Here is a 57,292-nt window from a genome sequence, read left to right as displayed (position 1 = left end):
TTCTCGGCTTCCAGACCAGTCGGCGGTCGTCATGCCGTCCGTCGGTCCGACGTCCACCGTCGCGAGCCGGGTTGTCACCAACTGTGGGTCCAGCGCCACCGCGGCGGCCAACGGGTCATGCATATATGCCATGTATCCGTGCCCGCGGTACTCGTGCGACTCGAAGTAAAACCGCATCGCGTCCTCGACCACCCGAAGCAACGGAGACGGAGACGGACAGCCCGACGCGAGCTTGCCCAGGATCTCCGGTGTCATCGCGACGCGCCGAGTGAGGTCCAGCCCGCACACGATCGGAAGTTGTTGCTGTCCCGTCCAGGCCGCGAACACCTCGGCCGCCGCCTCGGGATCCACCCTGATGTTCCATTCGGCCACCGAACTGACCTGGCTGTCGAACACGCCGCCCATGATCACCAACCGACCCAACAGCGTCGGTAGGGCGGGTTCCGCACGCAGCGCCAGTGCCAGGTTGGTCAGCGGCCCGGTGACCAGGCCGATCAGCTCGCCGGCATGGGCGTGCGCCGCATGCAGCCAGGCCGTGGCGGCGTCGTAGCGGGTCAGTTGCCGCCGGGTAGCCGGCAACTTGGCATACCCTAAACCGTTGGGCCCGTGATATTTTGCGTGGTTATGCCACCGGCCGCTCAGCGGTTCGTCAGCACCTTTGGCTACGGGTATGTCTGCGGCTCGGCACAATTCGAGCAAGCCGAGATTGTTCGCGCAGACCTGCTCCACCGCGATGTTTCCGCCGGTCGAAGCGATGCCCACCACCTGTGCGTCGGCGCTGGCCAGCAGATATATCAACGCCATGGCATCGTCGATACCGGTGTCGACGTCGACGAACACGGCGCTCACCGTGGTAACGATATACCGGGAAGCTGTCCGAATTTCGCGAGACAGACTCATCGATGCGGGAAGACGGCTTCAATTTGGAGACGCGTCTGTCCGCCTTCCGGCCGTGGGAGGCCCACAGGCAAAGAATGGCTACCAGTGCACGCCTGGAATGCGGCGCACCAACCGCTTGACCGGCCTGGGGACACCCATCCGGGTAACGGCGCGGGCGGGGCGGTTGGGCCTGCGGGGTGCCGCCGCATCTTGCACATCGGACGAAACCCCGCGCGCCGCAGGCGAATCGGGGTAGCCGAGATAGAGCTGGTGCAGAAGTCGTCGCGATATCCTCGGCGCGAAATAGTTTCCGGCCTCGGCCAGGGTGCCCAGGGGGGTGTCGATGCGCGCCGGTTTTTCGATCAGGCCGCGCACGACCATCGCCGCCGCGCGTTCCGGGCTGATCGCCGGCACCGGGTTGAGCCGTCTGGACGGCACGATCATCGGCGTGGCCACCAGTGGCATGTGGATGTTGGTGAAGGTGATGTGGTCGGACAGCGTCTCGGTGGCGACCACGTCGGCGAACGCGTCCAGCGCTGCCTTGGTCGGCAGGTACGAGCTGTACTTGGGATTGCGGGCTTGCACCCCGGCACTGGACACGTTGACGACGTGACCGAATCGGCGTTCACGCCAGTGCGGCAACAGCGCTAAAACCATCCGCACCGAGCCGAAGTAGTTGACCGCCATCACCCGTTCGTAGTCGTGCGTTCGGTCAGTAGCGTTGACAACCGACCGGCGAATCGAACGGCCGGCGTTGTTCACCAGGTAGTCGACGTGATCGAACCGACCCAGGATGTCCTTGACGGTGTGCTCTACCGACACCGAATCGGTGACATCGCAGGTAAAGGCGTGGGCTTGTCCGCCATTGGTGCGGATCTCGGCGACCAGCGTGTCCAGCGCTTCAGCGTTGCGGGCCAACGCGAACACCGTCGCGCCGCGTTCCGCGACGGCGATCGCCGAAGCGCGTCCGATGCCACTGGACGCGCCGGTGATGATGACGTGGCGGCCGACCAGCGGCCCGTTGGGATCGTCGCGCCGGGCACGGTTGGGATCGAGATGCTCTGCCCAGTACCGCCACAGCTTGGGTGCATAGCTCTTGAACTCGGGACAGTCGATACCGGTGCCGTGCAACGCCTTTCGGGTCGCATCGGACGCGAAGGTGGGGGCCAGGTCGACGACGTCGAAGACCTCGGCGGGGATCCCCAGCTGGGTGGCCGCCATGTTGCGCAGCACCTTGGCGCGACCGCGGACCTTCAGCACCGGCGTCGCCACCGAGCGTGGCAACGCCCCACGCACCGGCGGCAGTCCGGCCGCGCGGGCGATCCCGCGGTAGATGCCGCGCAGCCCGATGGTCTTCGGCGCGGTCAGATGAAACGCCCGCCCGTCCAGGCCGTCGGCGTGCATCAGCGCGACCAGCGCGTTGGCCACGTAGTCGACGGGGACGATGTTGGTGCGCCCGGTGTCAGGCAGCAGCATCGGGGTCAACGATGGCAACGCGGCGAGCTTCGCCAGTGCGCCGAAGAAGTAGTACGGCCCGTCGATCTTGTCCATCTCGCCGGTGCGTGAATCGCCGACCACGACCGCCGGCCGATAGATCCGGTAGCGCAGTCCGGGTGTGCGGCGCACCAGCGACTCGGCCTCGAACTTGGTCTGGTGATAAGGGGTCGGCAGTTGCTGGCCGACGTCGAAGTCGTCCTCCGTGTACTCCCCGCGGAAATCGCCGGCAACCGCGATCGACGACACGTGGTGAAACGTGGCGCCCAGTCGGCGCGCCAGGTCGATGGCGGCGCGGGTGCCCTCCACGTTGGCCGCCCGCTGCTCGGGCTCGCCGGCGGTGATGTCGTAGATCGCCGCACAGTGCACCAGATGGTCGACGTCACCGAGCTCCGCGAGGGCCGCGTCGGCCAGTTCGAGCTCTGTCAGATCACCGACCAGCGGTTTGACCTGTTCGTTCCACGCGGTCGTCAGGCGTTCGAAACGGCCGAGCGACTCGCGGCGGACCAATACCCAGACCTCGGCGTCGGGTCGGGTGTCGAGCAGACGGGAGATAATTCGACGCCCAATAAACCCGGTACCGCCGGTAACGACATACCGCATGCAGCCCATCGTGGTGGCTGGCGCCGCAAGCGTCAACTGTGCCGCGCCCGGCTGCGCCGCGCTCGCGACCGCCGCGGTTTGGATGGCGACGGCCCGCCGCGCCCGGCTGCGCCGCGCTCGCGACCGCCGCGGTTGGAAGTCGACGGCCCGCCGCGCCCGGCTGCGCCGCGCTCGCGACCGCCGCGGTTGGAAGTCAGCTGAAGTTGCGGATGCCGTCCCACTCCACCAGCGACCAACCGGTCGACGGGTTGCCGGTGATCACGACGCGGCCGATATTCGGCAGGGGATGGCTGGTCAGCAGGTTGGACCTGGCATTCTTTGCGTTCAGCAGCGTCCAGATCATGATCGCCTCGCCCTGGGAGAACACGACCGCCTTGCTGTGACCGCTGTTGTAAATCTTGTTGACCGCGCCGGTGAACTGGTCGTTGAACGCGTTGCCGCTGATGGACCCCGGGATGCTGTCGGTGACATCGCCGTTCGTCCAGTTTGTCGGCGCCATCAAATATGTCGAGCTGGCCATCGACTGTGATTTGCCGTTGTACCAGCCGGCGTTGATGGACTGCAGGCCGGTAACAATTTCGGTTCGCTTACCGAGTTCGCTGGCCAGCGGCGCCGCGGTCTGCTGGGCTGCTGCGGCATCGGAGGAGTAGATGCTGTCGATGTCGATGTGGGGAAGTTGATGCACCAACTGTTGGGCCTGCCCTTTGCCGTCGGTGCTGAGGTCGGGTCCGGGCACGTCGGTGTTGATGACCCCGTCGGCGTCGGCCTGCGACTGCGCGTTGCGAACGAAGGTCAGGGTGATACTGCGCGCTTGCGGGGATCCGCCGCAGGCACCGACGATTACCGTCACGGCGAGCACAGCCGCCGCCTTCCAGAGCATCGCGCGCGTGGGCATGGCCGTGAACATCGCCCTAGCCTGCCCTGCCGAAGGTGCCGGTGTGAAGGGTTTGCGATGGTTGGTTGCGCAAAAGGCCAGAATTTCAATCGAAGGAGATCCCCATGGCCATTGATCCGAATGCCGTCGGCGCGGCGACCGACCCCATCCTGTTCGAATGGACGGATCGGGACACGCTGCTCTACGCGCTGGGCGTCGGCGCGGGGACCGAGGATCTGGCCTTCACCACCGAGAACAGCCACGGCATCGAGCAGCAGGTGCTCCCGACCTACGCCGTGATTTGCTGCCCGGCGTTCGGCGCGGCCGGGAAGGTGGGCAGCTTCAACTGGGCCATGCTCCTGCATGGATCGCAGGGTGTTCGGCTGCATGCGCCGCTGCCTGCGGCGGGCAAGTTGTCGGTGGTCACCGAGGTCACCGACATCCAGGACAAAGGTGAGGGCAAGAACGCGATCCTCGTGTTGCGCGGCCGTGGCACCGATCCAGACACGGGTTCGCTGCTCGCCGAGACCACGACGACCCTGGTCATCCGCGGTGAAGGCGGCTTCGGCGGCGTGCCGGGAGAGCGGCCGGTGGCGCCGGAAATCCCGGACCGCGAACCGGACGCCCGCGTCGACCTGTCCACCCGCGAGGACCAGGCGTTGATCTACCGGCTCTCCGGTGACCGCAACCCGCTGCACAGCGACCCGTGGTTCGCCAAGGAGCTGGCCGGGTTTCCCAAGCCGATCCTGCACGGGCTGTGCAGCTATGGCGTGACGGGTCGCGCGCTGGTTGCCGAGCTGGGCAACGGCGTGGCCGGCAACGTCACCTCGATCGCGGCGCGATTCACCTCGCCGGTATTCCCGGGGGAGACGCTGTCCACGGTGATCTGGCGTACCGAACCGGGCAAGGCGGTGTTCCGCACCTTGGTCTACGGATCCGACGGTTCGGACGCCCGGGTGGTAATGGACGACGGCACGGTGGAGTACGAGGGGTAGTTCGACCGGCGCCAGCGTTACGCCACTGCGAAAAATGTGCCGGATCTTCGCAGTGGCGTCACGCTGGCGCGCTGGCGTAACGCTGGCGCGTTACGCGGCCGCGAGCGTCGCGGCAATCTACTTCACGCGGGCCTCAGTTAACTGACGCGCCAGCCTTTCGGTGAACTCACCGACCGCCGTCGGACTGTCGAGGGCAAACAGCGCGGCGGTGGCGCGGTCGCCGTCGTCGTTGTGCCGCACCACGATTGGAAGACCATCGTGGCGCACCGCGTCGAACGCGTCCTCGTCGGTGATGTCGTCACCCAGATAGATCGGCGTCAAGAGGCCAGAGCCCGCGTGCTGCAGGTGATCGAGAACCCAGCGAAGTGTCTTCCCCTTGTCCCAGTCCAGATCCGGGCGCAGTTCGATGACTTCCCGGCCAGTGGTTACCCGCAGCGCATCGCGCTGGCCCGCGGTCCGCACCGCAGCGAGCACCGCACCGACCCGGTCACGGGCGGCATTGCGGTAGTGCACCGCGACACCAAATCGCTTGTGCTCCACAACAACACCGGGAATATGGCCGAGCTGGCCGCGAAGCTGCGCGGCCGCCTGTTCCAGCACCGGTATGCTCGCCGCCGCCGCGTCGTTCTGGTGATGGGTGCCGTCGGGGGCGGTCAGCTCGAAACCATGGCTGCCCGCATACCAGATACCGGACAGGCCAACGCGATTGGTCACATCGCCTAAGTCGCGCCCGGACAGCACCGCAACCGGACAGTGCGCGGCCAGGTCCGCTACCGCCTCGGCCGCGCCCGCGGCCGGCCTGGCCGAGTCGGGGTCGTCGACGATCTCCGACAGCGTGCCGTCGAAGTCAAAGAACACCGCCGGATGCCGGGCCGTGAGGCCGTCGACCAGGCCGAGGGCCTGCAACGCGTCGGGAAGCTGCGACATCCGTTGGTCCCCGGCTCGCACGATGACCTCACGCAGGTCGGTGACCACGACGTCGGCGCCCCGGTTACGCAGCGCATCCCGATTCCCGCTCGGGTCGACCCCGACAATCAGCGCGAAGCCTCCGTCGCGGCCGGCCGTGACGCCCGCTTCGTCGGCTGCGACCACGGCGCACCGGCCGGCCCGCACCGCCAGTCTGTCGGCGGCTTCGATCACATCCCCGAAGACGCCGGTGCCGACACCCACTTCCTGCAGTTGCCGGATCAGCGAATGCGTCACGTCCAGCGCGGAATCGAACAACACCGCGTCATGGCGGCGTGGGTCGATAGTGACCGGCATTGACCCACCTTCTCACGGGGTCAATCGCGCGCGGTGTCCGGCTCAGCGGCGCGTCCGTGCGGCCGGTGCGGACGGTCGCCATCGGTGTGCGCCGCTGGTTGACGCGCGCGAGGGGCGCTTGCGGCGGTCCTTAGTGAACAGCAGGACGGAGTCCTGGCTCAGTGCGACCAGCCGCGCCATCCCGAGCTCGATTCCGGCGGCAAGCCGCTCCATCTCGGGGCCGGCGTTGTAGTCGGCGGTGATGCCGAATACCAGCTCGTCGCCGTAGCTGAGCACCGCGACCCCGGTACTGGGCTGCCGCGGGCCGTGGGGGAGCGGCAGCAAGCGCTTGATCGGCTGGTCCATCAGCCGCAGCAGGTGCCGGGGCCCGGGCGTGCTGGTCGCCAGCGTCACAATCCCGCGCTGCGGGATACGAGTCAGCAGTTGAATCACCCTGGCGCCCAACATGAACGGTAGGAGGTCTGAGATACGACCGGACTGGTGCGGGCCCGGCCTGGCATGGCGCAACTGGTACACCGCGCGCAGTCGTTGCACCGGGTCGTCGTGCTCGACCGGCAACTTTTCGAGCGCTCCGGTCGTGAGGAACGAGTCCGCTCGCGGTTGCTGGCCCCGATGGAGCAGCTGCGTCCGGAACCCCTCTGTGAGGGCCGCCATCGCAACATCGTTGGTGGCCACGCCGAATTTGCGGCAGACGCTGTCGACAGCGGTGATCGGAATCCGCACCGTGCTGTACCGCCGCATAGCGGTGGGCCCGGTCGGTGTAGTCCCGATCACGCTCGCGGCGCTTTCGGCAGCGCTCACGACGGCCCGTGTCAGGATCCCGACTGCCGCCGCGGGGACCTGCCACAGGGCGTCGGTCCAAACGTGCGTGTGGATGTCTGACGACGAAACCGGCTTGGCGGCAACGGGTTCAGTGAAAGCATTACTTCCGGCATCATCGCAGATCCTGGCGAGCAGGTGGGCCGCCGAAATGGCGTCCGCCATCCGCGGGTGGACCTTCATCAGTATCGCCCACTGATTGTCCTTGAGCCCCTCGATAATCCAGCACTCCCACAGCGGACGATCCAGGGCGATGGGACGCGCGAGGGCGTTGGCAATGGCTTCGAACAGCTTGGCTTCGTCGCCGGGCCGGGGCAACGCCACGTGTCGTACGTGCTGCGCGAGGTCGAAGTCGGGGTAGTCGGTCCACTGCGTCCCCCACACCTGTGTGCAGCAGTGAATTGTCTGAATACGTTCCGCGAGAACGGTTTTGACCAGTCCGTAATTGGGAGTCGTACCGTTGACGATGGCCACTGCGCCAATCGCCGTGCCCGCGTGCTGATCCGGAGCTGAAACGTCGCGCGAACACGCATCCAGAGACGTCCGTTGTGCCATGACAAGTCCCCACCCGTCGTTTCTCAATGTGTACCAGTATCCGTCGGGCGCGTGCGCCGCGATAGGGCGGCCAGGTTAAGAACGTGTTGTCAAGTTAAAGATGTCTTTAACTGCGCCTATAGGTTTCTTTCCGTGTGGTCCGCGAATTGTGTTCAAGTGGCTTTTTAGTAGGCTCCGCCGGGGCGATTCGGTCGGACATTTTCAATCGAACAAAGTTTCGATACTCTGATCGAGTGGGATGGCACAACGGGCCGCCGAGCTGGGCGGAAATGGAGCGGGTGCTCGACAGCAAGCCGCGCCACGCCGGCGTCCCGGTGGCAGCAGGTCCCGCGGAAGATGGTCCCCTGTCCCGCAAACGCGGGACCTACCGGCCACGAGATGACGGCCGGATGGCCCGCTCGGCCGTCCCGTATGCCGAGCTGCATGCCCATTCGGCATACAGCTTCCTCGACGGGGCCAGCACTCCGGAGGAACTGGTCGAAGAGGCCGCCCGGCTGGACCTGCGCGCGCTGGCACTGACCGACCACGACGGCCTCTACGGGGCGGTGCGATTCGCCGAGGCCGCCACAGAACTCGGCGTGCAGACCGTTTTCGGCGCCGAGTTGTCGCTGGGATCGGTTGCCCGCACCGAGGATCCGGATCCGCCAGGCCCGCACCTGCTGGTGCTGGCCCGCGGATCAGAGGGCTACCGGCGACTGTCGCGGCAACTGGCCGCAGCGCATCTGGCCGGCGGCGAGAAGGGCAAGCCGCGTTACGATTTCGACGCGCTGACCGAGGCGGCCGGCGGCCACTGGCATATCCTGACCGGCTGTCGGAAAGGCGCTGTGCGCCAGGCGCTTTCCGAGGGGGGTGTGGGGGCGGCGGAGCGAGCGCTGGCCAATCTGGTGGACCGGTTCACGGCCGAGCGGGTCAGCATCGAACTGACCCACCATGGCCAGCCGCTCGACGACGAACGCAACGCGGCGCTGGCCGCCCTCGCACCGCGCTTCGGTGTCGGCGTCGTCGCCACCACGGGGGCGCATTTCGCCCACCCCGCACGCAGCCGGCTGGCCATGGCAATGGGGGCGATCCGGGCCCGGCAGTCCCTGGACGCCGCCGCCGGGTGGCTGGCCCCGCTGGGCGGCTCACACCTGCGGTCCGGTGCGGAGATGGCCCGGCTGTTCGCGCAGTGCCCCGAGGTGCTGGCCGCCGCGGTGGAACTCGGCGAGCAGTGTGCGTTCGGACTGGCGCTGATCGCGCCGCAGCTGCCCCCGTTCGACGTGCCCGACGGGCACACCGAGGACAGCTGGCTGCGGTCCTTGGTGATGGTGGGCGCGCTTGACCGCTACGGGCCGGCCGAGCAGGCGCGGAGAGCATACGCCCAGATCGAACACGAGCTGAAAGTCATTGCGCAACTGAAGTTTCCCGGCTACTTCCTGGTGGTGCACGACATCACCAGGTTCTGTCGGGAGAACAATATCCTGTGCCAGGGCAGAGGATCGGCGGCCAACTCCGCGGTCTGCTACGCCCTGGGTGTCACCGCCGTCGACCCGATCGCCAACGAGCTGTTGTTCGAGCGCTTCTTGTCACCGGCCCGCGACGGCCCGCCCGACATCGACATCGACATCGAGTCGGACCAACGCGAGAAGGTCATCCAGTACGTCTATGACAAATACGGCCGCGACTATGCCGCCCAGGTCGCCAACGTCATCACCTACCGGGGGCGAATCGCGGTGCGCGACATGGCCCGCGCCCTCGGCTTTTCGCAGGGGCAGCAGGACGCGTGGAGCAAGCAGATCAGCCACTGGAACGGGCTTGCGGATTCGGCCGATGTCGAGGACATCCCCGGACAGGTGGTCGACCTGGCGAACCAGATCCGGAATCTGCCGCGACATATGGGCATCCACTCCGGTGGCATGGTGATCTGCGATCGCCCGATCGCCGACGTGTGCCCGGTGGAGTGGGCGCGTATGGAGAACCGCAGCGTCCTACAGTGGGACAAAGACGACTGTGCGGCAATAGGTTTGGTGAAGTTCGACCTGCTCGGGCTGGGTATGCTCTCGGCGTTGCACTACGCGCAAGACCTGGTGGCCGAGCACAAGGGCATCGACGTGGATCTGGCCAAACTCGACCTCTCCGAGGCTGCGGTGTACGAGATGCTGCAGCGCGCCGATTCCGTCGGTGTGTTCCAGGTGGAGTCACGCGCGCAGATGGCCACCTTGCCCAGGCTCAAGCCGCGGGAGTTCTACGACCTAGTGGTCGAGGTGGCGCTGATCCGTCCCGGGCCCATCCAGGGCGGGTCGGTGCATCCCTACATCCGGCGGCGCAACGGCATCGACAAGGTCGTCTACGATCACCCGTCCATGGCGTCGGCGCTGCGAAAGACGCTGGGAGTTCCGCTCTTTCAGGAGCAGCTCATGCAGCTCGCGGTCGACTGTGCGGGCTTTTCGGCCGCCGAGGCCGACCAGTTGCGGCGCGCCATGGGGTCCAAGCGTTCGACCGAGCGGATGCGACGGCTGCGCGGCCGGTTCTACGACGGCATGCGCGCGCTGCATGGCGCCCCCGACGAGGTGATCGACCGGACCTACGAAAAGCTGGAAGCCTTCGCCAATTTCGGCTTCCCGGAAAGCCATGCGCTGTCCTTCGCGTCGCTGGTGTTCTACTCGTCGTGGTTCAAGCTGCACCACCCCGCGGCGTTCTGCGCCGCGCTGCTGCGCGCCCAGCCGATGGGCTTCTATTCCCCACAGTCGCTGGTGGCCGACGCGCGCAGGCATGGCGTAACCGTGCACGGGCCGTGCGTCAACGCCAGCCTGGCGCACGCCACTCTGGAAAACGGCGGAACCGAGGTGCGCCTCGGCCTGGGTGCGGTTCGTCATATCGGTGACGACCTCGCCGAGCGGTTAGCCGAAGACCGAAAAGCCAACGGCGCGTTCACCTCTCTGCTCGATCTGACATCCCGGCTGCAGCTTTCCGTGCCGCAGACCGAAGCGCTGGCGACGGCCGGGGCGCTGGGCTGCTTCGGGATGTCGCGGCGGGAGGCGTTGTGGGCGGCCGGGGCCGCGGCCACGCAACGGCCGGGCCGGCTGCCCGGGGTCGGCTCATCGTCACACATCCCCGCGCTGCCGGGGATGAGCGAGCTGGAGCTGGCCGCCGCCGACGTGTGGGCCACCGGCATCTCCCCGGACAGTTATCCGACCCAGTTCCTGCGGGCCGACCTGGACGCGATGGGGGTGCTGCCCGCCGCCACGCTGGGGTCGGTGCCTGACGGCGACCGCGTGCTGATAGCCGGTGCGGTGACCCACCGGCAGCGGCCCGCGACGGCCCAGGGCGTGACGTTCATCAACCTCGAGGACGAGACCGGTATGGTCAACGTGCTCTGCACGCCGGGGGTGTGGGGACGGCACCGCAAACTGGCGAACACGGCGCCGGCGCTGCTGATCCGCGGCCAGGTCCAAAACGCTAGCGGCGCAATCACTGTCGTCGCGGAGCGGTTGGGCCGCATCTCCTTGGCGGTCGGCTCGCGCTCGCGCGACTTCCGCTGAGTCCCCGCGCCCACTGTGAAACACACGACGCGACACGCCGCAAATGCGTCGTGGACTTCACTTTCCCGGCGAGGTCAGTTCGACGCTTACGGCGCAACGGTAGCCTCGCCTCATGACCCTGAACTTGTCCGTCGATGAAGTCCTCAGCACCACCCGCTCGGTCCGCAAACGACTCGACTTCGACAAGCCGGTGCCTCGCGACGTGCTGACGGAATGCCTCGAACTGGCGCTGCAGGCGCCCACCGGTTCGAACTCGCAGGGCTGGCAGTGGGTGTTCGTCGAGGACGCGGAAAAGAAAAAGGCGATCGGCGACATCTATCTGTCCAATGCCCGCGGCTACCTCAGCTCGCCCGCGCCCGAGTACACCGAGGGCGACACCCGCGGCGAGCGGATGGGGCTGGTCCGCGATTCGGCGACCTACCTGGCCGAGCACATGCACGAGGCGCCGGTGCTGTTGATCCCCTGCATCGCAGGGCGCGAAGACAAGCAACCGCTGGGCGGGGTGTCGTTCTGGGCCTCCCTTTTCCCGGCGGTCTGGAGTTTCTGCCTGGCGCTGCGCTCCCGGGGCCTGGGTTCCTGCTGGACGACGCTGCACCTGCTCGGCGACGGTGAGCGCAAGGCCGCCGAAGTGCTCGGCATCCCCTACGACGAATACAGCCAGGGCGGGCTGTTTCCGATCGCCTACACCAAGGGCACCGACTTCCGCCCGGCCAAGCGCCTGCCCGCCGAGAGGCTGACGCACTGGAACAGCTGGTAGCCCCGCATCTGCGCGAAGGTGCGCAGAATGCCGGCAACACCCGGCGTGTCGTGTGCAAACACGCACGCTCGCCGGGCCGGGCCGGGCCGGGGGCTAGACGCTCCCCGCGAAACCGTGCTGGCGCCACGCCTCGTAGACGGCGACGGCCGCGGCGTTGGACAGGTTCAGCGAGCGCCGGCCCGCCAGCATCGGGATGCGCACCCGGTGGGTGATATGCGGGTCGGCCAGGATCACCGGGTCCAGTCCGGTCGGTTCGGGCCCGAACATCAACACGTCGCCGGCCCGGTAGGCGACGTCGGCGAAGGACGCGGTCGCCTGCGCACTGAACGCGATTACCCGGGCCGGCGCCAGCGAATCCCACGCGGCGGGCAGCGACGGGTGCACGGTCACCGACGCGAGATCGTGATAGTCCAGTCCGGCCCGTCGCAGCTTGGGCTCGGATAGGTCGAACCCCAGCGGCTCGACCAGATGCAGCTCGCAGCCGGTGGCGGCCGCGGTCCGGATGGCGTTGCCGGTGTTGGGGGCGATCCGCGGGCAAAAGAACAGCAGCCTGAACACAACACGACATCCTCTCGCACGGCGACGGCTCGGCTACCGGCCTGTTCTGGTCGATAAACTCGGGTGACCGTAGCTGTTATGGGGAGCGCGTGACGGAGCAGCGGCAAAACGCCAGGAAGACATTCGCGCTCAAGCGCGGCGAGATACGCAATCTGGGGCCGATCGCCGGGACTGGTTCGGGCACCGGGCGGATCGGCATTGGCGCGGTCGACCTGGGGGAGATGGTCGTGCTCGCCGACGGCATGGCCGTTGCCATCGGTGGCGACGGGTGGACGGGCGACTGGCTCGGGCCCTTGGACCATCCGAGCCACTATCCCTCGGTGGGCATGATCGCCAGTCCGGAATCGCTGGGCGCGTGGGGGCCGGTCCGGGTCGCCGGGCTGTTCGGCGCGGGTGACGGCAGCCGCAACGAGTTATTCGCCCAGCCTTCCCCGTCGCGGGGCAACACATTGCCGGCGGGCACCGTCCAGCTCGACGGCACGACGTATGTGATGGTCGCCGGGACGACGGCCCTGAAGCCGACTGGTGGCACCTGGCTGGTGGAAGCCAAATCGGGACAGCCGGGTTGGACCGAGGTTCCAGGTTCGCTTAGGCCCGGCGATTACGCTGACGGCGGGCAGTCGCAGATCAGCGGCTACCAAGGCAAAGACGGCAACGTCTACGTCGCGGCCGACGCGTTCGACCGAACGCACGGAATCACCCTCTACAGGGCCGAACCCGGCACGTTTCCGGACCGTTCGACGTGGCAACCGTACGGACGTAGATCCGATGGCACGTTGGGCTGGGGCGCCGCGAAAGTCACGCCGATCACCGGCCGTGACGTCAAATTCGGTGAAATCAGCATGCGGGAAATCGGCGGCAAGACCGTCTTGTCGGGATTTAACGTCAATAGCGGCAGCGTCGAAGTCCGAGTTGCCGACAACCCCACAAAGCTATTCACCCAGGGCCATTTGACGACAATCGCGACCCAGCAGGATGTGCCGCAAAATTACGGCGGCTATATCGTCCCGGGTTCCACGCTCGACCATATGCGCATCCTGGTCAGCCAATGGCACGTGCCGACCGATCGCCGCGGTCGCCCCAAGGGGCCGGGCACGTACAACGTGCAGGAGTTGGCGGCCAACGTCAACCGGTGATGAACTGCGATATCGCGACGACGATCGTGACACGCCCGTGCTGTTGTTCGCCCAACCGGTTTGCCAGGCTTACTCATCGGTGTCGGGACGCGCCGCCGCAGGCTCCGATCTGCTCAAGTCTGCTCAGATAGGACTCAGTAGGAATGTGGAGACCTCGGCTGTGGGCTGTCATACTCGACAAATTGCCAGGCGTTTATGTTCGCGCCCTGCTGCCTGGGTAGGGCGGAACAAACCAGGAAGTTTCATGAGTCTTGTGTATCTCCCGATGCTGACCACCAGCGGAACACCCAAGTGATGATGTCCTCCCACCCGTCCCCCCCGGCGTTCACCCGCCCGGCCGCCGCCGGCATGCCGCAGTCCCCTTCCGTTGACACGCGGGCCCCAGCACCGACCAAGCGCCCGCGCAAGTGGTCAATGCGCAACTGGCCCGTTCGCTGGAAAGTCGTGGCGATTGTTTTGGTACCGCTTGTGCTGGCAACGGTTTTCGGCGGACTCCGGGTACGCGGCGAGCTGGCCAACTCCAACGGTCTGCGGCTCGCCGCCGCCCGCGCCGACGTCATACCCGCCATCACCAAATACATGTCGGCGATGGACGTCGCGCTGTTGGCGAGTTCCACCGAACGCGACGTCGAGGGGGCCAAGAAGAACTTCGCAGCGCGCAAGTACGAGCTGCAGGCCCGGCTGGGGAACACCGACGTGATCCCCGACGTCCGCTTGGCGGTGAGCACCCTGCTGAACGGCGGTCAGGCGCTACTGGACAAGGTGCTGGCCAACAACATCGGCGTGCGGGACAGGGTGACCACCTACGCCCCGCTGCTGTTGACCGCCGAGAACGCGATCAACGCATCGGTGCGCGTCGACAGCGAGCAGATTCGCACTCAGGTACAGGGCTTGAGCCGTGCGGTCGGGGCGCGCGGGCAGATGACGCTGCAGGAGATTTTGATCACCCGCGGCGCCGATCTTCCCGAGCCGCAGTTGCGCACCTCGATGATCACGCTGGCCGGCACCGAACCGTCGACGCTGTTCGGGCTGAGCGAGGTGCTCGGCGCCGGCTCGTCGGACGCCAAGACGCTGCAGCAGCAATTTGTTGCCCGCATGGCGATCATGTCCGATCCGTCCAGCACACTGGTCGACAACCCCGACCTGCTGAACTCCATCCGGATCACCGGCGGGATCGCCGGACAAGTGATCAAGGACGCCACCACGGCGGTGACCAAGTCGGTGCAGGCCGAGTCCACCGCCCGGCGTGACGCCGCGATCCGCGACATGGTGGTCGTGTTGGTTGCCATCGTGATCGCCCTGGCCCTCGTGCTGCTGGTGGCGCGGTCGCTGGTCCGGCCGCTGCGGGTGCTGCGCGACAGCGCGCTGAAGGTCGCCCACACCGACCTCGACGGCGAGATCGCCCGGGTCCGGGCCGGCGGCGAGCCGGCCCCTGAGCCGCTGGCCGTGTACACCACCGAGGAGATCGGCCAGGTCGCGCACGCCGTCGACGAGCTGCACACCCAGGCCCTGCTGCTCGCCGGCGAGGAGGCGCGGTTGCGGTTGCTGGTCAACGACATGTTCGAGACCATGTCGCGGCGCAACCGTTCGCTGGTCGACCAGCAGCTGTCGCTGATCGACGGGCTCGAGCGCGACGAGCAGGATCCCGAACGGCTCGAAAGCCTTTTCCGGTTGGATCACCTGGCCGCACGCCTGCGCCGCAACAGCGCCAACCTGTTGGTGCTGGCGGGCGCGCAGATCACCCGCGACCAGCGCGAGCCGGTGCCGCTGTCGACGGTGCTCAACGCCGCCGTGTCCGAGGTCGAGGACTATCGCCGGGTCGAAATTGCGGGACTTCCGGACTCCAGGGTCACCGGTGCGGCCGCCGGCGGCGTCATCCATCTGCTCGCCGAACTGATCGACAACGCGCTGCGTTATTCGCCGCCGACGACAACGGTTCGGGTTTCGGCGGTTCGCGCCAGCGACGGCGGCTTGCTGCTGCGCATCGCCGACTCCGGTCTGGGCATGAACGACGCCGATCGGCGGATGGCCAACATGCGGCTGCAGACCGGGGGCTCGCTCGCCGACGCCGTCACCCCCGATAATGCCCGTCACATGGGCTTTTTCGTGGTCAGCCGGTTGGCCGAGCGGCATGGCATCCGGGTCGGACTGCGCGGTCCGGCGTCCGCCGACGCCGGCTCGGGCACGACGGCCGAGGTCTACCTGCCGCTGGCGGTGCTCCAAGGGGAGCCGGCTGCCGTGGCCGCGCCCGTGGCTGGCCCCGCAAGGCTGGTAGGCCCTGACCCCGCCCCGGTCCCGACGCGCGCCCCGGCCCCGGTCCCGACGCCTGCCCCTGTCCCGACGCCCCTTGCCCCCGCCCCGGTCCCGGCGCCTGCCGTACCGGCGGCTCCCGCGCCGTCGTCAGCGCAGAACGGCTCCGGCGGGCCGCCGGTCACCCTGTTGCCGCGCCGCAACCCTGGTTCGAGCGGCATCACCGACGTGCCCGCACAGCCCGTCGAACCGCCCGAACCGCCGCGGCAAGCCAAACGTGAGCTGGCCACCCCCTGGTGGGAAAACGGGTTCCCGAAGGAACCCCAGCAGCAGCCGGCCAAAGAGCCGTCCCCGCCTCCGCAGCGGGCTCCGGCTCCGGAGCCGAAGAAAGCGTCAGACACCTCGGCGTTCTTTGCTCGACGACCAGCCCAGCCTGTCGAGCCCGGGCCGCCCCAACCCTCCAACACGGTCCCCCCAGCCGCCCCGGTCCCCCCGGTCCCCCCGGCCGGCCAGACCCAGGACGACGTGATCTACCAGCGCATGCTCTCGGAGATGCTGGGTGATCCCCATGAGCTGGGGCACAGTCCCGACCTGGACTGGCAGACGGTGTGGGACCGCGGTTGGTCGCTGGCCGCCGACGCCGAGAACAAACCCGTCGAAACCCGCACGGACCAGGGCCTTCCCGTGCGCACCCCCGGCGCCCGACTGGTGCCGGGAGCGGCGGAGTCCGACGACGACGATCATCACAACGGCGGGGCGCCCGCGGGCCGGCAGCCACAGCACGCGGCCGCCGGGCGCGACCCCGAAGCGGTCCGCGCCTCCATCGGCGGTCACTTCAGCGGCGTGCGGACCGGACGGTCGCACGCTCGCGACGCCGGTGAAGGGCCCGACCAGCAATGACTTCACCGGGCAACCCGCTGGACTGGCTGGTGTCGAAGTTCGCCCGCGAAGTCCCGGGCGTGGCCCACGCACTGCTGGTGTCCGTCGACGGGCTGCCCATCGCCGCCAGCGAACATCTCCCGCGCGAACGAGCCGACCAGCTGGCCGCGGTGGCCTCCGGGCTGGCCAGCCTCGCCACCGGTGCCGCGCAACTGTTCGAGGGCGGGCAGGTGCTGCAATCGGTGGTCGAGATGCAGAACGGCTACCTGCTGCTGATGCGCGTCGGGGACGGCTCCCATCTGGCGACGCTGGCCGTGACGTCGTGCGACATCGGCCAGATTGGCTACGAGATGGCCATTCTTGTCGAACGGGTGGGCGGCGTTGTGCAGTCCGCCCGCCGTTCGAGCGCATCACCCGCGTGAGCCCAGAGCGACGAGAGGCCAACCTAGTCCGCCCGTACACTTTGACGGCGGGACGCACCGACACCGCCGTCGACCTTCCGTTGGAAGCGCCGGTGCAGGCGCTGCAGGCCGGGCTCGATCACCGCTGGCCGGCCGGCGACGTGCGGGGCAGCATTGTTCGGCTCTGCGGCGAGCGCCCGTCGGTGGCCGAAATCGCGGCCCGTTTGGATTTACCGGTGGGTGTCGCGCGCGTCCTGGTCGGCGATCTGGTGACGTCCGGCTACCTTCGGGTGCATAGAACCTTGACCGAGCGTTCGACCCGCGATGAGCGCCACGAGCTCATAGGAAGGACCCTGCGTGGGCTTAAAGCACTCTGAGCCACAGTCCGAACAGCCGGCCACCGCCTCGACGAAGATCGTCATCGCGGGCGGGTTCGGCACCGGCAAGACGACGTTCGTCGGTGCCGTTTCGGAGATCATGCCGCTGCGCACCGAGGCGATGGTGACCGACGCGTCGGCCGGTGTGGACATGGTGGAGGCCACGCCGGACAAGCGGACCACCACCGTCGCGATGGACTTCGGCCGGATCACGTTGGACGAGGACCTGGTGCTCTACCTGTTCGGCACCCCGGGCCAGCGCCGCTTCTGGTTCATGTGGGACGACCTGGTGCGGGGTGCTATCGGCGCGATCGTCCTGGTCGACTGCCGGCGTCTCGAGGACAGCTTCGCCGCCGTCGACTTCTTCGAGCACCGCAACCTGCCGTTCCTGGTCGCCGTCAACGAGTTCGACGGCGCGCCAAAATATCCTGTTGCCGCGGTGCGCGAGGCCCTGACGCTGCCCGCGCACATCCCGGTGATCGCGATCGACGCGCGAAACCGGCGGTCGGCCACGGACGCGCTCATCGCGGTCAGCGAGTACGCGCTGGCCAGCCTGGCGAGTTGACCGAGTTCGTCGATCGCGAATTTGCCGGCCACGACTTTCGTGACGAGGATCTGAGCCGGCTGCACACCGAGCGCGTCGTGTTCGACGAGTGCGACTTCAGCGGCGCTAACCTGGCCGACTCGCGGCACCTGGGATCCGCGTTTCGGAACTGTCTTTTCCAGCGAACCACGCTGTGGCACAGCACATTTGCGCAATGCAGCATGCTGGGTTCGGTCTTCGTGCAATGCCGGCTGCGGCCGTTGGCATTGGACGAGGTGGATTTCACGCTCGCGGTACTCGGCGGCAACGACATGCGGGGCGTGGACTTCAGTGGCTGCCGGCTGCGGGAGACCAGCCTGGTGGAGACCGACCTGCGCAAGGCCGTGCTGCGCGGCGCCGACCTCAGCGGCGCGCGCACCACGGGCACAAAGCTGGACGACGCCGATCTCCGCGGCGCGACCGTCGACCCGTCGCTGTGGCGAACGGCGTCGCTGGTGGGCGCGCGCATCGACGTGCCGCAGGGATTGGCCTTCGCGGCCGCGCACGGACTGCGCTTGCAAGGCTGACGAGGTCTGTGTTCAGCGCTTCAGCCGGATGTGCCAGCGGATGAACGCGGCATAAGCGACCGACAGCAACGCGAGCATGGCCATATCGAACAGCAGGATGTGTTGCGAGTGCTGCCACACCGGGTCGTTGGTCGGGAGCTGCTTGACATGGATCAGCGCAGGGAAGTCGACTGACGATGCGGTGGCGGCGTAACCCCAGCGTGCCGGTGTCAGCCAGGCCAGCTGCTCCAGGCCGGGGCGCTGGTAGACCTGGATCATGCCGCCGGCGAGTACCAGCTGCGACATGATCGACACCACGAGCAGCGGCATGATCTGTTCGTTGGACTGCGCAACCGCGGAGAGCAGCAGACCGAAGATCGCTGACGCGACGCATGTGCCCGCCACAGTGACGAACAGCGAGAAGGTCGAATTGTCGAAGAACAGCGCGGGCTGGGTCGGCGCGCCCTTGCCGAGCCGCACAACGAACACCGCCACGGCCGCCTGCAGTGTCGCGAAGACGCAGAACACCGCGATCTTGGCCAGCAGGTATGCGGTGGTGGACAGGCCGACGGCCTGTTCCCGGCGGAAAATAGCGCGCTCGCCGATGAGGTCGCGGATGGTCAGCGCGGTACCCATGAAGATGGCGCCGAGATTCAAAAGCGTCAGGATGTACTGCGGTTGGGTGGGCGCGAAACCCAGCGGGTCGGCGGGCCCGAGTCCGGGCTTGGGACCCTTCACCGTCAGCGACAGCGCACCGATGAGGAACGGCAGTATCGCCAGGAAGATGGTGTAACCCCGGTCCGAGAGAACGAGCCGGACCTGGCGCCGCGCAATCGTCGAGAGCTGTCGGGACAGGTCGGTTGCCGGTGGCTCGCCCAGATCCGCAGGGCTTTCCGGCGCCGGTGGCCGCAAAGACTGCTGGTCGCGCTCCTTGAAGCGGCGGTTGGCCTCGTCGGGATCGGCGCCCACGTTGGCGAAGATGTCCGCCCAGTTGCGCGTGCCCATGGCGGCCTCGACCTGGTCGGGCGGCCCGTTGAATGCGGTCTTGCCGCCGGGCGCCATCAGCAGGATCTGGTCGCAGACGTCCAGGTAGGACACCGAGTGGGTGACCACCAGCACCACGCGGCCCGCGTCGGCGAGCTGGCGCAGCATCAACATCACCTGACGGTCCAGCGCCGGGTCCAGACCCGAGGTCGGCTCGTCGAGGAGCAGCAGTGACGGCTGGGTCAGCAGCTCCAGCGCGACCGAAGCGCGTTTGCGCTGGCCGCCCGACAACTTGTCGACCCGGGTGTTGGCGTGCTTGGTCATGTCGAGTTCTTCGAGCACCTGAGCGACGACTTGCTTGCGTTCGGCCCTACTGGTGTCGGGCGGCAGGCGCAGCTCGGCGGCGTACCCCAGAGCCTGGTTGACGGTCAGTTGGCGGTGCACGACGTCGTCCTGCGGGACCATGCCGATCCGGCTGCGCATCGAGGCGTACTCGGTGTGGATATCGTGGCCCTCGAAGGTCACCGACCCCGAGCTGGGGCTGGTGTATCCGGCGATCAATCGCGACAGCGTGGTCTTGCCGGCACCGGAGCCACCGATGATGGCGGTCAGCGTCCCGGGTCGGGCGGTCAGCGAGATGTGATCCAGCAGCTGCTTTCCATGGTCGACGGTGAAGCAGACCGAGTTGACCTCCAGGCCGCCGCTGCGGGTGGCCGCGGCCGTCCGCCGGATGAGGTTGCCGCGGAGGAACGCCAGGTCGACGTTGCCGATCGTGACGACGTCGCCCTCGTTGAGCACCGCCGAGCCGACCCGCACGCCGTTGACGAAGGTTCCGTTGACGCTGTGCGCGTCGCGGATTTCGGCGCCCAGCGGAGTCGTGATCAAAAACGCGTGGTGGCGCGACGCCAGCACGTCCTGGATGACGATGTCATTGTCGGTCGCGCGGCCGATCGTCAGGGCGCCGACCGGCTTCTGAATCGCCCCGGACCGCGACGACGGCATCATCGCCTGGAACATCTTGGTCGCCAGGTTCCCCACTTCGGGCGGCTTGGCGCCAGCACTGGCGCTGCTGGACATGTGTGTTGCCGGCGCGTGAGGCGGTGGCGCTGCCGCTGCCGGCATCTGGGCGGACGACGGGTACTTCGGTGGTGGCGCGCTGGTCGGGTATCCCGGTGGCCGTTGAGCCCGATCAGGCCCGGCGCCGGCCGGGTAGGCGGGCGGACCGGGCGGCGCGGCCGATGAAGGTCCGGCAGGATAGGGCCGAATCACCTGCGCCGGAGACCAGTTCGGCTGGCGTCCCGAAGGCGGCGCCGCCGGCTGACCCGATGGTTGGGCCGACGGCCAGGCCGCGCTCGACTGCCCCACCCGCATCGACTCGGTTTGCGGTGGGCGCCCGGCCAAGCCCTGGTGGCGTCCGACCTCAAACATCAGCAACGGCCCGTCGGGATTTCCGATGTTGATGCTCTGGCCGTCATGAATGTCGACCATGGGCACACGTCGGCCGTTGGCGTATGTCCCGTTCAGCGAACCGTTGTCGATCGCCAGCCACCGGCCCTGGTCGTAGCGCAACAGCAGATGGGCGCGCGAGATCAGCGGGTGCGTGATGCGCATGTCGGCGCGCAGGTCGCGCCCGATCACCACGTCATTTCCGGCTGCGAATGTGCGTTCCGACCCGTCGCACCTGACGGTCAGCGCCGGCGGGGCTGCTGCAGTCATCGGACCAACTGTAGCTTGGGGTACTAATGATCAGCTGTGTCCGGCGCGCCGGTCACCACACATCGGGTGCGGCTGTAAATGGTGGGCATGCACTGGTTGCAGTGCGTGCATGCCGACCGCACCTGATCGCCCTCGGCTTTGATGCGATTGATCAGGTCGGGCTCGGCCAGCAGCGCCCGGGCCATCGCGACGAACTGGAAGCCCTCCGCCATGGCAAGGTCCATCGTCTCGCGGTTGGTGATGCCGCCCAGCAGAATCAGCGGCATCTTGAGTTCGTCCCGGAACAGCTTGGCGTCGCGCAAGAGATAGGCCTCGCGGTAGGGGTATTCGCGGAGGAATTTCTTGCCCGTCATCCGCATGCCCCAGCGCAGTGGCGGTTTGAAGGCGCCGGCGAATTCCTTCAGCGGCGCATCCCCGCGGAACAGGTACATCGGGTTGACCAGCGAGCTGCCCGCGGTGAGTTCGATCGCGTCCAGGCCGCCGTCTTCTTCCAGCCATTTGGCCGTGATCAGCGACTCTTCGGTGCTGATTCCGCCGCGCACCCCGTCGGCCATGTTGAGCTTGGCGGTCACCGCGATCTGATTTTCGACGGCACCGCGAACGGCCACCACCATCCCGCGGGCCACCTTGGCCCGGTTCGCCAGCGCTCCGCCGAATTCGTCGTCGCGCCGGTTGATCAGCGGGCTCAGAAACGAGCTCGCCAGATAGTTGTGGCCCAAATGGATTTCGACGGCATCGAATCCGGCGTCGACGGCCAGCCGGGCCGCGTTGGCGTGGGCGGCGATCACGTCGTCGATGTCCGCGCGGGTCGCCTTCTTGGCGAACCGCATCCCGATCGGGTTGAAGAAGCGCACCGGGGCCAGCGCCTTGGCTTTGTTGGAGCGGGCATTGGCAACCGGCCCGGCGTGACCGATCTGCGCGCTGACGGCCGCCCCCTCGGCATGGATCGCGTCGGTTAGCCGGCGGAAGCCTGGCACGGCCTCTGGGCGCATCCAGATCCCGTTTCCCTCGGTGCGGCCGCCGGGGGAGACCGCGCAGTAGGCGACGGTGGTCATGCCGACCCCGCCGGCGGCGGGCAGCCGGTGGTACTCGATCAGGTCGTCGGTCACCAGCGCGTCCGGCGTGCGCGCCTCGAACGTCGCCGATTTGATGATGCGGTTGCGCAACGTGATCGGACCGAGCTTGGCGGGGCTGAAGACGTCGGGAGGGCTGGGGCTGGCCATACGAGGAGCGTAATGGCGATCGCAAGCGCGGCGGAGCCGGGCGCGGCGGGTCGCCATCATCAGGTCCGGTGGCGATCGCAAGCGCGGCGGCACCGGCTGCGGCGGAGCCGGGCGCGCGGGTCGCCATCATTGGGCCGGTGGCGATCGCAAGCGCGGCGGAGCCGGCTACCGCGCGGGCATGAAAGACTGTCAGCCGTGGGAGCAATCACGCTGGACGGCAAGGCCACCCGTGACGAGATCTTCGTCGACCTCAAGGAGCGCGTGGAGGTATTGACCGCATCGGGCCGCATCCCCGGACTGGGCACCATCCTGATTGGTGACGATCCCGGGTCGCAGGCCTACGTGCGTGGCAAGCACTCCGACTGCGCCAAGGTGGGAATCACGTCGGTGCGTCGCGACCTGCCCGCCGATACGACCACGGCCACCCTCAACGAGACCATCGACGAACTCAACGCCAACCCCGAGTGCACCGGCTACATCGTTCAGTTGCCGCTACCCAAACATCTTGACGAGAACGCCGCGCTACAGCGCGTCGATCCGGACAAGGACGCCGACGGACTGCATCCCACCAATCTGGGCCGGCTGGTGCTCAACGAGCCGGCTCCGTTGCCCTGCACGCCGCGAGGCATCGTCCACCTACTGCGCCGGTACGACGTCCAGATCGCCGGGGCCCATGTGGTGGTCATCGGCCGTGGTGTGACGGTGGGCCGGCCGCTGGGGCTGTTGCTCACCCGGCGCTCCGAGAACGCCACAGTCACGTTGTGCCACACCGCAACTCGCGACCTGGCCGGGATAACCCGGCAGGCCGACATCATCGTGGCCGCCGTCGGTGTGCCGCACCTGCTGACCGCTGACATGGTTCGCCCCGGCGCGGCTGTGGTCGACGTGGGGGTCAGCCGCACCGAGCAGGGGCTGGTGGGTGACGTGCATCCGGGCGTCTGGGAGATCGCTGGTCACGTGTCCCCGAACCCCGGCGGCGTCGGCCCGCTGACCCGGGCCTTCCTGCTGACCAACGTCGTCGAGCGGGCCGAGCGCCAATGAGTTCGCTGCGATCGCAGTGGCCGATCCTGCTGGTTGGTCTGATCTTCGTGACCGCATTTGTGTTGGCGGGGGCCAACTTCTGGCGCCGCGGTTCGCTGCTGATCGGCATCGGCGTCGGGATAGCCGCGGCGTTGCGGTTAGTGCTCCCCGATGACCGGGCCGGTCTGCTTGTCGTGCGCAGCAAGGGGGTCGACCTCATGACCACGGCGACGGTGGGCACGGCGATGGTCTATATCGCGTCGACGATCGACCCCCTGGGAACCGGCTAGCAGCGGCGAACCGGCCTAAATTCCCGGTATGCCCGGTATCGCCGGCAATCCCCCCAGGTTGCCCGAAGCCAGGTTGGCCATCATCGAAGGGCAGTACATCTGAATGGCGATGGTGGTGAACATCCGGGCCATCTCCGGCGACATGCCGTTGCCCTGCACCCGTTCGAAGGCCGCGGCGAGGTTGCCGCCCGGCCTTTCCAGCAGCGGGCAGATCGACTGCCCCATCGCCACCGCGTCACCGGCCGAGCCGTAGTTGACGCCGGCGTTGTTCAACGCGCCGATGAACGCATCGTCGATCGGGCTCGCCTGCGCGGGTGTCGCGAATGCGGCGGCCGCGGTGAGCAGGGCGCCCGTGGCTGTCAACAGGCGAATCGTCAGAGGCTGATGGCGAAACATCCAGATCAAACCATTAGCTTTGGCAAGTGTCTTCATGTCGGTTTCCCCATCTGTCTCGGAGTGCACTTAAGGCACTCAAACCACTCCTGGAACCTTGGTCTACAAATGTCACATTTGCAACACGGTGGGATAAAGGTTTACGCAATAAGTGTTTCGTAAGGGCGGCGCTCGCGGCCCGTCGGTTATTGGGCGCGTCGCTGGACGAATCCCGGGCGCGTCGAGCGGGCGGATCGAAGCCACTCTGTGACCCCGACACGGGTAGTGGGAGCCGATTTTCGGGCGCTGGATGATCCAGAATGCGGCCCATGACAACAAACCGACGCAGGTTTCTTCGCGGTGCTGTCGGGGCGTTGGCCGCCGGCACGGTGCTGCCGACCGTGCGTGCGGGCGCGGACCCAGCCGGCGGCTGGAGCGGTCTTGCCTCCTCGATCAGCGGCCATGTTCTGCTGCCCGCCAGCGGGCCCTCGTACAGCAGCGGCAAGCAGGTGTTCAACTCGCTCTACAGCGGCTCGAATCCGGCTGCGGTCGTTGCGGTTTCGTCGCAGGACGATGTGCGCAAGGCGGTCGCGTTCGCGGCGGCCAACAACCTGAAGATCGCCGTGCGCGGCGGCGGTCATTCCTACGTCGGCGCCTCGACGGCCACTGGAACCATGGTGCTCGACCTGCGCGGACTGCCGGGTGGCGTGAATCTCGACGGTGCGTCGGGCAACGTCACCGTTCCGGCGGCGACCGAGCTGTACGCGGTCCATCAGGCGCTGGCATCGGCGGGGCGGGGGGTCCCCACCGGCAGCTGCCCGACGGTGGGCACCGCGGGATTGACGCTCGGCGGCGGGATGGGGGCGGATTCCCGCCACGCCGGTTTGGCCTGCGACGCGCTCAAGTCGGCAACGGTGGTGTTGCCCACCGGCGACGTGGTCACGGCGTCGCCGGACGACCATTCCGACCTGTTCTGGGCGTTGCGCGGCGGGGGCGGCGGCAATTTCGGGGTGACGACGTCAATGACTTTCGCAACCTTCGCTACCGCCGACAGCGACGTCGTCCGAGTCAACTACCCCCCGTCGGCCGCGGCCCAGGTGCTCACCGGATGGCAGTCCTGGCTGAGCGCGGCCGATCACGACACCTGGGGCTTGGTCGATCTGTCCGTCGGCACGTCGCAGGCCGACTGTCACATCCTGGCGACGTGTCCCGCGGGTTCTGGCTCTGCTGTCGCGAACGCAATCAAGTCCGCAGTTGGCGCACAGCCCACCGGAATTGAGAACAAGACGCTCAGCCGCATGGACCTGGTGACGTATCTGGCCGGCGGTAGTTCGACCAGCTCGCCGCGGGCCTTCGTGGCCGGCTCTGACGTCATCGGCACGCTGAATTCCGCTGCGGCCCAAGCCATTGTCGCGGCAATCGGAAAGTGGCCGCCCGCCGCGGGTAAGGCGTCGGTGATTCTCGATACGCTCAGCGGCGCGGTCTCCGACGTCGATCCCAGCGCCTCGGCGTTTCCGTGGCGTCAGCATTTTGCCGTCGCGCAGTGGTACGTCGAGACCGGCAGCGCGTCGGTGTCCACTGCGGTCGACTGGGTGAGCGCGGCGCACCAAGCGGTGCAACAGTTTTCGGCGGGTGGCTATGTCAACTACCTGGAGACCAACACGTCGGCGTCGCGCTACTTCGGTTCCAACCTCTCGCAACTGTCGACGGTCCGGCAGAAGTACGACCCCAACCGGCTCATGTTCTCCGGGCTCAATTTCTAGGGTTCACAAGCCTTTAGGTGCATCACGAACCGCCTGGATCGCCGCGTCGTCGCCGTCGAATTCGACTCGGGCTTCTCGTCCGACGGCGAACAATAGCAGCTCTTCGGGCGCACCGGTCACCGTGACGGCGGGTCCGTGGCCAGCGGTCAACACGGTCTTGCCTTCCGGGGTGCGCAGTGCGACCCGCGCCGGGACTTTGGCCAGCGTCATTCGGGCCATCAGCGGCAGGCTGCCGCGCAGCCTGGCGGCCAGCGCCGGTTCCAGCGTGCGTGGCTCCCATCCCGGTAGCGCCCGGCGCACGTCCTCGTGGTGAATGAACATCTCGCCGACGTTGGCCACCGGGTCGAGCAGTTTCAGCGGCGAGTAGATCGGCGGCCCGGACGCGACCTTCTCGACCAGCTCTTCCCATTCGGTGTGCTCGGCCACCTCCCGCTGCACCTTTGCGGTGTGATCGGCCAAGAACGGGATGAGGATCCCGGGCGCGGCGTCAAGGCGGTACTCCCGGATCACCAGGTGCGCAGCGAGGTCGCGCGTCGTCCAACCCTCGCACAGCGTCGGGGCCTCCGGGCCGGCGCCGAGCATGGTTTCGACGAGCGCGGCGCGTTCGCGTTGTGCAATGGACATTTGATCTCCCTTGGTTATAAGAATTGATTCTGCACTCTGGGTGGAAACCTTCGAGAAACCACCACCCTCACCGCAGAGTCAACGCTCGCAGAGTCAACGCTGCCAGAACCCCATCACCCCAGGGTCGCGCGGATGCACACGGTGACATAGGGCAGCGCCAAACCCGTCGAATTCGCCAGCGCCGGATGCGTGGCCAGCAATTCGCGCACCTGGTCCAGGGTCCGCGTACGCACCTCCGTCGGCGAGGTGATGCAGTAGCTGCGCGAGGCCACCAAGTCGATCAACGCTTGCGGTGTAAGGTAATTCGTCCACTCGAGTTGATGACGCTCGAGCCCGCCGAACGGCGCGGGCAGCGCCACGTCGAAGCGGCCGCCGTCGCCGTCGCTGCCGATGATCCGGCCCAGCTCACGGACCCAGCCGAGTCGCTCATCGCGCGTGTTCCACACCAGACCCAGCCGGCCGCCGGGGCGCAGCACCCGCGCGATCTCGGGAATCGCACGTTCGGGATCGACCCAGTGCCACGCCTGCGCGACCAGTACCGCGTCAACGCTGTTGTCCTGCAACGGGATCTCCTCGGCGGTGCCGAGCAGCGCCCGAGTCTCCGGCAGGGAGGCACGCAACACTTCCAGCATGTCAGGAATCGGATCGACGGCCACCACGTCTAGGCCGCGTTCGACCAGCCGGGTGGTCAGCTTGCCCGTCCCCGCACCAAGGTCGAGCACCTTGCGCGCGCCGGTGGGCAACAGCCAGTCGATCGCCTCCGGGGGGTATGACGGACGGCCCCGCTCGTAGGCAGCCGCAGCCGAGCCGAACGACAGGGAGCGGTCATCCCGGGACCGGGTCACCACCGACACACGCCTTCGATATCAGCCAATTCCAGTGTCTTGCGGATCAATTCGCCGACGGCCGCGGTTTCCACCAGGAAGCCGTCGTGTCCGTAGACAGAGTCGACAATCCGCAACCCGGCGCAGCCCGGCAGCAACTCGGCCAGCTCCTCTTGCAGCCGCAGCGGGTAGAGACGATCCGATGTGATACCGCCGACCACTACCGGGACCGGGCACCCACGCAGCGCCTCCGGGACGCCACCGCGGCCGCGTCCGACGTCGTGGCTGTTGAGCGTTTCGGTAAGGGCCACATAGCTGCCCGCGTCGAAGCGGGCCAGCAGTTTGTCGCCCTGATGTTGCAGATAGCTCTGTACCGCGTAGCGACCGCCCGCCGTCGGATCCTCGTCGCCCTGCGCCTCGTTGCCGAACCGGGTGTCCAGCTCGACCTCGCCGCGGTAGGTCAGGTGCGCGACCCGCCGGGCGATCGACAGGCCGGCATCAGGCGTGCGGCCCGTCTCGTAATAGTCGCCGCTTTGCCAGTTCGGGTCGGCCTTGATCGCCGCGATTTGCGTGGTTTGGGTGCCGATCTGGTCGGCGGTGGCGCGGGCGCCGACCGCGAGCAGCAACCCGGCCCGCACCCGGTCCGGATGGCCGACGATCCATTCCAGCGCCCGCGCGCCGCCCATGGATCCGCCGACGACGGCGGCCACCTCGGTGATGCCCAGCGCTTCGAGCGCGACGATGTCCGCCTGCACCTGGTCGCGCACGGTGATCAACGGAAACCTTGAACCCCAAGGCTTTCCGTCCCGCGCCAAGGAGCTGGGGCCGGTCGAGCCGCGGCACCCGCCCAGCACGTTGGTGGCCACAGCGCACCAACGGTTGGTGTCGATCGGCGCGCCCGGACCGGCGATCCCGTCCCACCACCCGGGCGTGGGATGCCCCGGTCCAGCGGGACCGGTGATGTGCGAGTCGCCGGTGAGCGCGTGCAACACCACCACCACGTTGTCCCGCGTGGGCGACAACTCACCCCAGCGCTGCACCGCGATGGTGACATCGTCGATCACCGCGCCGTTCTCCAGCCGCACCGAGCCGATGTCGATCAGGCCGACCTCGCCTTCGGCGGGCAGCGTTTGGGTTGGCACGTCGGAGATCGTCACGTCACGAGGTCCTCACACTGCCGCCACGGTTTTCGACTCGCCGCTGAACTTGCGGGCGGCGGCGAAACCGAGTTCCAGGTCGGCCAGGATGTCGTCGATGCCCTCGATGCCGACCGCCAGGCGGACCAGCCCGGGGCTGACGCCGGTGGTCAGCTGCTCGGCTGCGCTCAGTTGGGCGTGCGTCGTCGACGCCGGGTGGATCACCAGGGAGCGCACATCGCCGATGTTGGCGACGTGGCTGTGCAGTTCGAGCGCGTTGACGAACGCCTTGCCCGCCTCGATGCCGCCGGCCAACTCGAACGCCAGGACAGCACCGGTTCCCTTGGGTGCCAACCGCTTTCCCCGCTCATGCCACGGCGAGCCGGGCAGCCCCGCGTAGTTGACGGACAGCACGCCGTCGTGGCCGGCCAGAAACTCCGCGACCCGCTGCGCGTTGGCGACGTGTCGCTCGATCCGCAGGCTCAGCGTTTCCAGGCCTTGCGCCACCAGGAACGCGTTGAAAGGCGAAGCCGCGGAACCGAAGTCGCGCAGCAGTTGCACACGCGCCTTGAGCGCGAACGCCGGCGGCCCCAGCTCGGCATACACCACGCCGTGGTAGCTGGGGTCCGGTGTGGTGAACCCGGGAAAGCGGCCCGACGTCCAGTCGAAAGTGCCGCCGTCGACGATCACCCCGGCGATCGCGGCGCCGTGCCCGCCCAGGTACTTGGTGGCCGAGTGCACGACGATGTCGGCGCCCTGGCTGATCGGTTGGATCAGGTAGGGCGTGGCGATGGTGTTGTCGACGATCAGCGGCACCCCGTTGCGATGGGCCACCTCGGCCACCGCGGGGGTGTCCAGCACATCGATCTGCGGGTTGGAGATGGTCTCGCCGAAGAACGCCTTCGTGTTCGGCCGCACCTGGGCCTGCCAGCTGTCCACGTCGTCGGGGTCGTCGACGAAGCTGACTTCGATGCCGAGCTTGGCCAGCGAATAGTGGAACAGGTTATAGGTGCCGCCATAGAGGCGCGGACTGGACACGATGTGATCGCCCGCGGCCGCCAGGTTCAGGATGGCGAAGGTCTCTGCGGCCTGCCCGGACGACAGGAACAGCCCGGCCACCCCGCCCTCAAGCGCGGCGATGCGCTGCTCGACGACGTCGGTGGTGGGGTTGCCGATCCGGGTGTAGATGTTGCCCGTGATCTCCAGGCCGAACAGGGCGGCGGCATGGGCGGTGTCGTCGAAGGTGTAGGACGTGGTCTGGTAGATCGGCAGGGCCCGGGCGTTGGTGGCGGGGTCGGGGGTTTGGCCGGCATGAATCTGCTTGGTCTCAAACGACCAATGCGCGGTCGGATCCGACTCGGTGCTGTCGGTGCTCATGAGAAGTCTTCCCCTGTCTGGCTCAGGGGCCCGTCATGGCGGACCCGCGCTTGCCGCGTAGCCGGTTCTGGCTACTCAACCTGGTCATCACCCGGGGCACCCCACCGCGGTTGGAGGGTTGCCGGCCAGCAAGCCGGGGCTTGACGCTGGCGCTCATGACCGACCTGCAGCGTATCGCATCGCACCGACTCGATGCCAACAAGCGCCGCTCAGGCGGGTGACGGCCCTTGTAGGCTGGCGTCACGAGCAACTGCTCCGCGAAGCTCACACGGCTGGAGGATTCGGACGAAGATGTCCAATGAACCCAAGATCAAAGTCAAAGGCCCGGTGGTCGAGCTCGACGGCGACGAGATGACCCGCGTCATCTGGAAGCTCATCAGGGATGAGTTGATTCTCCCCCATCTGGACATCCACCTGGACTATTACGACCTGGGCATCGAGCACCGGGACCGCACCAACGATCAGGTGACCATCGACGCCGCCTATGCCATCAAGAAGCACGGCGTGGGCGTCAAAGGCGCGACCATCACGCCCGACGAGGCCCGCGTCCAGGAATTCAACCTGAAGAAGATGTGGCTGTCACCCAACGGGACCATCCGAAACATTCTGGGCGGCACAATCTTCCGCGAGCCGATCGTGATATCCAATGTGCCGCGGCTGGTCCCGGGCTGGACCAAGCCAATCGTCATCGGCCGCCACGCCTTTGGTGACCAGTACCGGGCGACGAACTTCAAAGTCGACCAGCCGGGCACCGTGTCACTCACTTTCACTCCCTCGGACGGCAGCGAGCCGATCGTGCACGAGATGGTGTCCATACCCGAGGACGGCGGCGTCGTGATGGGGATGTACAACTTCAGAAAGTCCATCCAGGACTTCGCGCGTGCCTCGTTCGCCTATGGCTTGAATGCCAAGTGGCCGGTGTATCTGTCGACCAAGAACACCATCCTCAAGGCCTATGACGGCATGTTCAAAGACGAGTTCCAGCGCATCTACGACGACGAGTTCAAGGACAAGTTCGAAGCCGAGGGCCTGACCTACGAGCACCGGCTGATCGATGACATGGTCGCCGCCTGCCTCAAGTGGGAGGGCGGCTACGTGTGGGCCTGCAAGAACTACGACGGGGACGTCCAATCGGACACGGTCGCCCAGGGTTACGGCTCGCTGGGCCTGATGACGTCGGTGCTGATGACGGCCGACGGCCAGACCGTCGAGGCCGAAGCCGCCCACGGCACCGTCACCCGCCATTACCGCCAGTACCAGGCCGGCAAACCGACCTCGACCAACCCGATCGCCTCTATCTTCGCTTGGACGCGTGGGCTGCAGCACCGCGGCAAGCTGGACAAGACTCCGGAGGTGCGCGAGTTCGCGCAGACGCTCGAACGGGTCGTCATCGAAACCGTCGAGAGCGGCAAGATGACCAAGGACCTCGCCCTGCTCATCGGTCCCGAGCAGGACTGGCAGAACAGCGAGGAATTCCTGAACTCGATCTCCGACAACCTGCAAAAAGCGCTTGTCGACTAGCCGCCAGCCTCTCGCTTAACGCCGAGCGTGCGTGTCTGTACGGCGGCACGCCGCATAACGCGTACAACTGCGCACGCTCGCCGACCCGGACGGTTAACTTGCCGGCGGGTCGACGGCCCGCAGCGGCGGGCTGCATAGGTCGATGAACTCGGTGATCACCTCGGTGACCCGCCCCGGCGCCTCGAACATCGGCACGTGTCCCACGCCGTCGAGTCGGGTGATTTTGGTGTTGGCGGGCAGAAAGTCGGTGAAGTGCCGGCTGAACCGCCTCGGGGGGACGACCCGATCCTTCTCGCACAACACCAGATGGGCGGGCACGGCGGTCTGCGCCAGCTCCAGCAACCCGGGCAGCAGTAGCGCCTTGAGCAGCAGCTGGTAGTAGGCCGGGCAGTGCGCCGCGTCGTCGACGATGCCGGACAGCTGGCGCTCGCTGACCCCGTCCGGCGAGCCGCTCAGCGGCAGCGTGGCCAGCTTGCGGCTGAACGGAAGCTGCAGTGCCCGCTGGCCGAACAACCGCGCCAACGCCAGGAACGGCATGCCGGAGACGAATTTGCCGATCACCTCGAATTTGACCGGGCTCCAGCGGGTCCAGCCACCCGCCGGGGCGATACCGGTGACGCTGCGCGCCCGGCCGCGCCGTTCGAGTTCGAATGCGACCCAGCCGCCCAGGGAGTTGCCGACGATGTGCGCGGTGGACCAGCCCAGTTCGTCCATCTGCCGCTCGACGTGGTCGGCCAGCACCGACGACGACAAAAACCAGCCGGCCGCGCGCGGTCCGCCGTTATGGGCGGCCATCGTCGGGGCGAACACCTCGTAGCGGCCGGTGTCCGCCAGCTGCTGGGCCACGGTCTCCCATACCGTCTGGGACATCAGGAACGGGTGCAGCAGCAGGACGGGTTCCGCTGAGCCGTCTCGGGGACCCAGGTGGATAGGCGCGCGGGTACTCACCCCGCCGACATTAAAGGCGGTACCGCCGGTACCGCAACCGAGTGTCACGGTGGCGTAGCGCTCGGCGCCGAACGTCACGCTGGGCTGGCCCGCGTGGCGTGAAAAGATCGACAGCATCATGAGCACCGCTACCGGATCGCGCCGGATCTTCTCCGTCGTACAGCCCACGTCCGATTCGCTTCATCTCGGCAATGCGCTGGGCGCCGTCGCGCAATGGGTTGAACTGCAGGACGACTACGACGCGTACTTCTGCGTGGTCGACCTGCATGCGATCACCATCCCGCAGGATCCCGACGCGTTGCGACGCCGCACCCTGGTCACCGCGGCGCAGTACATCGCGCTGGGGATCGATCCCGCTCGCGCCACTATCTTCGTGCAGAGCCACGTGCCCGCCCACAGCCAGTTGGCGTGGGTGCTGGGCTGCTTCACCGGCTTCGGCCAGGCATCGCGGATGACGCAGTTCAAGGACAAGTCGGCGCGGCAGGGCGGCGATTCCAGCACCGTCGGCTTGTTCACGTACCCGGTACTGCAGGCCGCCGATGTGCTGGCCTACGACACCGACCTGGTGCCGGTAGGGGAGGACCAGCGCCAACATCTGGAATTGGCGCGCGACATCGCGCAGCGCTTCAACAGCCGCTTCCCGGACACCTTCGTGGTTCCCGACGTGCTGATTCCGAAAATCACCGCCAAGATCTACGACCTGGCCGACCCGACGTCGAAGATGAGCAAATCGGCGGCAACCGACGCAGGTCTGATCAGCCTGCTCGATGATCCGGCGTTGTCCGCCAAGAAGATTCGCTCCGCCGTCACCGACAGCGAGCGCGAGATCCGCTACGACCCCGGCGCCAAGCCCGGGGTGTCCAACCTGTTGAGCATCCAGTCGGCGGTGACCGGCGCCGGCATCGACACGCTCGTCGAGGGTTATGCCGGCCGCGGCTACGGCGACCTGAAGAAGGACACCGCCGAGGCCGTCGTCGAATTCGTGCGTCCGATCAAGGCCAAGGTCGACGAATTGACCGCCGATCTAACGCAATTGGAGGCCGTGCTCGCCGCCGGTGCACAGCGTGCCGGCGATGTGGCCAGCAAAACCGTTCAGCGGGTCTACGATCGGTTGGGATTTCTTCCGCAACGGGGGTAGGGCGATTCATGACCGAACCGGCCAAACCAGGATTTGTTGGTCGGCTGCGGGCCCGGTTCGGGTGGTTCGACCATGTCTTTCGCGCCTACGGGCGCTTCGATGAGCGCAACGGCGGGTTCTACGCGGCAGGGCTGACCTACTACACGATCTTCGCGCTGTTCCCGTTGCTGATGGTCGGTTTCGCGGGGGTCGGCTTCGCGTTGGCGCGCCGCCCGGCGCTGCTGCACATGATCGACGACCGCATCCGGGCCACGGTGTCCGGTCCGCAGGCGCAGCAACTGGTCAATCTGGTGAATTCGGCGATCGACGCGCGCGCGTCCGTCGGCATCGTCGGCCTGGCCACCGCGGCCTGGGCCGGTCTGGGCTGGATGTCACATCTGCGGACGGCGTTGACCGAGATGTGGGCACAGCAGGTCGATTTGCCGGGGTTCCTGCGCGGGAAGATCTCCGATCTGTCGGCCATGCTGGGGACGTTTCTGATCATCGGGGCGACCCTCGCGCTGACCGCGCTCGGCCACCGAACGGCGATGACCGCCCTACTGAAATGGCTTGGGATACCCAAGTTCCGGGTCTTCGACGGGCTTTTCTGGTTGATCTCGGTGGCTGTGTCGCTGCTGGTGTCGTGGCTACTGTTCACCTGGATGATCGCCCGGCTGCCACGCCAGAAGGTGAGCTTCGTGGACTCGATGTGGGCCGGGCTGATGGCCGGCGTCGGGTTCGAATTGTTCAAGCAGCTGGGATCGATCTACCTGCAAAAAGTTCTGCGTAGTCCGGCAGGCGCGACGTTCGGGCCGGTACTGGGGCTGATGGTGTTCGCCTACATCACCGCGTATCTGGTCTTGTTCGCGACGGCGTGGGCCGCGACCACCTCGGTCGAGGACCCGCGCGCCGAGCCTATCGATCCGCCCGCTCCTGCGGTCATCAGGCCGCGAATTCACGTGGACGAGGGTTTGAGCGCGCGCCAGACCTTAGCCGCGATGGCCGCGGGAGTCGTCGGTACATTGGCTTTTTCCCGCTTGTTCCGGTGGCACCGATAGACCCCTTGCGCCGAGAGTGAACTGGCGGCGCGATTTTGGCGAAAAAGTCGCCCTGAGAACACGCTCGGCGAAAGTTCATCCGCCGCGGTCGACCCAGCCGCCGCGTGCCATCACACCCGTCACCCGCAGATCGCCGTCCAGCACAACAAGATTGGCGGCATAGCCTTCCTTCAGGCTGCCCACGCGCTCGAGTCGAAGGGCGCGTGCGGGGGTCGTTGCGGTCATCTGCGCCGCGGCGGCCAGCGCCGCATCGGAGCCGTCGCCGGCCAAAGCGCGGAAGAGCACGTCCATGGTCGCGGTGCTGCCGGCGATCGTCGAAGTCCCGTCCACCCGCGGCACCCCCGAGATGACGTCGACACGGACCGAGCCCAGGCGAAACGTGCCGTCCGCGCAGCCGGCCGCGGCCAGCGCATCGGTAACCGCAGCCACCCGCCCTGGGCCCACGGCGTCGATCACCGCACCGATCACCTCGGGGTGGACGTGGAGGCCATCGGCGATGATTTCGACGACCACCCGTTCGTCGCGCAGTAAGGCCAGCGCTGGTCCCGGATCGCGATGATGCAGCGGTCGCATCGCATTGAACAGGTGACTGCCGATCGTGGCACCGGCCGCGATGGCCTGCCGGGTCTGCTCGTACGTCGCATCCGTATGTCCCACGGCGACAATGACTCCCGCGTCTATGAAACGCCGGATCGCCGCGTCGGCACCGGGCAACTCGGGGGCCAGCGTGACCATTCGGATGGCGCCATTGCCGGCAGCAAGCACGGCGTCGATCTCGGTGGGGTCCGGCACACGCATCAATGTGGGATCGTGTGCCCCGCACCGCGCCCGACTCAGCCACGGGCCCTCCAGATGTATGCCCGCGACGGTGCCCGCCCGGGTCGCCTCGGCGAGTGCGCGCACCGCGCAAAGCAGTTCCATGGGAGCGCAGGTAACCACACTGGCCAGCGTCGTGGTGGTTCCGTGCCGCAGGTGAAACGCGGCCGGCAGCAATGCGTCGTCGGTGTAGGACGCCCCACCGCCGCCGTGTACATGCATGTCGATAAACCCTGGCACCACAAGGGAATCCGGCAGATCGACATCCTCGGGTATAGGCGGCGCGCCGACACCGCAACCGACAATCCGTTGATCGGAGGTCTGCACCCAGCCCGGCCGGCAGACCCGGCCGTCGATGACGACAGCACCCGCGCTGATCACCGTCACCAGTGCCCGCCGTTCTCCCAGAAGTGCCGAATGTCTTCGAGCTGACGGCCTTTGGTCTCTGGCGCGTACCGGTATACGACGGCGAAGCTGACCGACGCGAAAAGCGCGAACAGGGCGAAAACTCCTGCGCCGCCGAATGCATGCAGCATCGTCAGAAACACCGCGGCAACGATCGCGTTGGCGATCAGGTTCGAGGTGAGCATCATGCTGGACCCGATCGACCGCAGCCGAGAGGGGAAGCTTTCGCCGGCATACACCCAGACCATCGAACCGAAACCGAAGCTGAAGCCGATGATAAAGAGCAGCACTCCGGCGAACCCCAGGTTCGCCCCGCCCCCGGCGAAACCCGAGCGGAATACCGCGATCAGCACGACGTCGGCGGTGATCATCATCGCTATGCCGGACAACAGGATTGGGCGCCGGCCCAGCCGGTCGACAAGAAACAACGCGGCAAGCACCGCCGCCAAACCGGCGACTTGGACCAGCGCCGGCAGCGCCAGCAACGCGAAATCGCCGGTGAAGCCCATCGCGGCGAACAGCCGCGGACTGTAGTAGACGATCGCGTTGATGCCGGTGATCTGGATCAGAAAGCCAAGTGTGACCACAAAAAGGGTGGCCCGCAGGTACGGCGGTCGCAGCGTCTCGACGATCCCGCCGCCTCCTTCGCTTGCCGCGCGGGTGATTTCGGCCAGCTCCGCCTCGACGTCAGCCGAGGGTTCGACGCGCAGCAGCGCGCGTCGGGCGTCGTCGACGCGCCCCTTGAGCAGATACCATCGCGCGGTGTCGGGCACGCGCAGCAGCAATGGCAACAGCAGTGTGGCCGGCACCGCGGCCAGCCCCAGCATCCAGCGCCAACCGTGTGCGCCGGCCAGCAGGTAACCGCTGACGTAGCCCAGAATGAGGCCGCTGATCGTGGCGAGCTGGTAGGTGGCCAGCAGTGCGCCGCGCACCGCGGCCGGTGCCGACTCGGCGACGTAGACCGGCACCACCACCACCGACACCCCGATGGTCAGGCCAAGCAGTACTCGGGCCACCAGCAGCATCGGCATCGACACCGACACGGCGCCGAGCAGCGCGAACATCGCGTAGCCCACCGCGATCAGCACCATCGACCTCTTGCGTCCGATCGCGTTTGCCAGCGCCCCGGCACCGAGCGCCCCGGCGATCTGGCCGATCACCACCATCGTCGTCAGCAGTTCCTGCTGTTGCGTGGTCAGGCGGAACTCGTCGGTGATGAACAGCAGCGCCCCGGCGATGCTGGACAGGTCGTAGCCGTAGATGACGCCCACACTCGCCGCGGTGAGCCCGACCAGCAGCCCCCGGCGCGACCTGATGGTCAGCTGGGCCGCACCCGGTCGCGCAGCACCTTGATCACGCGGTCCGGGTCCTCGGGGGTGATGCACGGCCTGATCCACCGGCCCACATGCAGGATCAGCAAGGTGCGTTTGCGGCTGCGGCGCATGTCCAGCGGCAACCAGTGGCGCGGGTTAGCGGTTCCCCACAGCCGGCCCTTGCCGGTGGCCCAGCTCATCGGTTTGGCCTTGATGCACTGGATCTTGTTGTAGGCGATGCGTTTTGACGACGCGAACGGGAAATAGTAACGCCGGATGGTGATTCCGTCCTCGTCGAACACCAAGCCGTCGTCCTCGTAAAGGGCTTCGGTCACCCCGAGGAGTCTAGTGCGGCAAACGGCGATTCATAGAGCGCGCGATCAGGATCAATCCGAACACGACCAGGGTGCCGATCACGGCGACGCCCACCCGCACCGGCAGGGCATCGGCGGACGACATCAGCCCGGCGGCCTGCGGACTACCGCTTTGCCGGTTGGCCACGTCCTGCTTGGTATTGACCAGCGAGGGGTCGGGTTCGATCAGCGACCCGATCTGGGTGCCCTGCGGGGTGCTGAAGCCGTAATCCAGCAGGTGCGCCGCCTGTTCCCAGGGCGCGATCGGCTGCCGGGTGCCGTGCATCAGCACGGCCATCAGCCGCCGCCCGTGGCGGTTGGCCGCGCCCACAAAGGTCTGGCCGGCGTCGTCGGTGTAACCGGTCTTGCCGCCCATCGCGCCGGAGTAGTTGTAGAGCAGCTTGTTGTCGTTCTCCAGTTGGTAGCCGGGGTGATCGCCGTGGCCGGGGAAGTCGAACGTGCGGGTCGCGACGATGTCGGCGAAGGCCGGATTCTGCCAGGCGTACCGGTAGAACAAGCCGATGTCATACGCCGAGGTGCTCATGCCGGGCCCGTCCAGGCCCGACGGCGTCGCCACCCGGGTGTCCTTGCCACCGAGTTTGGCGGCCAGCACGTTGATCTTCTCGAGCGCTTGCTGCATCCCGCCGAACTGCATGGCCAGCGCGTGCGCCGCATCGTTGCCGGAGTGCATCAGCAGCCCATGCAGCAGCTGGTTGATGGTGTACACACCGCCGTCGTCGACTCCGACCTTGGTGCCCTCGGCGGCCGCGTCGTCCGCGGTGCCCGTGACCGTCTTATTGAGGTTGAAGGCGTTCAGTGATGCCATGGCGACCAGCACCTTGATGATGCTGGCGGGCCGGTGCCGAGCGTGGGGGTCCCGCGCGGCGATGACGGCACCGCTGTCCAGGTCGGCCACCAACCAGGCCTCGGCGGAGATGTCGCCCGGCACCGGCGGCGTGTCCGGTGCCGCGATGATGCCGCATCCGCCAAGCGCGTCGCCGCCGACGGGTTTGGCGGGCACCGGCAGCGGCTGCGGTGGGTCACCGGCCTGCGGAACCTCCGACGAATCCACCGCCTTCGGGGTGGACACCTTGTACGGGCAATTGTCGGCCGCCCCGGCTGCGGGGTTGGGCTCCGCGTGCGCCGCCGGCACGGCGAGCGCCAGGCCGGGCCCGGTCGCCAGGAAAACCGCTGCGGCCAGGCACGATGCGGCGCGTAAGAAATGCATTGCAGTGCAGACTAGGCGATCGGCGGTCCGATCGCGGGGTGCCGCGCTGTGACTGCTGGGACGGAAGTAATGAATCGGGCTGTGTGGGCGCGCCAGACGCGGGAAAGTCGGGCAAAGTACACCACGTGCGATCGCTCAAGGACTTGCTGAAGCAGGTCGAGAAGCAAACCCAGGTTCGCCGCTCCGGATTCGAGGATGTGCTGGCGGAGCTGATGGAGCACCGCGATGCGGCGTCCGATCCCGAGCTGCGCGCGGCTCTCACGCACCTGTGCAATGCCCTGACGCGGTTCTCGAAAAGCCCGAGCACGGCACGCACCCGCGAGGTGCTGGTGGCCGCCGCCGCCGCGAAACGCTTCCCTACAGCGGAATCTCGGACAGGACCCCGCGCAGGATGGATTCGATGGCGTCGAACTCGGCCTGACCGCTGATCAGCGGCGGCGCAAGCTGGATGACGGAATCGCCGCGATCGTCGGTACGGCAGTACAGTCCGGCCTCGAACAGCGCCGAGGAGACCTGGCCCAGCAACGCTGGTTTTTCGTCGTCGTCGAAGGTCTGCTTGGTCGCCTTGTCCTTGACCAGTTCGATGCCGAAGAAGTACCCCTCGCCGCGGACATCGCCGACGATCGGCAGGTCGTACAGCTTCTCCAGCGTGGCGCGCAGCGCCGGCGACTGACGTTTGACGCCGTCGTTGAGCCCCTCGCGTTCGAAGATGTCCAGGTTGGCCAGCGCGACGGCCGTCGACACCGGATGGCCGCCGAAGGTGTAGCCGTGCGGGAACATCGTGTCGCTGTCATAGAACGGCTCGAACAGCTTCTCGCTGGCGATCATCGCGCCCAGCGGCGAGTAACCCGATGTCAGGCCCTTGGCGCAGGTGATCATGTCGGGGACGTAGCCGAAGTCGTCACAGGCGAACATCGATCCGATGCGGCCGAACGCGCAGATCACCTCGTCGGAAACCAGCAGCACGTCGTACTCGTCGCAGATCTCCCGGACCCGTTCGAAATAGCCCGGTGGCGGCGGGATCGAGCCGCCGGCGTTCTGCACCGGCTCCAGGAACACCGCGGCGACGGTGTCTGGTCCTTCGAAATCGATCGCCTCGGCGATCCGGTCGGCGGCCCACCGGCCGAACGCTTTGAGGTCGGCGTCAAACGGCTCGGGCGCGCGGTAGAAGTTCGTGTTGGGCACGCGGAAGCCGCCGGGCGTCACCGGCTCGAACGGCGCCTTGTACTTGGGCAGTCCGGTGATCGCGAGCGCGCCCTGGGTGGTGCCGTGGTAGGCGACCGATCGCGAAATGACCTTGTGCTTACCGGGTTTGCCGATGAGCTTGAAGTATTGCTTGGCGACCTTCCATGCGGTCTCGACGGCCTCGGTGCCGCCGGTGGTGAAGAACACGCGGTCGAGGTCGCCGGGGGCGTAGTTGGCGAGCCTTTCGGAGAGCTCGATCGCGGTGGGGGTGGCGTAGCCCCACAGCGGGAAGAAGGCCAGGGTTTCGGCCTGCCGGGCGGCGACCTGGGCCAGTTCGCTGCGGCCGTGCCCGACCTGGACCGTGAACAGCCCGGACAGCCCGTCCAGGTAGCTCCTGCCGCGGTCGTCGAAGATGGTCACGCCCTCGCCACGCACGATGACCGGCGGCGTGAATCCCGGCCCCTGCCGGGCGAAATGGAGCCAGAGATTGCTCATTGCTTCCGAGTTACCCGAGTTACCCATCGATCGCGAGCGTAACGCCACTGCGCTTTCCGCGGCCGAAATTGTCCGTCGCGTTACGCTCGCGAACGTGGCGGACGACTTCGAGGCGTTGCGTCCTCAGCTGTTGTCGGTGGCCTACCGGCTGACCGGCACGTTCTCCGATGCCGAGGACATCGTGCAGGACGCGTGGCTGCGCTGGCATACGCAAGACGCTCCCATCCACGATCTGCGGGCATGGTTGACGACGGTGGTGAGCCGACTGGGTCTGGACCGGCTGCGCTCGGCCGCGCACCGGCGGGAGACCTACACCGGCCAGTGGCTGCCCGAACCCGTCGTCACCGGCTTCGACCGGGCCGATCCGTTGTCGGAGGTGGTGTCCCGCGAGGACGCGCGGTTCGCCGCGATGGTGGTGTTGGAGCGCTTGCGCCCCGATCAGCGGGTCGCCTTCGTCCTGCACGACGGGTTCGCGCTGTCGTTCGCCGAAGTCGCCGAGGTGCTGGGAACCACCGAGTCCGCAGCACGGCAGCTGGCCTCGCGGGCGCGCAAGGCCGTAGCGGCGGACCCGCCGCCCGAACCCGACCCCAGCCACGCCGAGGTCGTCGGCCTGCTGATGGCCGCCATGGCCGCCGGCGACCTGGACGCCGTCGTGTCGCTGCTGCATCCCGACGTGACCTTCGCCGGCGATTCGAATGGCAAGGCGCCCACCGCCGTTCAGACTATCCGGGGGGCGCAGAAGGTGGCGCGGTTCATCTTCGGGCTGGCCAAGCGCTATGGCCCGGCCTTTTTCACCGCCAACCAGCTGGCGCTGGTGAACGGTGAACTCGGCGCTTACACCGAGGGCAGCCCCGGGGACGACGAGCACCGGGAAATGATGCCGCGGATCCTCGCGCTGAGCGTGCGCGACGGAAAGGTCTGTGCCCTATGGGATATCGCGAACCCCGACAAGTTCAGCGGGTCTCCGCTGCGCGGGTAAGCAGGGCGAGGCCCTGACGCAACGCCCCGGCGGCCTCGCTGGCGGCTTCGGCGAACCGGCCGCCGAGGCCGACGAAGTTGAGGTAACCATGGGGTAGGTCTGCCTGGCGGCTCAGCGTCACCGGGACCCCGCCCGCTCGCAATGCGTCCGCGTACGCCTCGCCCTCGTCGCGCAGCGGATCGAATCCGGCGGTGGCGATGTAGGCGGGCGGCGCGCCGGTGACGTCGCCGTGCAGAGGGGAGAGCCGCGGATCACGCAGGTCGGTCCCCTGCGGTACGTAATTGGCCAGCGCCCAAGCGAAATTGCGGTCCGTGAACGTGGAATTTTTGTTGAACAGGTCGCGCGAAGGCCGGCGCGCGCTGACGTCCGTCGGCGGATACATCAGCAACTGAAACGCCGGGAGGGCACCGCCTCGGCGCACCGCCTGCTGCGCGGTCACGGCGGCCAGATTGCCGCCCGCGCTGTCCCCTCCGACGGCGATACGGTCGGGATCCGCGCCCAGATCGGCGGCGCGGCCGTGGGCGTATTCGAACGCCGTGAGCGCGTCGGCCACGGCGGCGGGAAACCGGTGCTCGGGCGCGCGTCGGTACTCGACCGACAGCACACGCACGCCGGCGTGGTCTGCCAGATACCGGGCGACCGGATCGTGGCTGATGCGGGAACCGACCGTGAAGCCGCCGCCGTGGTAGTACACCAGCAGTCCCGACGGCTCCGGCGCCCCGGCCGGGACGTACAGGGTGGCCGGGATGTCGCCGTGCTCGGCGGGAATGACGACCCCGCGCGCGGCGATAGGTGCCGCCGGTTCGTACCCGATGAGCAGCGGAAGGCCCTCGTATCGCGCGCGGGCTTTTTCGACGGACCCGGCGAAAACGTCGGAGCCCGAAAGGTTTTTGAGACGGATGACGAGCTGCGCGTCGAGTGCCTGCTGCTGCCCGTCGATGCGCACCGGCGGGCCCGCCAGCAGCCGGCGGATCGGCCGGGGCAACGCGAACAGGGTGCTGACCACTCCGGCTTTGACGCGAACGCTTAACGGTGCCATCAGATCTCGTCCTTTCGGGCGACGAACCGCATGACGTGGCCCAGCAGCCGCGATCGCAGGCTGACCGTCAGCCCGTTGCGCGCGCACTCGGCTTCGAAATCTGCGGGACCGATCAGCCGATGCGGCGATCGGTCCAATCGGTGAAACGCGCTGGCCAGCGGTGTGCGGGTCAGGTCGTAGCCGACGAAGGTCCCGCCCGGCCGCAATACGCGGGCCACCTCGGCGAGCGCGCGCTCCCACTCGACGATGTGATGCAACATCAAACAGCTGACCACGGAATCGAAGGAGCCATCGGGAAACGGCATGGCGGTCGCGTCGGCCGTGCGTGTCGATGCCTTGGGGAAATCGCGCAGGCGCGCCGCGGCGGCCTCAGTCATGACCGGGTCGATATCGATTGCGGTCCAAGCGATTTCGGGGTCATGCGAAAGTAGTTGGTGGGCAACGGATCCGCTGCCGGCGCCGATTTCGAGAACGTCGCGCCCAGCGGTTGGGCGCGCAGCTCTCGGGCGACGGCGGCGCTGCTGGAACGCCACAGGGCGCTGCTGCAGAAGGCACGTTCGGACGTTGACATGACAGGCATCCGGAAACTCCCTTACATCGTGGATATGCCAAGCCTGGGTTAATCCCGACGGGCGCGCTTGTATGGATCCGTCAGATCCGAGCGTCTTGCACCGCATGGGCGAATTCGCGCGGTGCCGCCCCGGTCATCTCCCAGCACACCCGGTTGCCGTGTGCGCCGTCGGCAAAGCCGGCCAGGTGGGCGGCATCGGTGACGGAGGCGCCATCGGCCAGATGACCCACGGCGGTCACCAGCCGCGCCCAGCGGATGGCGGCCGAAAACGACACGCCCGTCTGCTGTTTGCACAGGCGGCCGAGGTAATCGGGCGATAGCGCGACGGCACCGGCGACCGACGCCACATCGATGTGGTCGGGCATGCGACTGGACACCACTTCGAACGCCTGCCGCAGCTGCGGGTGAACCGCTCGCGGCTCGTCCGAGCCCGGTCCGCACAGCCGGTCGACCAGGAAATCGGCTGCGGCCCGTGGGCCACTGGCGTCCAGCTCCGCGGCCGTGGCCTCGGCCAGTTGTGTTCCGTCGTCGACGATCCAGACGCCGCGACCGCGGCTGCGGCTCAACCTGTTCAGCGCGATGCCCTGCGGTGTCTGCAGCCCCAAGTACAGCGTCAGGGACGACGATCCCGGATCTGAGCGCACCGCATGGCGTTCGCCACTGCCGACCACCACCAGTCGGCACGCGACGTGGGCATCGCCGCCGCGGGTGATCGTCAATGCATCCCGTCGGCCCAGGGTGACCTGAACAGCGGGGTGGTGGTGGACGGCAAGGTCCGAGAACCCGCCGGCCACCATGTGCCGGCCCGGCCCCAGGTCCCACACCCGCATTTCGCCACTCTAGACCTCGTTGGCCCAGGGCACCCGGCACGCGGCACCGGAGTTGAAGCCCTGCTCGGTGATGCCCAGTGCGGTATTCATCCGCGCCCGCATGTTCTCCACCCCGATCTGGTAGGTCAACTCGATCACGCCGGCGTCGCCGAACCGGGCCCGCAGATCGGCGACCTGCTCGTCGGTGACGGAGTGCGGATCGGCCGTCATCGCGTCGGCGTAGGCGATGGCGGCGCGCTCGTCGTCGGTGAACGCTGCGGACGTCGCGTAGTTGTCGATCTCTTTGAGGCGGGCCATGTCGAGGCCGTCCAGCCGCTGCAGCATGGAGCCGAAGTCGACGCACCACGAGCAGCCGATCTTGCGTGCGGTCCACAACACCGCGAGTTCGCGAACGCTGAGCGGCAGCGCTGTCGATGCCCGGTCCAGCATGCTTTCGTGCACGGCGTAGGTGACCAGCAGCCTGCGGTGCTGCGCGGTGACGGCGACCGGTTCGGGGACCGCGCCGTAACGCCGTTTGGCGACCCGGTACATAACCCGAGTCAGCGGGCCGACGCGTTGCGGGGGCAGGGGCGCGATGCGGGTTTTCTGTGTCATACCCCTCAGACGAGACGGGGCGGGGGATTGTGACGGGCGTTCCAAGGTTTCCAAGAATCTGCCAAGAATTCGAAAAGGGCCTCCTAAGAGGCTGAGCTGGTGTCTGCTACTTATACCGCCGTTACGGAGCTGCCGATGTTTGACGATCTCGAGGCTTGGACGCACACTCAGGTACTTTTCGCGCACACGCGTGCGGACCAGGGACGGCTCCGCGCTGCGGTCGACGCCGTCTTCGCCGACCACGCGGAGCTTGGCACCGTCTTCGAACCGTTCTTCGAAAAGTGGATGTCGCGGTCGGGCGGGGGATGGGGTTGGGCGGTCGAGCCGCCGGGCGCCGCAGTCGAGGAGGTGGTCGAGCGGCATCGCGCGAGCTTCGACATGCGCACGGGCAGGTTGTTCAATGTGTCGCTGCTGCCTGGCGACCCCGATCGGCTGGTGCTCACCGCCAGTCGGCTCTGCGTGGACGACGAGGCGTGGCAGGTCGTGGTGGACAACCTGCTGGAGGCCTATGGTGACGACCTTGGCCGAGCAGACGCAAAGGTCCCCGACACGCCGCGTATTCAGGGGCTTTTGCGACTGCTCGGCGCGAGACGCTAGATTTCGCGCCGCTTGCCTACCGGCGTGACGGCGGGCAGATCGCCGCCGCCGATCACCGTTCGGGCGATCGGCGCCAGCGCGTCCAAGAGTGCCTGCAGTTCGGCGTCGTCCAGACCGTCGAACGCGTGCAGCGCTAGGGCGTCGGTGGTTGTCTCGATCTGCTCCTTGAGTTCATGGCCCGCGAGCGTCACCGATCCGTCGTCGGCGAGCAGGCCGCGGTCGGCAAGGCTCTGCTCGCAGGCGCGCCATTCGGCGTCGTCGTAGTGACGGGCCCGTTTCAGGTAGTCGGCCGGCACTCCAACGGCCGCGCCGTGAAACACGTTGGCCTCCCGTCCCGAGACGCCGGCGGCGACGAGTGCGGCGACGTGACCGTCGCCGCGCTGCTCGCGCAGCAGGGTTGCCGCATGCCACAGCGCGGCGACCGGCTCCGACGGCCAGGGCAGCGCGCGGTTGGCCGCGAACAGCGGCCGGCCCTCAAGGGGGGCAAGTTGTGCCGCGCGGGTAGCCAATTGGGCTGCGGTACCGATGTTTTCGTTATCGGTCAGGCCACATCGCCGGAGCGCCGCGACGGCCGAGTCCTGGCGGGCCCGCAGCGCGAGTTCTGGACCCGCAATCTCCCAGGCCGCCGGCAGGGCCTTAGCCACGCGCGCGGGGGCGAAGTTGTAGAACACCGCCGTCACGACCTCCGGGGGCACTTGGCCCAGCGGGGCCGATCGGGCCGCGAAGTAGCCCATCCAGAATCCGCGGTAGCCAAGGTCGTCGAGGGCGTTGCGCGCCTCCGGCGCGAAGTAGGTCACCACGTGCACGGGTTCGAAGCGATCGAAGAGCTGCCGGGCTAGCTCAGGTGTTCGTTGCATGGTTGCAGCTAAGCACCGGACCTTCGCATGCCTATTGGCGGTCGCCTCAATTCGGCGAGCAGACGCAAAATCCCCTGCGCACCCGGCGTGTCGGGTGCTTTTGTGTCTCCTCGCCCAGCTGGCGATCGTTGATAGCATCCACACACCGTCTCGCGCGCGGAGGAGCCGCCATGCCAGGGCAGGAAGGGCCGCAAGGGCAGGAAGGGGAAGTCTTCGGCCGCTATCGGCTCCTCGAAGTCATCGCGCGGGGCGCCAGGGGACGGTGTATCAGGCCCACGACACGATGATGAATCGCGAAGTGGCGATCAAGGTGCTGCCTCCTGATCTGGCCGCCGACCCAGCCTTCAACGAACGCTTCCGGCGTGAGGCCAACGTCGTGGCCCGGCTGAACAATCCGAACATCCTGCCGGTTTTCGAGGCCGGTGATATCGATGGGCGGCTCTACCTGGTGATGCCCGTCGTCGACGGAGTCGACCTGGATAGTTTGCTCGAGCGCGACGGGCGGATGAGCCCCACGTTGGCGGTGCGGGTCATCGAGCAGGCCGCCGCAGGCGGAGTGGCCCCCGCCGCCCACCTAGGCCGAGCAGACGTGAAAGCACCCGACACGCCGCGCATTTGAGTGCTTTTGCGTCTGCTCGCCAACTTAACGCGAGAACAGCAGCGCGCGCTTGACCTCTTGGATCGCCTTGGTCACCTCGATGCCGCGCGGGCAGGATTCGGTGCAGTTAAACGTGGTTCGGCAGCGCCATACGCCGTCGACCTCGTTGAGGATGTCAAGGCGTTCGGCGGCGGCCTCGTCGCGGCTGTCGAAGATGAAGCGGTGCGCGTTGACGATCGCGGCCGGGCCGTAGTACTGGCCCTCTTGCCAGAACACCGGACAACTGGTGGTGCAGCACGCGCACAGGATGCACTTGGTGGTGTCGTCGTAGCGGGCGCGGTCGGTCGGGCTCTGAATCCGTTCCCGCGTGGGCGGATTGCCGCTGGTGATCAGGTACGGCTTCACCGCGCGATAAGCGTCGAAGAACGGCTCCATGTCGACGACGAGGTCCTTCTCCACCGCCAGCCCCCGGATCGGCTCGACCGTGACGGTCAAAGACTTGTTCGCCTTCTTGGGCAACAGGTCGCGCATCAACACCTTGCACGCCAGCCGGTTGACGCCGTTGATGCGCATGGCGTCCGAACCGCACACACCGTGCGCGCAGGACCGCCGGAAGGTCAGCGTCCCGTCGAGGTAACCCTTGATGTAGATCAGCAGATTGAGCAGCCGGTCGCTGGGTAGACACGGCACCCGAAAGCTCTGCCAGCCACCGGTTTCCGCGTACGCGTCGGGTTGGTCGGGGTTGAACCGGGCGATCTTTACTGTCACCATCACCGCGCCGTCCGGAACCGGCGGCAGGGGCGGCTCCAAGGTCTGAACCTGGGGTGCTCCCTCTGTTTCCAAAGGCATCAGTACTTCCGTTCCTTGGGTTCGTAGCGGGTCTGCACGACGGGTTTGAAGTCCAGCCGGATGTCGCTCAGGAGGTCGGTGCCCTGCTTGTAGGCCATGGTGTGACGCATGTAGTTGACGTCGTCCCGGTTGGGATAGTCCTCGCGGGCGTGCCCGCCGCGGGATTCCTTGCGGTTCAACGCACCTACCACGGTCACCTCGGCGAGCTCCAGCAGGAAGCCGAGTTCGATGGCCTCCAGCAGGTCGGAATTGAAGCGTTTCCCCTTGTCGTGCACCGTGATTCGCGGGTAGCGTTCCTTCAACGCGTGAATGTCGGTCAACGCCTGCTTCAGCGTCTCCTCGGTGCGGAACACCGCGGCGTTGTTGTCCATCGTCTGCTGCAGGGCGCCGCGGATGTCGGCGACGCGCTCGTTGCCGTGCTCGGAGAGGATGTCGGCCACCCAGCCGACGACCATCGCCGAGGGGTCCGGCGGCATGTCGACGAAGTCGTGGCCCTGCGCGTAGGACGCCGCGGAGATGCCGGCCCGCCGGCCGAACACGTTGATGTCCAGGAGCGAGTTGGTGCCCAGCCGGTTGGCACCGTGCACCGACACGCACGCACATTCGCCGGCCGCGTACAGGCCCGGGACCGTAGAAGTGTTGTCCTGCAACACCTGTCCGGTGACGGTGGTCGGGATACCGCCCATCACGTAGTGGCACGTCGGGTAGACCGGGACCAGTTCGTGCACCGGGTCCACGCCCAGATAGGTGCGGGCGAACTCGGTGATGTCGGGCAACTTGGACTCCAGCACGTCCTCGCCGAGGTGGCGGACGTCGATGTAGACGTAGTCCTTATGCGGCCCGGCGCCGCGGCCCTCCAGGACTTCCAGCACCATCGAGCGCGCGACGATGTCACGCGGTGCCAGGTCGACGATCGTCGGGGCGTAGCGCTCCATGAAGCGTTCGCCCTCGCCGTTGAGCAACCGACCACCCTCGCCGCGAACTGCCTCGGAGATCAGGATGCCCAGGCCGGCCAGCCCGGTCGGGTGGAACTGGTGAAACTCCATGTCCTCCAACGGAAGTCCCTTGCGGAAGACAATGCCGATGCCGTCACCGGTCAGCGTGTGTGCGTTGGAGGTCGTCTTGTACATCCGGCCCGAGCCACCCGTGGCGATCACCACGGCCTTGGCATGGAAGACATGAATATCGCCCGTCGCCAACTCGTAGGCGACCACACCGGTGGCCACCGGTCCGCTCGGCGTCTGCGTCAAAACCAGGTCTAGCGCGTAGAACTCGTTGAAGAACTCCACGTCGTGTTTGACGCAGTTCTGGTAGAGCGTCTGCAGGATCATGTGGCCGGTGCGGTCGGCCGCGTAGCAAGCCCGTCGTACCGGGGCCTTGCCGTGGTCGCGGGTGTGACCGCCGAAGCGGCGCTGGTCGATGCGGCCCTCGGGGGTGCGGTTGAATGGCATCCCCATCTTTTCCAGGTCGAGCACCGCGTCGATGGCTTCCTTGCACATGATCTCCACGGCGTCCTGGTCGGCGAGGTAGTCGCCGCCCTTCACGGTGTCGAACGTGTGCCATTCCCAGTTGTCGTCTTCGACGTTGGCCAACGCGGCGCACATGCCGCCCTGGGCGGCGCCGGTATGGCTGCGGGTGGGGTAGAGCTTGGTCAGCACGGCGGTGCGCGCCCGCGGACCTGCTTCGACGGCGGCACGCATCCCGGCCCCGCCCGCCCCGACGATCACCACGTCGTATCGGTGTTGCTGGATCACTGGTCAGGCTCCGATATTCGGGTCGAAGGTCAGCAACACGTAGGTGCCCAGCACCAGCGTGAAACCGATCGACAACAGCAGCAGACTGTTGAGCCAGAACCGGGTGCTGTCCTTGCGGCTGTAGTCGTCGATGATGTTGCGCAGGCCGTTGCCGCCGTGCAATTGCGCCAGCCACAACAGCGCCAGGTCCCAGAACTGCCAGAACGGCGAGGCCCAGCGCTGCGCCACGTAGTTGAAGTCGATGCGGTACACGCCGTTGTCCCACATCAGCATGATGAACAGATGGCCGATGGCCAGGACGACGAGTGCGACGCCGGAGAACCGCATGAACAGCCACGCGAATTTCTCGAAGTTGGGAATCCCGGCGCGGCGCCGCGGGGACCGCGGATTGTCCAGGCTGGCCGGGCGGTCGTGGCTGCGCTGCTGGACGGGCGCGATTTCACCGCGCCCGAGTTGAAGGTCGGGGTGGCTCATCGGAAGTGCTCCATCATGTGGATGGCTGTTACCACCCCAGCAGGAACCATCAGCAGCAAAAAGACGACGCCGATCACCCACAGCATCAAGCGTTGGTGGCGCGGGCCCTCGGCCCAGAAGTCGATCAGGATGATCCGTATCCCGTTCAGCGCGTGGAAGAGTACGGCGGCGACCAGCCCGTATTCCATCAGCCCGACGATCGGCGTCTTGTAGTCGCCCACCACCGCGTTGTAGGTCTGGGGGCTGACCCGCAACATCGCGTTGTCGAGGACGTGGACGAACAGGAAGAAGAAGATCGTCGCGCCGCTGATGCGATGCAGCACCCACGACCACATACCGGGGTCGCCCCGATACAGGGTCCGAGGTGGTCGGCGCTTGCGTGCTGGTGTCGCCTGTGTCGCTTGAGTCGCCGTTCTACTCACCCCTCAAATGAAGTGCTGTTCGGGCAACCGAGCTTATCCCGGCAAAGTTGCCGGGCGGAACCTATCGACGCGGAAACCGGGCATGTGCCGTTTCGGGGTTAGGGTGGGTTTTGCGCTGCCGGCCGACGGATGAGTGGGGTTACGGGATTGCCTGACATTTATTGGAACATGTTGCGGGACAAAGCAACCCAAGCTGCAACCGGGGCATACGCGCCGTACTCGCGCTTCCGGGTCGGTGCGGCCGCGTTGGTGGACGACGGTCGAGTGGTCACCGGATGCAATGTGGAGAACGTCTCATATGGCCTTGGTCTCTGTGCTGAATGCGGCGTGGTGTGCGCCCTGCACGCGACGGGCGGCGGCCGGTTGGTTGGGTTGGCATGCGTCGACGCTGACGGGTCGGCGCTGATGCCCTGCGGGCGGTGCCGCCAGGTCCTGCTGGAGCACGGAGGACCCGAGCTGCTGATCGACCATCCGGCCGGGCCTCGCCGGCTCGGCGACCTGCTACCCGACGCCTTCCACGCGGAGCTGCCTTGACCGACTTCGCATTCGACGCGGCCTTCGACGCCCCGACGGTGATCCGCACCAAGCGGGACGGCGGCCGGTTGTCGGATGCGGCCATCGATTGGGTGATATCCGCCTACACCGACGGCCAGGTTGCCGACGAACAGATGTCGGCGTTGCTGATGGCGATTTTTCTGCGCGGCATGGACCGCGGTGAGATCGCCCGATGGACGGCGGCCATGCTGAATTCCGGTCCCCGAATGGACTTCAGCGATCTGCGACTGCTGACCGTGGACAAGCACTCCACCGGCGGGGTGGGAGACAAGATCACCCTGCCGCTGGTGCCCGTCGTCGCCGCCTGCGGCGGCGCGGTGCCGCAGGCGGCCGGCCGCGGGCTGGGTCATACCGGCGGCACCCTGGACAAGCTGGAATCGATCCCGGGGTTCACCGCCGAACTGCCCAATCAGCGTGTGCGCGAACAGCTTTGCGATGTCGGTGCGGCGATCTTTGCCGCCGGGGAGCTGGCCCCGGCCGACGCCAAGCTGTACGCGCTGCGCGACATCACCGGCACCGTCGAGTCGCTACCGTTGATCGCCAGCTCGATCATGAGCAAGAAACTGGCCGAGGGAGCCGGCGCACTGGTGCTCGACGTGAAGGCGGGCCGTGGGGCATTCCAGGACTCCGAAGCATGGTCCCGCGAGCTGGCGCACACCATGGTCGAGCTCGGCGCGGCGCACGGCGTGCCCACCCGCGCGCTGCTGACCGACATGACCACTCCGTTGGGTGTGACCGTCGGCAATGCGCTCGAGGTCGCCGAGTCGCTGGAAGTGCTGGCCGGTGGGGGACCGCCCGACGTGGTGGAGCTGACCCTGCGGCTGGCGGCCGAGATGCTCGAGCTCGCGGGGATCGGCGGCGTCGCTGGTTGTGACCCCGCGCAGACGCTAACCGACGGCTCCGCGATGGACCGGTTTCGCCGGCTGGTCGCCGCCCAGGGCGGCGATTTGTCGAAGCCGTTGCCAATTGGTGGGTGTTCGGAAACCGTCACAGCCGGGCGGAGCGGCACAATGGGCGACATAGACGCATTGGCAGTGGGGCTGGCGGCATGGCGGCTCGGCGCGGGCAGGTCCCGGCCGGGCCAGCGCGTACAGGCCGGTGCCGGCATCAGGATCCATCGCCGTCCCGGTCAGCCCGTGGCCGCCGGCGAGGCGCTGTTCACGCTCTACACGGACACTCCGGAACGTTTCTCGGCCGCGATGGCCGAGCTCGACGGTGCCTGGACCGTGGGCGACGCGGCGCCGGAGCCGCGCCCGCTCATCATCGATCGGATCTTGCGATGACGCTGAGCCTGGACGCGATTCGGCAAGCGCCGAAGGCCCTGCTGCACGATCACCTCGACGGCGGGTTGCGTCCATCCACCGTGCTCGACATCGCCGGCCAGGTTGGCTACGACGAGCTACCGTCCACCGACGCCGAGGCCCTGGCGACGTGGTTTCGCACCCAGTCGCACAGCGGATCGCTGGAGCGCTACCTCGAGCCCTTTTCGCACACCGTGGCGGTGATGCAGACTCCCGACGCGCTGTACCGGGTCGCCGAGGAATGCGTGCAAGATCTGGCCGCGGATTCGGTGGTCTACGCCGAGGTGCGGTTCGCCCCCGAGCTGCACATCAACCGTGGGCTGTCCTTCGACGATGTCGTGGACGTGGTGCTGGCCGGTTTCGCCGCCGGCGAAAAGGCTTGTGCCGCAGCGGGTCGGCCGATCGTGGTGCGTTGTCTGGTCACCGCGATGCGGCACGCCGCGGTCTCACGCGAGATTGCCGAGCTGGCGATCCGCTTCCGGGATAAGGGTGTGGTCGGATTCGACATCGCCGGCGCCGAAGCCGGATATCCACCGACCCGGCATCTGGACGCCTTTGAGTACATGCGAGATCACGACGCGCGCTTCACCATTCACGCCGGGGAGGCGTTCGGCCTGCCGTCCATCCACGAGGCAATCGCGTTCTGCGGGGCCGACCGGCTGGGCCACGGGGTGCGCATCGTCGACGACATCGACGTCGATCCCGACGGGCGGGTCCGACTGGGCAGGCAGGCATCGATCCTGCGGGACAAGCGAATTCCGCTCGAGTTGTGCCCCTCCTCCAACGTGCAGACCGGTGCCGTCGCCAGCATCGCCGAGCATCCCTTCGATCTGCTGGCCCGAACACGCTTCCGGGTGACGGTCAACACCGACAACCGGCTGATGAGCGACACCACGATGAGCCTCGAAATGCACCGGCTGGTCGACGCGTTCGGCTACGGCTGGAGCGACCTGGAGCGCTTCACCATCAATGCGATGAAGTCGGCGTTCATCCCGTTCGACGAACGGCTGGTGATCATCGACGAGGTGATCAAACCGCGGTATGCGGTGCTGATCGGTTAGATCAATCCGTCCAGCCCATCGACGCCGAGCAGCAGGGCGCTTCCGCCGGTGCCGGGATCGCCGATGTTCAGGGAAATGCCGCCGTTGCCGCCGTTGCCGCCGACCCCGATCAGCAGGCTGTTGCCACCGTTTCCGCCACGGCCACTCGGGTTTAAGCCGCTAGCGGCGCCGCCGGCGCCGCCGGCGCCGCCACCGCCCAGCAGAGCGCCGGCTGTGCCACCCGCGCCGCCGGCGCCTTCTCCGGGGGCAAGCGGTATGAGGCCGCCGGCGCCGCCGTCGCCGCCGAAGCCCAGGAGGGCGGCGTTGCCGCCGGCTCCCCCGGACCCGCCTTCATCGCCTCCGCTGCCTCCGGCGCCTCCGTTGGAGAGCAGCAGACCCGAGTTGCCGCCGGCCCCGCCGGCGCCTCCGGAGAGCCCGCCGTTCCCGCCGTCCCCACCGTTGCCGAAGAGCAGCCCGCCGCTGCCCCCGACCCCGCCCTGAGCATGTGTGCCGAATCCGCCTGAGCCACCTGCGCCGCCGCCGCCGAAGATCAGGCCGCCGTTGCCGCCGGCGCCACCCGTCCCGCCGGTGGCGGTAGCGCTGTGTCCGCCTGCACCACCCATCCCACCGCCGGCCCCGAGGAGTCCGCCGAGCAGTCCGCCGTTACCACCGGCACCCCCGGCACCGCCATTACCCGCGTTCGCCGCCCCTATTACGGCGTACCCGCCGACCCCGCCGTCCCCGCCGGCACCCAGGAGCAGGGCGGCGCCGCCGGCGCCGCCGGCGCCTGCGGTCGTCGTCGTCGAGACACCGCCGGGTCCGCCGACCCCGCCGTTGCCCAACAGCAGCCCCCCGAGGCCGCCGGCGCCGCCGGCGCCGCCGGTGCCGGTCCCGGAGAAGCCGCCGGTCCCGCCGGCGCCTCCCGTGCCGAGCAGGCCGGCCACGCCGCCGGCCCCGCCGTTTTGACCGGCGGCCGCGCCCGACCCGCCGGCGCCACCGTTGCCCAGCAACAACCCGCCCGCCCCGCCGGGCAGGCCGGAGCCGGGCGCCGCGTTGAAACCGTCGCCGATTATCGGACGCCCCAAGAGCAGATCGGTGGGCTCGTTGATCAGGGTGTACAGCGGCTGCAGTGGGGCCGCGCCGTTGGCTCCCGGGGTCCCGATGGTGGTTTGGCTGAAGCCGCCATTGCCGCCATTGCCGCCGGGACCGAACAGCCCGCTGCCTCCGCCGTCGCCGCCCGCACCGCCGGATGCCAAAATGCTGGAGCCCCCGGCGCCGCCGGCTCCGCCGACTCCGATCAGCAGACCGCCCTGGCCACCGTGCCCGCCGACCCCCCCGTTAAAGACCGTTAGCCCGGAGCTGCCGCCGGCACCCCCGATACCGCCGAAACCGCCGTTTCCGAGGAACAGCCCGCCGGCCCCGCCGGCCCCGCCGGCCCCGCCGACATTATTTTGGCTAGTTCCGCCGGCCCCGCCGGCGCCACCGGAGGAGAACAAAGCGCCGGCGTTGCCGCCCTGGCCGCCGGTCCCGCCGGCGCCGAACCCTTGTCCGCCAGGCCCGCCGTCCCCACCCTGGCCGAACAGCAGGCCGGCGTTGCCACCGGCCCCGCCTGGGCCGCAGGCGCCGCCGCCGAATCCCCCGGCCCCACCGGCCCCACCGGGTCCGGCGAGCAGCCCGGCGGCCCCACCCGCGCCACCCGCACCGCCAGGTGCGTCGATGGCGTTACCCCCGCCGCCGTCGCCGCCGTGGCCGCCACCCGCGCCGAGCAGGCCGGCCAGCAAGCCACCTGCCCCCCCAGCGCCGCCCGCCCCGGCGGGGGAGCCGGTTCCGCCAGTCCCTCCGTGGCCGCCCGCGCCGAATAGTCCGCCGGCACCGCCAGCGCCCCCATTTCCGCCCAGGGCGGTGACGCTGCTGTTACCTCCGATGCCGCCGATTCCGCCGTCGCCGAACAGCAATCCGCCGGTTCCGCCGGCGCCGCCGGAGCCTCCGTTGTCGCCGGCATTGACTCCCGATCCGCCTGCCCCGCCGGGTCCGCCGGTGCCGAACAACCCAGCCGCACCACCGTTGCCGCCGTTTTGCAGGTTCGCCCCCGATCCACCGGCACCGCCGCTGCCGAATAACAGCCCACCGTCGCCGCCGTTCTTGCCCGACCCCGGTGCCGCGTTGGCGCCGTTGCCGATCAACGGGCGCCCCAGCAGCGCCTCGGTGGGCGCGTTGATCGCGATGAACAGCGCCTGCAGCGGGTTGGAGCTGGCGGCCTCGGTGGCCGCGTACGATGCTGCGCCCGCGTTCAAGGCCTGCACGAAGCTGTCGTGAAACGCCGCTGCCTGCATGCCGAGGGCCTGGTATTGCTGGGCGCTCTGCGAGAACAGCGCGGCGATCGCGGTCGAGACCTCATCGGCTGCCGCGGCCGGCAGCGCGGTGGTGGCCGGCGCGGCCGCCACCTGAGCATTACTGATCGCGGTACCGAGGCTGGCTAACTGGGTTGCCGAGTTCTCCACGAAATCGGGCACGACACTGACAAACGACATTTGCTGCCTCCACCGCCGAATCCCAGGAAGTTGCCAGATATCAACCGCCCCGATGTGAGCACGATAACGCGTCCGGCAGGCGCCGAGGCGGGTTTCTGTCACGGATGTGTGAACATTGCCTGCGGCTAACTTGGTGCGCACGGCTCAGCCGGTGATGGAGCCGCGATACGCCGATGCTGACAACGGGGTGACCGCCGGTAGAACGGCGGTGGGTCGTCGTCGGGTGGTGGGGCGTGCGAGGTGAGTTGCGTTGCGGGATTTTGCTTTTGGCGGGCCGGTACGGTCGCGCCTGCTGCGCTGGAGGCCCCAATCGGCCGCCCTCCCACTACCGCATGGCCGAGCCGTCAACCGGATCGGGGTACCCGCCCGCCGTCGGCAGCTTGGCGGTTGGTCTCCCACAGGGGCGGCAGCCGCACGGCCCGGCTGCTAGCGCTGCATCACTGCGTCATTTCGGCCAGCGCGGCATCCGCGGCCGCGACGTCCCTGTGGAACCGCTTTCCGACCCAGTATTCGGTGTCGTCCAGCACGAACGATCCCCAAAGCCCCGACAGTCGGCCGAAGTAAAAGTCGCGTGGACGGCGCAGGCGTAACCCGATTGGTCGGGCCCTCCACTTGGAGAGATCGATCACCAAGATTGCCCGTTCGGTGACCACGACCTCGTGCGATTGGGCAGAGGCCGCCGCAAAACTACCTCGCTTTGACCACGTATACGGCGATGAACCCGACATCGCCGGAAAGACCGCCTGGATTTGCTCGCCCGGCTCCAGATACGGGTCCGCCCTGTTCGCTCGTCTGCTTCTAGCACTCACGCCGACACCCCCGTTCGACGCGCCGCATCAGCGTTACGAGGACTAAGCGGCAACCCGATGTGGCGGAATAGCACAGCGTATCTCTGATCCGCAGACGCGATGGAGACACCATGTGGCATAACGGCAGTACAAACGACAAAAGCCTAACGAAACCGCAGCGACCAGTCTTTCATGTTGCCTCGGTCGGACCTGCCGTGCGGCCAAGAAACCCCCCCACCGTGCAGCGCCTCGGCCCTTCGGAACTTTCGCCGCCCCCACACCGTCCGCGACGTCGCTGACGTATAAGTCGGTGGCATCCACCGCGAGACCGAGGGGCTGGCGGAGGCCGGGGCCACCGCTTGCGGTTAGTCCGCGGTAACAGCCGACCAGGCCGGCGATCAGCCCGAAGCAGATTGCCTGGTCATCGCGATGATACTTCGGGCAAATCGGTGACGGTTGTTAGCGTCGCCAAATACATTCCTTCGGAGACGTTCCACAGGTATACGCCGAAGAGATAGTCGCCCACTAGGCCCACGGTGATGACTAGGCTGTTCAGAAGCGTGGCGATGGTTGTTGCGGCGAGTACTCGAGGCACCACGAGCCGGTGGAGTGGGGGTCGATGCCGAGCACTTCCATTGCGTTGATTTCTTCGCGAATGGTGCGCGCACCCAAGTCTGCGCAGATAGCAGTGGATCCGGCGCCGGCCACCACGAGCACGGTGACCTGTGGGCCGAGCTGAGTTACCGCGCCGATCGCTGCTCCGGCACCGGAGAGGTCCACGGCACGGTACTGGGCAAGCTAGACGTTGAACGTAAAAATGAGAAGCGTGGCGAACGACACTGAGACAAAAATGGCGGGAAGCAGTGCCACGCGCAGGATGAACCAGCACTGCTGGACGAACTCGCGCCCTTGGAATGGCCGGTGGAACAATGCTACCCGTCAGGACGCACATCCAGAAGAAGCCGCCTAGAAACGCAAAGGGCCTCTCCAGTTGACCGCTGGCGTGGTCTATAAGACTCGGTCCGGCGGACGCGTCACGACGGCTTCTTGTCGAGACGGCAGGACGCCGTTGTTCCGGTTGTCGAATCGCTTGGGATGCACCATGTTCCGTCCCGATCCCGGTCGGGTTTCGCACTGAGCGCCACGCTGGTGTAGCTCGCATATCGCGGATTGTCGGGGGGCTAACCAGGCCCCGTCGGCAACGCGTACGCTCTCGGCTGTTTCGCCGCTGGTGCCGGGTGCGCGCAGAATGCTGTCGGATCACTATGCAAGAGTCCAACGTTCGACTTGCTAGC

General features: G+C 67.5%; 51 protein-coding genes, 2 pseudogenes and 1 riboswitch (1 of these 54 cut by a window edge). Of the genes and pseudogenes, 21 read left to right on the top strand and 32 right to left on the bottom strand.

Translation table 11 applies throughout. The annotated features are described in order from the left end of the window. The 3 genes from JO236_RS01885 to JO236_RS01875 all read right to left on the bottom strand — a co-directional run. Positions 1 to 849, bottom strand: the 5' portion of a protein-coding gene (locus JO236_RS01885; RefSeq protein WP_293323942.1) for a nucleoside hydrolase. 108 nt of this gene lie to the left of the window's left edge; only the first 849 of its 957 coding nucleotides appear in the window; it begins with the start codon at positions 847 to 849; its stop codon lies beyond the left edge, outside the window. 129 nt (positions 850 to 978) lie between these two features. Then, positions 979 to 2,976: an SDR family oxidoreductase gene (locus JO236_RS01880; protein ID WP_293323940.1), complete on the bottom strand. Its 1,998-nt coding sequence runs from the start codon at positions 2,974 to 2,976 to the stop codon at positions 979 to 981. Between the two features lie 193 nt (positions 2,977 to 3,169). Next, the gene (locus tag JO236_RS01875) at positions 3,170 to 3,871 is read right to left on the bottom strand and encodes a histidine phosphatase family protein (protein ID WP_293323959.1); all 702 of its coding nucleotides are present in this window, start codon (positions 3,869 to 3,871) and stop codon (positions 3,170 to 3,172) included. A gap of 104 nt (positions 3,872 to 3,975) precedes the next feature. Here JO236_RS01875 and JO236_RS01870 point away from each other — a divergent pair, with 104 nt between their 5' ends. After that, positions 3,976 to 4,845: a MaoC/PaaZ C-terminal domain-containing protein gene (locus JO236_RS01870; protein ID WP_293323938.1), complete on the top strand. Its 870-nt coding sequence runs from the start codon at positions 3,976 to 3,978 to the stop codon at positions 4,843 to 4,845. Between the two features lie 117 nt (positions 4,846 to 4,962). Here JO236_RS01870 and otsB read toward each other — a convergent pair whose 3' ends face one another. Beyond that, positions 4,963 to 6,108 carry a trehalose-phosphatase gene (gene otsB / locus JO236_RS01865; RefSeq protein WP_293323935.1) on the bottom strand — a complete coding sequence of 382 codons (1,146 nt, stop codon included), beginning with the start codon at positions 6,106 to 6,108 and terminating at the stop codon, positions 4,963 to 4,965. A gap of 42 nt (positions 6,109 to 6,150) precedes the next feature. Then, positions 6,151 to 7,482, bottom strand: a complete 1,332-nt coding sequence (locus JO236_RS01860; protein WP_293323933.1) for a wax ester/triacylglycerol synthase domain-containing protein — start codon at positions 7,480 to 7,482, stop codon at positions 6,151 to 6,153. A gap of 233 nt (positions 7,483 to 7,715) precedes the next feature. On the opposite strand from JO236_RS01860, the gene JO236_RS01855 reads away from it, so the two are divergent. After that, a complete protein-coding gene (locus JO236_RS01855; RefSeq protein WP_293323931.1) occupies positions 7,716 to 11,003 on the top strand; it encodes an error-prone DNA polymerase in 3,288 nt (1,095 codons plus the stop codon). A 112-nt stretch (positions 11,004 to 11,115) separates the two neighbouring features. Then, positions 11,116 to 11,760, top strand: a complete 645-nt coding sequence (locus tag JO236_RS01850) for a nitroreductase family protein (RefSeq protein WP_293323928.1) — start codon at positions 11,116 to 11,118, stop codon at positions 11,758 to 11,760. 93 nt (positions 11,761 to 11,853) lie between these two features. On the opposite strand, the gene JO236_RS01845 is transcribed toward JO236_RS01850, so the two are convergent. Further along, complete coding sequence (locus JO236_RS01845; protein WP_293323926.1) at positions 11,854 to 12,318, bottom strand: tRNA (cytidine(34)-2'-O)-methyltransferase; 465 nt, start codon at positions 12,316 to 12,318, stop codon at positions 11,854 to 11,856. An 89-nt stretch (positions 12,319 to 12,407) separates the two neighbouring features. Between JO236_RS01845 and JO236_RS01840 the strand changes: the two genes are divergently transcribed. The 6 genes from JO236_RS01840 to JO236_RS01815 all read left to right on the top strand — a co-directional run bounded on the left by JO236_RS01840 (position 12,408) and on the right by JO236_RS01815 (position 18,471). Continuing rightward, entirely contained in the window at positions 12,408 to 13,454 is a 1,047-nt protein-coding gene (locus JO236_RS01840; protein ID WP_293323924.1) for a DUF4185 domain-containing protein, read from the top strand. A gap of 297 nt (positions 13,455 to 13,751) precedes the next feature. Then, entirely contained in the window at positions 13,752 to 16,604 is a 2,853-nt protein-coding gene (locus JO236_RS01835) for an ATP-binding protein (protein ID WP_416362134.1), read from the top strand. Next, on the top strand, positions 16,601 to 17,005 hold the full coding sequence (locus JO236_RS01830; protein ID WP_293323922.1) for a serine protease inhibitor: 405 nt from the start codon (positions 16,601 to 16,603) through the stop codon (positions 17,003 to 17,005). Before JO236_RS01835 ends, JO236_RS01830 begins: the two co-directional genes overlap by 4 nt. Then, complete coding sequence (locus JO236_RS01825) at positions 16,993 to 17,361, top strand: DUF742 domain-containing protein (protein ID WP_293323957.1); 369 nt, start codon at positions 16,993 to 16,995, stop codon at positions 17,359 to 17,361. Before JO236_RS01830 ends, JO236_RS01825 begins: the two co-directional genes overlap by 13 nt. Next, complete coding sequence (locus JO236_RS01820; protein ID WP_293323919.1) at positions 17,342 to 17,926, top strand: GTP-binding protein; 585 nt, start codon at positions 17,342 to 17,344, stop codon at positions 17,924 to 17,926. The genes JO236_RS01825 and JO236_RS01820 overlap by 20 nt, the downstream gene beginning before the upstream one ends. Next, the gene (locus tag JO236_RS01815) at positions 17,923 to 18,471 is read left to right on the top strand and encodes a pentapeptide repeat-containing protein (protein WP_293323917.1); all 549 of its coding nucleotides are present in this window, start codon (positions 17,923 to 17,925) and stop codon (positions 18,469 to 18,471) included. The genes JO236_RS01820 and JO236_RS01815 overlap by 4 nt, the downstream gene beginning before the upstream one ends. Positions 18,472 to 18,483: 12 nt before the next feature. Here the strand turns inward: JO236_RS01815 and JO236_RS01810 are convergent, their stop codons facing one another. Continuing rightward, on the bottom strand, positions 18,484 to 21,150 hold the full coding sequence (locus JO236_RS01810) for an ATP-binding cassette domain-containing protein (RefSeq protein ID WP_293323914.1): 2,667 nt from the start codon (positions 21,148 to 21,150) through the stop codon (positions 18,484 to 18,486). Between the two features lie 23 nt (positions 21,151 to 21,173). Then, entirely contained in the window at positions 21,174 to 22,373 is a 1,200-nt protein-coding gene (locus tag JO236_RS01805; protein WP_293323911.1) for an NADH:flavin oxidoreductase, read from the bottom strand. Between the two features lie 195 nt (positions 22,374 to 22,568). Here JO236_RS01805 and JO236_RS01800 point away from each other — a divergent pair, with 195 nt between their 5' ends. Both JO236_RS01800 and JO236_RS01795 read left to right on the top strand, forming a co-directional pair. Further along, entirely contained in the window at positions 22,569 to 23,414 is an 846-nt protein-coding gene (locus JO236_RS01800; protein ID WP_293323908.1) for a bifunctional methylenetetrahydrofolate dehydrogenase/methenyltetrahydrofolate cyclohydrolase, read from the top strand. Next, positions 23,411 to 23,683: a DUF3017 domain-containing protein gene (locus tag JO236_RS01795; RefSeq protein ID WP_293323906.1), complete on the top strand. Its 273-nt coding sequence runs from the start codon at positions 23,411 to 23,413 to the stop codon at positions 23,681 to 23,683. The genes JO236_RS01800 and JO236_RS01795 overlap by 4 nt, the downstream gene beginning before the upstream one ends. Positions 23,684 to 23,698: 15 nt before the next feature. Here JO236_RS01795 and JO236_RS01790 read toward each other — a convergent pair whose 3' ends face one another. After that, on the bottom strand, positions 23,699 to 24,079 hold the full coding sequence (locus tag JO236_RS01790; protein WP_416362135.1) for a DUF732 domain-containing protein: 381 nt from the start codon (positions 24,077 to 24,079) through the stop codon (positions 23,699 to 23,701). A gap of 305 nt (positions 24,080 to 24,384) precedes the next feature. On the opposite strand from JO236_RS01790, the gene JO236_RS01785 reads away from it, so the two are divergent. Further along, positions 24,385 to 25,818 carry an FAD-dependent oxidoreductase gene (locus JO236_RS01785; RefSeq protein ID WP_293323900.1) on the top strand — a complete coding sequence of 478 codons (1,434 nt, stop codon included), beginning with the start codon at positions 24,385 to 24,387 and terminating at the stop codon, positions 25,816 to 25,818. Positions 25,819 to 25,821: 3 nt separating this feature from the next. On the opposite strand, the gene JO236_RS01780 is transcribed toward JO236_RS01785, so the two are convergent. From JO236_RS01780 to JO236_RS01765, 4 genes are all read right to left on the bottom strand, one after another. After that, on the bottom strand, positions 25,822 to 26,442 hold the full coding sequence (locus tag JO236_RS01780) for a TIGR03085 family metal-binding protein (protein WP_293323898.1): 621 nt from the start codon (positions 26,440 to 26,442) through the stop codon (positions 25,822 to 25,824). A gap of 113 nt (positions 26,443 to 26,555) precedes the next feature. After that, positions 26,556 to 27,287: a class I SAM-dependent methyltransferase gene (locus JO236_RS01775; RefSeq protein ID WP_293323954.1), complete on the bottom strand. Its 732-nt coding sequence runs from the start codon at positions 27,285 to 27,287 to the stop codon at positions 26,556 to 26,558. Next, positions 27,284 to 28,423: a homoserine O-acetyltransferase MetX gene (metX, locus tag JO236_RS01770; RefSeq protein ID WP_293323895.1), complete on the bottom strand. Its 1,140-nt coding sequence runs from the start codon at positions 28,421 to 28,423 to the stop codon at positions 27,284 to 27,286. The genes JO236_RS01775 and metX overlap by 4 nt, the downstream gene beginning before the upstream one ends. 12 nt (positions 28,424 to 28,435) lie before the next feature. After that, entirely contained in the window at positions 28,436 to 29,779 is a 1,344-nt protein-coding gene (locus JO236_RS01765) for a bifunctional o-acetylhomoserine/o-acetylserine sulfhydrylase (RefSeq protein ID WP_293323894.1), read from the bottom strand. 41 nt (positions 29,780 to 29,820) lie between these two features. After that, positions 29,821 to 29,940, bottom strand: a riboswitch (SAM riboswitch). 130 nt (positions 29,941 to 30,070) lie between these two features. On the opposite strand from JO236_RS01765, the gene JO236_RS01760 reads away from it, so the two are divergent. Then, positions 30,071 to 31,300, top strand: coding sequence for an NADP-dependent isocitrate dehydrogenase (locus JO236_RS01760; protein ID WP_293323891.1), 1,230 nt, complete (start codon positions 30,071 to 30,073; stop codon positions 31,298 to 31,300). Between the two features lie 93 nt (positions 31,301 to 31,393). Here the strand turns inward: JO236_RS01760 and JO236_RS01755 are convergent, their stop codons facing one another. Next, positions 31,394 to 32,191: an alpha/beta fold hydrolase gene (locus JO236_RS01755; protein ID WP_293323952.1), complete on the bottom strand. Its 798-nt coding sequence runs from the start codon at positions 32,189 to 32,191 to the stop codon at positions 31,394 to 31,396. A 175-nt stretch (positions 32,192 to 32,366) separates the two neighbouring features. Here JO236_RS01755 and trpS point away from each other — a divergent pair, with 175 nt between their 5' ends. Then, positions 32,367 to 33,386 carry a tryptophan--tRNA ligase gene (trpS, locus tag JO236_RS01750; RefSeq protein ID WP_293323888.1) on the top strand — a complete coding sequence of 340 codons (1,020 nt, stop codon included), beginning with the start codon at positions 32,367 to 32,369 and terminating at the stop codon, positions 33,384 to 33,386. An 8-nt stretch (positions 33,387 to 33,394) separates the two neighbouring features. After that, on the top strand, positions 33,395 to 34,423 hold the full coding sequence (yhjD, locus tag JO236_RS01745; protein WP_293323886.1) for an inner membrane protein YhjD: 1,029 nt from the start codon (positions 33,395 to 33,397) through the stop codon (positions 34,421 to 34,423). A gap of 75 nt (positions 34,424 to 34,498) precedes the next feature. Here the strand turns inward: yhjD and nagA are convergent, their stop codons facing one another. From nagA to JO236_RS01720, 5 genes are all read right to left on the bottom strand, one after another. Then, positions 34,499 to 35,626, bottom strand: coding sequence for an N-acetylglucosamine-6-phosphate deacetylase (gene nagA, locus JO236_RS01740; protein WP_293323883.1), 1,128 nt, complete (start codon positions 35,624 to 35,626; stop codon positions 34,499 to 34,501). After that, positions 35,623 to 37,029: a sugar porter family MFS transporter gene (locus JO236_RS01735; protein ID WP_293323881.1), complete on the bottom strand. Its 1,407-nt coding sequence runs from the start codon at positions 37,027 to 37,029 to the stop codon at positions 35,623 to 35,625. Before JO236_RS01735 ends, nagA begins: the two co-directional genes overlap by 4 nt. Next, positions 36,963 to 37,292, bottom strand: a complete 330-nt coding sequence (locus JO236_RS01730; RefSeq protein ID WP_293323878.1) for a hypothetical protein — start codon at positions 37,290 to 37,292, stop codon at positions 36,963 to 36,965. Before JO236_RS01730 ends, JO236_RS01735 begins: the two co-directional genes overlap by 67 nt. 10 nt (positions 37,293 to 37,302) lie before the next feature. Next, entirely contained in the window at positions 37,303 to 38,538 is a 1,236-nt protein-coding gene (locus tag JO236_RS01725) for a D-alanyl-D-alanine carboxypeptidase family protein (protein ID WP_293323876.1), read from the bottom strand. Positions 38,539 to 38,895: 357 nt separating this feature from the next. Continuing rightward, the gene (locus JO236_RS01720; protein WP_293323873.1) at positions 38,896 to 40,245 is read right to left on the bottom strand and encodes an aspartate aminotransferase family protein; all 1,350 of its coding nucleotides are present in this window, start codon (positions 40,243 to 40,245) and stop codon (positions 38,896 to 38,898) included. 67 nt (positions 40,246 to 40,312) lie between these two features. Between JO236_RS01720 and JO236_RS01715 the strand changes: the two genes are divergently transcribed. Continuing rightward, positions 40,313 to 41,197, top strand: coding sequence for a sigma-70 family RNA polymerase sigma factor (locus tag JO236_RS01715; protein WP_293323871.1), 885 nt, complete (start codon positions 40,313 to 40,315; stop codon positions 41,195 to 41,197). Here the strand turns inward: JO236_RS01715 and JO236_RS01710 are convergent. The 5 genes and pseudogenes from JO236_RS01710 to JO236_RS01690 form a co-directional block, all read right to left on the bottom strand. Beyond that, positions 41,172 to 42,236, bottom strand: coding sequence for an alpha/beta hydrolase (locus JO236_RS01710; protein ID WP_293323868.1), 1,065 nt, complete (start codon positions 42,234 to 42,236; stop codon positions 41,172 to 41,174). The genes JO236_RS01715 and JO236_RS01710 overlap by 26 nt on opposite strands. Next, positions 42,236 to 42,700 (bottom strand): class I SAM-dependent methyltransferase, encoded by a 465-nt coding sequence (locus JO236_RS01705; RefSeq protein ID WP_293323949.1) that lies wholly within the window; start codon positions 42,698 to 42,700, stop codon positions 42,236 to 42,238. The genes JO236_RS01710 and JO236_RS01705 overlap by 1 nt, the downstream gene beginning before the upstream one ends. Then, the gene (locus JO236_RS01700; RefSeq protein ID WP_293323962.1) at positions 42,610 to 42,816 is read right to left on the bottom strand and encodes a hypothetical protein; all 207 of its coding nucleotides are present in this window, start codon (positions 42,814 to 42,816) and stop codon (positions 42,610 to 42,612) included. Before JO236_RS01700 ends, JO236_RS01705 begins: the two co-directional genes overlap by 91 nt. Before the next feature lie 71 nt (positions 42,817 to 42,887). After that, positions 42,888 to 43,637, bottom strand: a complete 750-nt coding sequence (locus tag JO236_RS01695) for a helix-turn-helix transcriptional regulator (protein WP_293323866.1) — start codon at positions 43,635 to 43,637, stop codon at positions 42,888 to 42,890. Between the two features lie 9 nt (positions 43,638 to 43,646). Continuing rightward, positions 43,647 to 44,249 (bottom strand): annotated as a pseudogene (locus tag JO236_RS01690) (carboxymuconolactone decarboxylase family protein); the annotation flags it as partial. A gap of 117 nt (positions 44,250 to 44,366) precedes the next feature. Here JO236_RS01690 and JO236_RS01685 point away from each other — a divergent pair. Further along, the gene (locus JO236_RS01685; protein WP_293323863.1) at positions 44,367 to 44,828 is read left to right on the top strand and encodes a hypothetical protein; all 462 of its coding nucleotides are present in this window, start codon (positions 44,367 to 44,369) and stop codon (positions 44,826 to 44,828) included. On the opposite strand, the gene JO236_RS01680 is transcribed toward JO236_RS01685, so the two are convergent. Further along, complete coding sequence (locus JO236_RS01680) at positions 44,825 to 45,685, bottom strand: SCO6745 family protein (protein WP_293323861.1); 861 nt, start codon at positions 45,683 to 45,685, stop codon at positions 44,825 to 44,827. The genes JO236_RS01685 and JO236_RS01680 overlap by 4 nt on opposite strands. Between JO236_RS01680 and JO236_RS22460 the strand changes: the two genes are divergently transcribed. Then, complete coding sequence (locus JO236_RS22460) at positions 45,684 to 46,304, top strand: protein kinase domain-containing protein (protein WP_416362133.1); 621 nt, start codon at positions 45,684 to 45,686, stop codon at positions 46,302 to 46,304. The two genes, JO236_RS01680 and JO236_RS22460, sit on opposite strands and share 2 nt — an antisense overlap. A 24-nt stretch (positions 46,305 to 46,328) precedes the next feature. Here JO236_RS22460 and JO236_RS01670 read toward each other — a convergent pair whose 3' ends face one another. From JO236_RS01670 to sdhC, 4 genes are read right to left on the bottom strand one after another with little or no spacing between them, the layout of a single operon-like run. Then, positions 46,329 to 47,132: a succinate dehydrogenase iron-sulfur subunit gene (locus JO236_RS01670; RefSeq protein ID WP_293323856.1), complete on the bottom strand. Its 804-nt coding sequence runs from the start codon at positions 47,130 to 47,132 to the stop codon at positions 46,329 to 46,331. Continuing rightward, positions 47,132 to 48,886: a succinate dehydrogenase flavoprotein subunit gene (gene sdhA, locus JO236_RS01665; RefSeq protein WP_293323854.1), complete on the bottom strand. Its 1,755-nt coding sequence runs from the start codon at positions 48,884 to 48,886 to the stop codon at positions 47,132 to 47,134. The genes JO236_RS01670 and sdhA overlap by 1 nt, the downstream gene beginning before the upstream one ends. 3 nt (positions 48,887 to 48,889) lie before the next feature. Continuing rightward, complete coding sequence (locus JO236_RS01660) at positions 48,890 to 49,360, bottom strand: succinate dehydrogenase hydrophobic membrane anchor subunit (RefSeq protein WP_293323851.1); 471 nt, start codon at positions 49,358 to 49,360, stop codon at positions 48,890 to 48,892. Further along, a complete protein-coding gene (gene sdhC, locus JO236_RS01655) occupies positions 49,357 to 49,695 on the bottom strand; it encodes a succinate dehydrogenase, cytochrome b556 subunit (protein ID WP_293323849.1) in 339 nt (112 codons plus the stop codon). The genes JO236_RS01660 and sdhC overlap by 4 nt, the downstream gene beginning before the upstream one ends. 234 nt (positions 49,696 to 49,929) lie before the next feature. On the opposite strand from sdhC, the gene JO236_RS01650 reads away from it, so the two are divergent. From JO236_RS01650 to JO236_RS01640, 3 genes are read left to right on the top strand one after another with little or no spacing between them, the layout of a single operon-like run. Next, positions 49,930 to 50,316: a cytidine deaminase gene (locus JO236_RS01650; protein ID WP_293323848.1), complete on the top strand. Its 387-nt coding sequence runs from the start codon at positions 49,930 to 49,932 to the stop codon at positions 50,314 to 50,316. Next, positions 50,313 to 51,620 carry a thymidine phosphorylase gene (locus JO236_RS01645; protein WP_293323847.1) on the top strand — a complete coding sequence of 436 codons (1,308 nt, stop codon included), beginning with the start codon at positions 50,313 to 50,315 and terminating at the stop codon, positions 51,618 to 51,620. The genes JO236_RS01650 and JO236_RS01645 overlap by 4 nt, the downstream gene beginning before the upstream one ends. After that, positions 51,617 to 52,699 carry an adenosine deaminase gene (locus JO236_RS01640; protein ID WP_293323845.1) on the top strand — a complete coding sequence of 361 codons (1,083 nt, stop codon included), beginning with the start codon at positions 51,617 to 51,619 and terminating at the stop codon, positions 52,697 to 52,699. The genes JO236_RS01645 and JO236_RS01640 overlap by 4 nt, the downstream gene beginning before the upstream one ends. Here JO236_RS01640 and JO236_RS01635 read toward each other — a convergent pair. The 3 genes and pseudogenes from JO236_RS01635 to JO236_RS01625 form a co-directional block, all read right to left on the bottom strand. Then, positions 52,696 to 55,209: a PE family protein gene (locus JO236_RS01635; RefSeq protein WP_293323843.1), complete on the bottom strand. Its 2,514-nt coding sequence runs from the start codon at positions 55,207 to 55,209 to the stop codon at positions 52,696 to 52,698. The genes JO236_RS01640 and JO236_RS01635 overlap by 4 nt on opposite strands. 437 nt (positions 55,210 to 55,646) lie before the next feature. After that, positions 55,647 to 56,018, bottom strand: a complete 372-nt coding sequence (locus tag JO236_RS01630) for a hypothetical protein (RefSeq protein ID WP_293323841.1) — start codon at positions 56,016 to 56,018, stop codon at positions 55,647 to 55,649. 288 nt (positions 56,019 to 56,306) lie between these two features. Beyond that, positions 56,307 to 57,009: pseudogene (locus JO236_RS01625) on the bottom strand (MlaE family ABC transporter permease); the annotation flags it as partial. Between the last annotated feature and the right edge of the window lie 283 nt (positions 57,010 to 57,292).

This window comes from Mycobacterium sp. (genome assembly GCF_019247635.1).
Lineage (GTDB): Bacteria > Actinomycetota > Actinomycetes > Mycobacteriales > Mycobacteriaceae > Mycobacterium.
Note: the sequence above shows the minus strand (reverse complement) of the source record. Positions and strands in the feature narration are given on the sequence as shown.

Coding starts and splice junctions, on each gene's coding strand:
- otsB (WP_293323935.1), bottom strand. CDS start 6,108: ATGCCGGTCACTATCGACCCACGCCGCCATGACGCGGTGTTGTTCGAT.
- JO236_RS01720 (WP_293323873.1), bottom strand. CDS start 40,245: ATGGGTAACTCGGGTAACTCGGAAGCAATGAGCAATCTCTGGCTCCAT.
- JO236_RS01780 (WP_293323898.1), bottom strand. CDS start 26,442: ATGTCCATTGCACAACGCGAACGCGCCGCGCTCGTCGAAACCATGCTC.
- JO236_RS01685 (WP_293323863.1), top strand. CDS start 44,367: ATGTTTGACGATCTCGAGGCTTGGACGCACACTCAGGTACTTTTCGCG.
- JO236_RS01830 (WP_293323922.1), top strand. CDS start 16,601: ATGACTTCACCGGGCAACCCGCTGGACTGGCTGGTGTCGAAGTTCGCC.
- JO236_RS01810 (WP_293323914.1), bottom strand. CDS start 21,150: ATGACTGCAGCAGCCCCGCCGGCGCTGACCGTCAGGTGCGACGGGTCG.
- JO236_RS01850 (WP_293323928.1), top strand. CDS start 11,116: ATGACCCTGAACTTGTCCGTCGATGAAGTCCTCAGCACCACCCGCTCG.
- JO236_RS01875 (WP_293323959.1), bottom strand. CDS start 3,871: ATGCCCACGCGCGCGATGCTCTGGAAGGCGGCGGCTGTGCTCGCCGTG.
- JO236_RS01640 (WP_293323845.1), top strand. CDS start 51,617: ATGACGCTGAGCCTGGACGCGATTCGGCAAGCGCCGAAGGCCCTGCTG.
- JO236_RS01680 (WP_293323861.1), bottom strand. CDS start 45,685: ATGCAACGAACACCTGAGCTAGCCCGGCAGCTCTTCGATCGCTTCGAA.
- JO236_RS01765 (WP_293323894.1), bottom strand. CDS start 29,779: ATGAGCACCGACAGCACCGAGTCGGATCCGACCGCGCATTGGTCGTTT.
- JO236_RS01635 (WP_293323843.1), bottom strand. CDS start 55,209: ATGTCGTTTGTCAGTGTCGTGCCCGATTTCGTGGAGAACTCGGCAACC.
- JO236_RS01870 (WP_293323938.1), top strand. CDS start 3,976: ATGGCCATTGATCCGAATGCCGTCGGCGCGGCGACCGACCCCATCCTG.
- sdhC (WP_293323849.1), bottom strand. CDS start 49,695: ATGTGGTCGTGGGTGCTGCATCGCATCAGCGGCGCGACGATCTTCTTC.
- JO236_RS01795 (WP_293323906.1), top strand. CDS start 23,411: ATGAGTTCGCTGCGATCGCAGTGGCCGATCCTGCTGGTTGGTCTGATC.
- JO236_RS01790 (WP_416362135.1), bottom strand. CDS start 24,079: ATGTTTCGCCATCAGCCTCTGACGATTCGCCTGTTGACAGCCACGGGC.
- JO236_RS01710 (WP_293323868.1), bottom strand. CDS start 42,236: ATGGCACCGTTAAGCGTTCGCGTCAAAGCCGGAGTGGTCAGCACCCTG.
- JO236_RS01835 (WP_416362134.1), top strand. CDS start 13,752: ATGTCCTCCCACCCGTCCCCCCCGGCGTTCACCCGCCCGGCCGCCGCC.
- JO236_RS22460 (WP_416362133.1), top strand. CDS start 45,684: ATGGTTGCAGCTAAGCACCGGACCTTCGCATGCCTATTGGCGGTCGCC.
- JO236_RS01695 (WP_293323866.1), bottom strand. CDS start 43,637: ATGCGGGTGTGGGACCTGGGGCCGGGCCGGCACATGGTGGCCGGCGGG.
- JO236_RS01880 (WP_293323940.1), bottom strand. CDS start 2,976: ATGCGGTATGTCGTTACCGGCGGTACCGGGTTTATTGGGCGTCGAATT.
- yhjD (WP_293323886.1), top strand. CDS start 33,395: ATGACCGAACCGGCCAAACCAGGATTTGTTGGTCGGCTGCGGGCCCGG.
- trpS (WP_293323888.1), top strand. CDS start 32,367: ATGAGCACCGCTACCGGATCGCGCCGGATCTTCTCCGTCGTACAGCCC.
- JO236_RS01760 (WP_293323891.1), top strand. CDS start 30,071: ATGTCCAATGAACCCAAGATCAAAGTCAAAGGCCCGGTGGTCGAGCTC.
- JO236_RS01725 (WP_293323876.1), bottom strand. CDS start 38,538: ATGCATTTCTTACGCGCCGCATCGTGCCTGGCCGCAGCGGTTTTCCTG.
- JO236_RS01700 (WP_293323962.1), bottom strand. CDS start 42,816: ATGCCTGTCATGTCAACGTCCGAACGTGCCTTCTGCAGCAGCGCCCTG.
- JO236_RS01660 (WP_293323851.1), bottom strand. CDS start 49,360: ATGAGCCACCCCGACCTTCAACTCGGGCGCGGTGAAATCGCGCCCGTC.
- JO236_RS01805 (WP_293323911.1), bottom strand. CDS start 22,373: ATGGCCAGCCCCAGCCCTCCCGACGTCTTCAGCCCCGCCAAGCTCGGT.
- JO236_RS01785 (WP_293323900.1), top strand. CDS start 24,385: ATGACAACAAACCGACGCAGGTTTCTTCGCGGTGCTGTCGGGGCGTTG.
- JO236_RS01670 (WP_293323856.1), bottom strand. CDS start 47,132: ATGCCTTTGGAAACAGAGGGAGCACCCCAGGTTCAGACCTTGGAGCCG.
- JO236_RS01860 (WP_293323933.1), bottom strand. CDS start 7,482: ATGGCACAACGGACGTCTCTGGATGCGTGTTCGCGCGACGTTTCAGCT.